The organism is Polaromonas sp. P4_F4, from assembly GCF_056401355.1.
The window spans coordinates 279,948-336,332 of record NZ_JBFUJO010000001.1 but is presented as its reverse complement, the minus strand read 5'-3'; the positions used below and the strand labels follow the sequence as shown (position 1 = coordinate 336,332).

The 56,385-nt window shown below is 61.6% G+C and carries 52 protein-coding genes and 1 tRNA gene (1 of these 53 cut by a window edge); 34 read left to right on the top strand and 19 right to left on the bottom strand.

Annotated elements, in window-relative coordinates; genetic code table 11:
- A protein-coding gene (gene fumC, locus AC1DUR_RS01625) for a class II fumarate hydratase (RefSeq protein WP_477717043.1) crosses the window boundary here: on the top strand, positions 1-664 show its end. Its footprint begins 755 nt before the window's first position; the window shows 664 of its 1,419 coding nt (coding positions 756-1,419); the start codon falls outside the window, past its left edge; the stop codon is at positions 662-664.
- A 68-nt stretch (positions 665-732) separates the two neighbouring features.
- On the opposite strand, the gene AC1DUR_RS01620 is transcribed toward fumC, so the two are convergent.
- Positions 733-1,272 carry a hypothetical protein gene (locus tag AC1DUR_RS01620; RefSeq protein WP_477717042.1) on the bottom strand — a complete coding sequence of 180 codons (540 nt, stop codon included), beginning with the start codon at positions 1,270-1,272 and terminating at the stop codon, positions 733-735.
- 25 nt (positions 1,273-1,297) lie between these two features.
- Here AC1DUR_RS01620 and oxlT point away from each other — a divergent pair, with 25 nt between their 5' ends.
- The gene (gene oxlT / locus AC1DUR_RS01615) at positions 1,298-2,632 is read left to right on the top strand and encodes an oxalate/formate MFS antiporter (RefSeq protein WP_477717041.1); all 1,335 of its coding nucleotides are present in this window, start codon (positions 1,298-1,300) and stop codon (positions 2,630-2,632) included.
- A 25-nt stretch (positions 2,633-2,657) separates the two neighbouring features.
- Here the strand turns inward: oxlT and AC1DUR_RS01610 are convergent, their stop codons facing one another.
- Entirely contained in the window at positions 2,658-3,287 is a 630-nt protein-coding gene (locus AC1DUR_RS01610; RefSeq protein ID WP_477717040.1) for a YqhA family protein, read from the bottom strand.
- 171 nt (positions 3,288-3,458) lie between these two features.
- Here AC1DUR_RS01610 and acs point away from each other — a divergent pair, with 171 nt between their 5' ends.
- A complete protein-coding gene (gene acs, locus AC1DUR_RS01605) occupies positions 3,459-5,456 on the top strand; it encodes an acetate--CoA ligase (RefSeq protein ID WP_477717039.1) in 1,998 nt (665 codons plus the stop codon).
- A gap of 217 nt (positions 5,457-5,673) precedes the next feature.
- Here the strand turns inward: acs and AC1DUR_RS01600 are convergent, their stop codons facing one another.
- Positions 5,674-5,988: a c-type cytochrome gene (locus tag AC1DUR_RS01600; RefSeq protein WP_477717038.1), complete on the bottom strand. Its 315-nt coding sequence runs from the start codon at positions 5,986-5,988 to the stop codon at positions 5,674-5,676.
- Between the two features lie 130 nt (positions 5,989-6,118).
- Between AC1DUR_RS01600 and AC1DUR_RS01595 the strand changes: the two genes are divergently transcribed.
- Positions 6,119-6,358 carry a TIGR04438 family Trp-rich protein gene (locus AC1DUR_RS01595; RefSeq protein WP_477717037.1) on the top strand — a complete coding sequence of 80 codons (240 nt, stop codon included), beginning with the start codon at positions 6,119-6,121 and terminating at the stop codon, positions 6,356-6,358.
- Between the two features lie 112 nt (positions 6,359-6,470).
- On the opposite strand, the gene ilvD is transcribed toward AC1DUR_RS01595, so the two are convergent.
- On the bottom strand, positions 6,471-8,165 hold the full coding sequence (gene ilvD, locus AC1DUR_RS01590; protein ID WP_477717036.1) for a dihydroxy-acid dehydratase: 1,695 nt from the start codon (positions 8,163-8,165) through the stop codon (positions 6,471-6,473).
- 215 nt (positions 8,166-8,380) lie between these two features.
- Between ilvD and AC1DUR_RS01585 the strand changes: the two genes are divergently transcribed.
- On the top strand, positions 8,381-9,349 hold the full coding sequence (locus AC1DUR_RS01585) for a LysR family transcriptional regulator (protein WP_477721090.1): 969 nt from the start codon (positions 8,381-8,383) through the stop codon (positions 9,347-9,349).
- Between the two features lie 93 nt (positions 9,350-9,442).
- Here the strand turns inward: AC1DUR_RS01585 and AC1DUR_RS01580 are convergent, their stop codons facing one another.
- From AC1DUR_RS01580 to AC1DUR_RS01535, 10 genes are all read right to left on the bottom strand, one after another.
- Positions 9,443-10,141 (bottom strand): NUDIX hydrolase, encoded by a 699-nt coding sequence (locus tag AC1DUR_RS01580; protein WP_477721089.1) that lies wholly within the window; start codon positions 10,139-10,141, stop codon positions 9,443-9,445.
- 8 nt (positions 10,142-10,149) lie between these two features.
- On the bottom strand, positions 10,150-10,941 hold the full coding sequence (locus AC1DUR_RS01575) for a hydroxyacylglutathione hydrolase (protein ID WP_477717033.1): 792 nt from the start codon (positions 10,939-10,941) through the stop codon (positions 10,150-10,152).
- Between the two features lie 98 nt (positions 10,942-11,039).
- Positions 11,040-11,741: a tetratricopeptide repeat protein gene (locus AC1DUR_RS01570; RefSeq protein WP_477717032.1), complete on the bottom strand. Its 702-nt coding sequence runs from the start codon at positions 11,739-11,741 to the stop codon at positions 11,040-11,042.
- Between the two features lie 37 nt (positions 11,742-11,778).
- Entirely contained in the window at positions 11,779-12,849 is a 1,071-nt protein-coding gene (locus AC1DUR_RS01565; RefSeq protein ID WP_477717031.1) for a 3-deoxy-7-phosphoheptulonate synthase, read from the bottom strand.
- A gap of 190 nt (positions 12,850-13,039) precedes the next feature.
- Positions 13,040-14,119 carry an extracellular catalytic domain type 1 short-chain-length polyhydroxyalkanoate depolymerase gene (locus tag AC1DUR_RS01560; RefSeq protein WP_477717030.1) on the bottom strand — a complete coding sequence of 360 codons (1,080 nt, stop codon included), beginning with the start codon at positions 14,117-14,119 and terminating at the stop codon, positions 13,040-13,042.
- Positions 14,120-14,180: 61 nt separating this feature from the next.
- A complete protein-coding gene (locus AC1DUR_RS01555) occupies positions 14,181-14,606 on the bottom strand; it encodes a CopG family transcriptional regulator (protein ID WP_477717029.1) in 426 nt (141 codons plus the stop codon).
- Positions 14,607-14,882: 276 nt separating this feature from the next.
- The gene (locus tag AC1DUR_RS01550; RefSeq protein WP_477717028.1) at positions 14,883-15,431 is read right to left on the bottom strand and encodes a hypothetical protein; all 549 of its coding nucleotides are present in this window, start codon (positions 15,429-15,431) and stop codon (positions 14,883-14,885) included.
- Positions 15,432-15,443: 12 nt separating this feature from the next.
- A complete protein-coding gene (locus tag AC1DUR_RS01545; protein ID WP_477717027.1) occupies positions 15,444-16,097 on the bottom strand; it encodes a hypothetical protein in 654 nt (217 codons plus the stop codon).
- A gap of 3 nt (positions 16,098-16,100) precedes the next feature.
- Complete coding sequence (locus AC1DUR_RS01540) at positions 16,101-16,745, bottom strand: hypothetical protein (protein ID WP_477717026.1); 645 nt, start codon at positions 16,743-16,745, stop codon at positions 16,101-16,103.
- A 425-nt stretch (positions 16,746-17,170) separates the two neighbouring features.
- Positions 17,171-17,560: a tautomerase family protein gene (locus AC1DUR_RS01535; RefSeq protein WP_477717025.1), complete on the bottom strand. Its 390-nt coding sequence runs from the start codon at positions 17,558-17,560 to the stop codon at positions 17,171-17,173.
- A 107-nt stretch (positions 17,561-17,667) separates the two neighbouring features.
- Here AC1DUR_RS01535 and AC1DUR_RS01530 point away from each other — a divergent pair, with 107 nt between their 5' ends.
- On the top strand, positions 17,668-18,249 hold the full coding sequence (locus AC1DUR_RS01530; RefSeq protein ID WP_477717024.1) for a DUF2889 domain-containing protein: 582 nt from the start codon (positions 17,668-17,670) through the stop codon (positions 18,247-18,249).
- Positions 18,250-18,352: 103 nt separating this feature from the next.
- On the opposite strand, the gene AC1DUR_RS01525 is transcribed toward AC1DUR_RS01530, so the two are convergent.
- Positions 18,353-20,053, bottom strand: coding sequence for a SpoIIE family protein phosphatase (locus AC1DUR_RS01525; RefSeq protein ID WP_477717023.1), 1,701 nt, complete (start codon positions 20,051-20,053; stop codon positions 18,353-18,355).
- Positions 20,054-20,387: 334 nt separating this feature from the next.
- Here AC1DUR_RS01525 and AC1DUR_RS01520 point away from each other — a divergent pair, with 334 nt between their 5' ends.
- From AC1DUR_RS01520 to AC1DUR_RS01455, 14 genes are all read left to right on the top strand, one after another.
- On the top strand, positions 20,388-22,415 hold the full coding sequence (locus AC1DUR_RS01520) for a penicillin-binding protein 1A (protein ID WP_477717022.1): 2,028 nt from the start codon (positions 20,388-20,390) through the stop codon (positions 22,413-22,415).
- 152 nt (positions 22,416-22,567) lie between these two features.
- Positions 22,568-23,170, top strand: coding sequence for a helix-turn-helix domain-containing protein (locus AC1DUR_RS01515; protein ID WP_477717021.1), 603 nt, complete (start codon positions 22,568-22,570; stop codon positions 23,168-23,170).
- Position 23,171: 1 nt separating this feature from the next.
- Entirely contained in the window at positions 23,172-23,711 is a 540-nt protein-coding gene (locus tag AC1DUR_RS01510; RefSeq protein WP_477717020.1) for an N-acetyltransferase family protein, read from the top strand.
- A 75-nt stretch (positions 23,712-23,786) separates the two neighbouring features.
- Positions 23,787-24,629 (top strand): prolipoprotein diacylglyceryl transferase, encoded by an 843-nt coding sequence (gene lgt / locus AC1DUR_RS01505; protein WP_477717019.1) that lies wholly within the window; start codon positions 23,787-23,789, stop codon positions 24,627-24,629.
- A gap of 159 nt (positions 24,630-24,788) precedes the next feature.
- Positions 24,789-27,281 carry a patatin-like protein gene (locus AC1DUR_RS01500; RefSeq protein WP_477717018.1) on the top strand — a complete coding sequence of 831 codons (2,493 nt, stop codon included), beginning with the start codon at positions 24,789-24,791 and terminating at the stop codon, positions 27,279-27,281.
- A gap of 219 nt (positions 27,282-27,500) precedes the next feature.
- Positions 27,501-28,169 carry a GntR family transcriptional regulator gene (locus AC1DUR_RS01495; RefSeq protein WP_477717017.1) on the top strand — a complete coding sequence of 223 codons (669 nt, stop codon included), beginning with the start codon at positions 27,501-27,503 and terminating at the stop codon, positions 28,167-28,169.
- Positions 28,166-29,653 carry a malonyl-CoA decarboxylase gene (locus tag AC1DUR_RS01490; protein WP_477717016.1) on the top strand — a complete coding sequence of 496 codons (1,488 nt, stop codon included), beginning with the start codon at positions 28,166-28,168 and terminating at the stop codon, positions 29,651-29,653. Before AC1DUR_RS01495 ends, AC1DUR_RS01490 begins: the two co-directional genes overlap by 4 nt.
- Before the next feature lie 57 nt (positions 29,654-29,710).
- Positions 29,711-30,709 carry a Bug family tripartite tricarboxylate transporter substrate binding protein gene (locus tag AC1DUR_RS01485; RefSeq protein ID WP_477717015.1) on the top strand — a complete coding sequence of 333 codons (999 nt, stop codon included), beginning with the start codon at positions 29,711-29,713 and terminating at the stop codon, positions 30,707-30,709.
- Between the two features lie 193 nt (positions 30,710-30,902).
- Positions 30,903-31,709 (top strand): enoyl-CoA hydratase/isomerase family protein, encoded by an 807-nt coding sequence (locus tag AC1DUR_RS01480; protein WP_477717014.1) that lies wholly within the window; start codon positions 30,903-30,905, stop codon positions 31,707-31,709.
- 44 nt (positions 31,710-31,753) lie between these two features.
- The gene (locus AC1DUR_RS01475) at positions 31,754-33,274 is read left to right on the top strand and encodes a malonate--CoA ligase (protein WP_477717013.1); all 1,521 of its coding nucleotides are present in this window, start codon (positions 31,754-31,756) and stop codon (positions 33,272-33,274) included.
- 335 nt (positions 33,275-33,609) lie between these two features.
- Positions 33,610-34,767 (top strand): extracellular solute-binding protein, encoded by a 1,158-nt coding sequence (locus AC1DUR_RS01470; protein ID WP_477717012.1) that lies wholly within the window; start codon positions 33,610-33,612, stop codon positions 34,765-34,767.
- A 101-nt stretch (positions 34,768-34,868) separates the two neighbouring features.
- Positions 34,869-35,984, top strand: a complete 1,116-nt coding sequence (locus AC1DUR_RS01465; protein ID WP_477717011.1) for an ABC transporter ATP-binding protein — start codon at positions 34,869-34,871, stop codon at positions 35,982-35,984.
- 10 nt (positions 35,985-35,994) lie between these two features.
- Positions 35,995-36,936 (top strand): ABC transporter permease, encoded by a 942-nt coding sequence (locus tag AC1DUR_RS01460; protein ID WP_477717010.1) that lies wholly within the window; start codon positions 35,995-35,997, stop codon positions 36,934-36,936.
- 1 nt (position 36,937) lies between these two features.
- Positions 36,938-37,816, top strand: a complete 879-nt coding sequence (locus AC1DUR_RS01455; RefSeq protein ID WP_477717009.1) for an ABC transporter permease — start codon at positions 36,938-36,940, stop codon at positions 37,814-37,816.
- On the opposite strand, the gene AC1DUR_RS01450 is transcribed toward AC1DUR_RS01455, so the two are convergent.
- Positions 37,761-38,708 carry a DMT family transporter gene (locus AC1DUR_RS01450; RefSeq protein ID WP_477717008.1) on the bottom strand — a complete coding sequence of 316 codons (948 nt, stop codon included), beginning with the start codon at positions 38,706-38,708 and terminating at the stop codon, positions 37,761-37,763. The two genes, AC1DUR_RS01455 and AC1DUR_RS01450, sit on opposite strands and share 56 nt — an antisense overlap.
- Before the next feature lie 123 nt (positions 38,709-38,831).
- Between AC1DUR_RS01450 and AC1DUR_RS01445 the strand changes: the two genes are divergently transcribed.
- From AC1DUR_RS01445 to AC1DUR_RS01385, 13 genes are all read left to right on the top strand, one after another.
- The gene (locus tag AC1DUR_RS01445; protein ID WP_477717007.1) at positions 38,832-39,311 is read left to right on the top strand and encodes a gamma-glutamylcyclotransferase family protein; all 480 of its coding nucleotides are present in this window, start codon (positions 38,832-38,834) and stop codon (positions 39,309-39,311) included.
- A gap of 332 nt (positions 39,312-39,643) precedes the next feature.
- Positions 39,644-40,963 (top strand): isocitrate lyase, encoded by a 1,320-nt coding sequence (aceA, locus tag AC1DUR_RS01440; RefSeq protein WP_477717006.1) that lies wholly within the window; start codon positions 39,644-39,646, stop codon positions 40,961-40,963.
- Positions 40,964-41,346: 383 nt separating this feature from the next.
- A complete protein-coding gene (gene thrS / locus AC1DUR_RS01435; protein WP_477717005.1) occupies positions 41,347-43,254 on the top strand; it encodes a threonine--tRNA ligase in 1,908 nt (635 codons plus the stop codon).
- Positions 43,255-43,359: 105 nt separating this feature from the next.
- A complete protein-coding gene (gene infC / locus AC1DUR_RS01430) occupies positions 43,360-43,959 on the top strand; it encodes a translation initiation factor IF-3 (protein ID WP_477717225.1) in 600 nt (199 codons plus the stop codon).
- 206 nt (positions 43,960-44,165) lie between these two features.
- On the top strand, positions 44,166-44,369 hold the full coding sequence (gene rpmI, locus AC1DUR_RS01425) for a 50S ribosomal protein L35 (protein ID WP_007870723.1): 204 nt from the start codon (positions 44,166-44,168) through the stop codon (positions 44,367-44,369).
- Positions 44,370-44,394: 25 nt separating this feature from the next.
- Positions 44,395-44,754, top strand: a complete 360-nt coding sequence (gene rplT, locus AC1DUR_RS01420) for a 50S ribosomal protein L20 (RefSeq protein WP_011483030.1) — start codon at positions 44,395-44,397, stop codon at positions 44,752-44,754.
- Between the two features lie 208 nt (positions 44,755-44,962).
- Positions 44,963-46,027, top strand: a complete 1,065-nt coding sequence (gene pheS, locus AC1DUR_RS01415) for a phenylalanine--tRNA ligase subunit alpha (RefSeq protein ID WP_477717004.1) — start codon at positions 44,963-44,965, stop codon at positions 46,025-46,027.
- A gap of 33 nt (positions 46,028-46,060) precedes the next feature.
- Positions 46,061-48,487 carry a phenylalanine--tRNA ligase subunit beta gene (gene pheT, locus AC1DUR_RS01410; RefSeq protein ID WP_477717003.1) on the top strand — a complete coding sequence of 809 codons (2,427 nt, stop codon included), beginning with the start codon at positions 46,061-46,063 and terminating at the stop codon, positions 48,485-48,487.
- A 50-nt stretch (positions 48,488-48,537) separates the two neighbouring features.
- Positions 48,538-48,873 (top strand): integration host factor subunit alpha, encoded by a 336-nt coding sequence (locus tag AC1DUR_RS01405; RefSeq protein ID WP_477717002.1) that lies wholly within the window; start codon positions 48,538-48,540, stop codon positions 48,871-48,873.
- A 189-nt stretch (positions 48,874-49,062) separates the two neighbouring features.
- Entirely contained in the window at positions 49,063-49,542 is a 480-nt protein-coding gene (locus tag AC1DUR_RS01400) for a MerR family transcriptional regulator (protein WP_477717001.1), read from the top strand.
- 35 nt (positions 49,543-49,577) lie between these two features.
- Positions 49,578-49,654 (top strand) — tRNA-Pro (locus tag AC1DUR_RS01395).
- A gap of 256 nt (positions 49,655-49,910) precedes the next feature.
- Positions 49,911-51,383, top strand: coding sequence for a DUF1800 family protein (locus AC1DUR_RS01390; RefSeq protein WP_477717000.1), 1,473 nt, complete (start codon positions 49,911-49,913; stop codon positions 51,381-51,383).
- Positions 51,380-52,543, top strand: a complete 1,164-nt coding sequence (locus AC1DUR_RS01385; protein ID WP_477716999.1) for a DUF1501 domain-containing protein — start codon at positions 51,380-51,382, stop codon at positions 52,541-52,543. Before AC1DUR_RS01390 ends, AC1DUR_RS01385 begins: the two co-directional genes overlap by 4 nt.
- 80 nt (positions 52,544-52,623) lie before the next feature.
- Here AC1DUR_RS01385 and AC1DUR_RS01380 read toward each other — a convergent pair whose 3' ends face one another.
- From AC1DUR_RS01380 to AC1DUR_RS01370, 3 genes are all read right to left on the bottom strand, one after another.
- The gene (locus tag AC1DUR_RS01380) at positions 52,624-53,178 is read right to left on the bottom strand and encodes an NUDIX hydrolase (protein ID WP_477716998.1); all 555 of its coding nucleotides are present in this window, start codon (positions 53,176-53,178) and stop codon (positions 52,624-52,626) included.
- 138 nt (positions 53,179-53,316) lie between these two features.
- Positions 53,317-54,312 (bottom strand): Bug family tripartite tricarboxylate transporter substrate binding protein, encoded by a 996-nt coding sequence (locus tag AC1DUR_RS01375; RefSeq protein WP_477716997.1) that lies wholly within the window; start codon positions 54,310-54,312, stop codon positions 53,317-53,319.
- Between the two features lie 67 nt (positions 54,313-54,379).
- Positions 54,380-55,189 (bottom strand): maleate cis-trans isomerase family protein, encoded by an 810-nt coding sequence (locus AC1DUR_RS01370; protein ID WP_477716996.1) that lies wholly within the window; start codon positions 55,187-55,189, stop codon positions 54,380-54,382.
- A 138-nt stretch (positions 55,190-55,327) separates the two neighbouring features.
- Here AC1DUR_RS01370 and AC1DUR_RS01365 point away from each other — a divergent pair, with 138 nt between their 5' ends.
- Positions 55,328-56,299, top strand: a complete 972-nt coding sequence (locus AC1DUR_RS01365) for a LysR substrate-binding domain-containing protein (protein ID WP_477716995.1) — start codon at positions 55,328-55,330, stop codon at positions 56,297-56,299.
- The last annotated feature ends 86 nt before the right edge of the window (positions 56,300-56,385 follow it).

The following is a 56,385-nucleotide window of genomic DNA, read 5'->3' as shown; positions in this document are numbered from 1 at the left end:
TTATGCCGAGAAGGTAGCGGCCGAGCTGGCCAGCCTGACCGGGCTGCCGTTTGTGACGGCACCCAACAAATTCGAGGCGATGGCTGCTGCCGATGCGCTGGTGCATGCGCACGGTGCGCTCAAGACGCTGGCCGCCAGCCTGATGAAGATTGCCAATGACGTGCGCTGGCTGGCCAGCGGGCCGCGCAGCGGCATTGGGGAGCTGAGCATTCCGGAAAACGAGCCCGGCTCATCCATCATGCCGGGCAAGGTCAACCCGACGCAAAGCGAGGCGGTCACCATGCTGGCCGCGCAGGTGTTCGGCAACGACGTGGCCATCAACTTTGGCGGGGCATCGGGCAACTTCGAACTGAATGTGTTCCGGCCCATGATTGCGCACAATTTTTTGCAGAGCGTGCGCCTGCTGGCCGACGGCATGGTGAGCTTTAACGACCATTGCGCCGCCGGCATTGAGCCCAACCGGGCGCGCATCACCGAACTGGTGGAGCGGTCATTGATGCTGGTGACAGCGCTCAACCCTCACATTGGCTATGACAAGGCGGCGTTCATTGCCAAAAAAGCGCACAAGGAGGGGAGCACGCTGCGCGATGCCGCGCTCGCCTCGGGTTATGTCACGGGCGAGCAGTTTGACGCCTGGGTGCGGCCTGAGAACATGGTGGGCTGAGGCTGGCGGCAACCCGGTTCGGCAGTTGCCCCCTTGACTCATTTGATCAATTGACAGGGTCATAGGGTTTACCCTATGATTGCGCTGACGGTCAGGAATCTTCTGACCACCAAGGGAACATCATGATCACCTTCGCCCTGTATTCGAAGATTGTCCAGCCCGCATTTGGTGCACGCGTACGCAACTTGCTGCGTGAGTTGATCGCCGCCACGCCGCTGTACATCTTCATCTGCGCACTGCGTAGCCGCTAAGTACTGCCTCCTGTCGGCCGGTCTGCGCCAGCGGCGGCAGGCTGCGTTGCGCGGCTTCTTTTTCCAAGTGCTTCCCAGGCCCGGTGCAACGCCGGGCGTTTGCTGATCCACGCATTGCGCGCCAGGCTCGGCTCCGCGTTTGTTACGCCCTCCAATTTCACGAATCAGGTTCACTGCAATGAAGTCCACTGCAATGGACTGTGCCTTGTTCGGCCCTGCCGTATTCGTATCGCATGCAACATCGCGTAAAAATTTTCCAAAATTGATCGTGGTCAAGGGGCTTTTGAAATCACGCTCTGACAATCGGCCGACAACAACAACACCATTAGCCATTGCAATTCCGATTGCAATTTCCACGGTACAAAAGCGACAGGAGACATGAATGACATACGCCAACAAGGCACTTACCGCGCCGTCCAGCGCACATCGCTGGATGCAGCTTCTCATGGGCATCGTCTGCATGGCGATGATCGCGAACCTGCAATACGGCTGGACCCTTTTTGTGAACCCGATAGCCGACAAGCACGGCTGGAGCAAGGCCGCCATCCAGGTTGCCTTCACGATTTTCGTTTTGACTGAAACCTGGCTCGTGCCGATTGAAGGCTACCTGGTCGACCGCTTCGGGCCGCGCCCGGTGGTCATGGTCGGTGGCATTCTTTGCGGCGTGGGCTGGGTGCTCAATTCGTTCGCCGATTCGTTGATGCTGCTCTACGTCGCCGCCGCGGTCAGCGGCATTGGCGCCGGGGCGGTGTATGGCACTTGCGTCGGCAATGCCCTGAAGTGGTTTCCGGACCGCCGCGGCTTGGCTGCCGGCCTGACGGCCGCGGGTTTCGGTGCGGGTTCCGCGCTCACCATTCTCCCGATTTCGGCCATGATCAAGGGCAGTGGCTATGAAGCCGCATTCCTCTATTTCGGCATCATCCAGGGGGCGGTCGTATTTGTTGTGTCGTTCCTGCTGACGCGGGCACCGGAGAATCTGGCCAAGAGCAGTTCGATCTCCACGATCAATGTGCAGCAGAGCCGGCGCGACTACAAGCCGTCCGAAGTCCTGCGCTCACCGGTGTTCTGGGTGATGTACGTCATGTTCGTGATGGTGGCGGCCGGTGGCCTGATGGCTACGGCCCAGCTCGGCCCCATCGCCAAGGATTTCCACGTCGGTGACGTGCCCGTCAGCATCATGGGCCTGGTGCTGCCTGCGCTCACGTTCGCCCTGGCCATCGACCGCGTGCTCAACGGGCTCACCCGTCCTTTCTTCGGTTGGGTGTCGGACCAGATCGGCCGTGAAAAGACCATGCTGATCGCCTTTGGCATCGAATCGATCGGCATCCTGGCGCTGTACCAGTTCGGCCACAACCCGATCGCCTTCGTGATCCTGACGGGCATGGTGTTCTTCGCCTGGGGCGAGATCTACAGCCTCTTTCCCTCGACCTGTGCCGATACCTTTGGCTCCAAGTACGCCGCTTCCAACGCCGGCTTGCTTTACACCGCCAAAGGCACGGCGTCGCTGCTGGTTCCGCTGTCCAGCGTGCTCACCGCAATGACGGGCAACTGGCACGCCGTGTTCATTGTTGGCAGCGTCATGAACGCGATCGCGGCGCTGATGGCCTGGTATGTGCTGCGCCCGATGCGGCGTGCCGAGATGGAAAAGGCCGTGCTGCCGGCAACCACACCGAGCCGCGTTGCCAGCTTCGGCCGGATTGCCCCGTCGGCGGAATGAGGCAAGGCCTTGCGGCCCTGCGTCTTCAGTGGCGCTGGGCCGCAATGGCCGACATCACCTTGTCGGTGTAGGCAATGGCCAACGCTGACAGCAGGAAGGTGATGTGGATGGCGGTCTGTGCAATCAGCACGCGGTCGCTGTAGTTGTCCGCATTGATGAAGGTCTTGAGCAGGTGAATCGAGCTGATGCCGATGATGGCCGTGGCCAGCTTGACCTTGAGCACGGACGCATTCACATGGCTCAGCCATTCAGGCTGGTCGCGATGGCCTTCCAGGTTCATGCGGCTCACAAAGGTTTCATAGCCGCCCACAATCACCATGATCAGCAGGTTGGAGATCATGACCACGTCAATCAGGGCCAGCACCACCAGCATGATGACTGTCTCGTTCAGGGCGGCAATCGGGGTGGCCGTCTTGTAGCCAATGCTGGTGATCAGCGCCTGCAGGGCCGTCTCGCTGCCAAACGCAGCCTCGATCAGGTGCGCGAGCTCCACCAGGAAGTGAACCACATAGACGGCTTGAGCCGCAATCAGGCCCAGGTAAAGCGGCAATTGCAGCCAGCGGCTTGCGAAAATCAGGTTGGGAAGGGGACGAAGCGGCGTTGAATTAGGAAGCGGACGAAGCGAAATTGGTTTTGTTTGTGCGGGTTCTGACATGGGGCGCGTGACTGAAAGGTTGGAAAATTGTAAGGTAGCGGGAGGGGTGCAGCGAAGACCCTCCGCTTTGCGGAATGTTGTAAGGTTCAAGCCAGTCAGTGGCTTGTAAGTGCGAGATATGACAGTATCGACAGTATCACGCATCCCAATGACAAACAGGAGACAAAAGCAATGAGTTCCGCCCCGTCCAACATCGAGTCCGTGCTGGTTGAAAACCGCGTGTTCCCGCCCAGCCCAGCCATCGTCAAGGCCGCCCGCATTTCCGGCATGGAGGCTTACAACGCGATGTGCCGGGAGGCCGACGAGGATTTTGACGGCTTCTGGGCCAGGCTGGCCAAGGACAATCTCAGCTGGAAAAAACCTTTCACCCAGGTTCTGGACGAGTCCAATGCACCGTTTTACCAATGGTTTGCCGATGGCGAACTGAACGCCTCCTACAACTGCCTGGACCGCCATCTTGGCACCCCGACGGAGAACAAGAAGGCCATTATTTTCGAGAGCGACGATGGCAAGGCGACCCATGTCACCTACAAGGAGCTGCATGCGAAAGTCAGCCAGTTTGCCAGTGCGCTCAAGGACCTGGGGCTGAAAAAGGGCGACCGCGTCATTATTTACATGCCGATGACCATTGAAGGCGTGGTGGCCATGCAGGCCTGCGCCCGCATTGGCGCCACGCACTCGGTGGTGTTCGGTGGTTTTTCGGCCAAGAGCCTGCAGGAGCGTATCCAGGACGCTGGTGCTGCCGCTGTCATTACGGCCAACTACCAGTTGCGCGGCGGCAAGGAGTTGCCGCTCAAGGCGATTGTGGACGAAGGCATTGCCATGGGCGGCTGCGAGTCGATCAAGAACGTGGTGGTCTACCAGCGCACCGCCACGGCCTGCAACATGGTGGCCGGGCGCGACAGCCTGATGCACGAGATCACGGCCAAGGCCGCAGCCACCTGCGAACCGGAATTTGTGGGCGCCGAGCACCCGCTGTTTATCCTCTATACGTCGGGCTCCACCGGCAAGCCCAAGGGCGTGCAGCACAGCACTGGCGGCTACCTGCTATGGGCCAAGCTCACCATGGATTGGACCTTCGACATCCAGCCCGCTGATGTGTTCTGGTGCACCGCCGACATCGGCTGGATCACCGGCCACACCTATGTGGCATATGGTCCGCTGGCGGCTGGTGCGACGCAGGTCATCTTTGAAGGCATTCCGACTTACCCGAACGCCGGCCGGTTCTGGCAGATGATCGAGAAGCACAAGGTCACGATTTTCTACACCGCGCCCACCGCCATCCGTTCGCTGATCAAGGCCGCTGAAGGCGATGAAAAAATACACCCGGCCCGCTCGGATCTGAGCAGCCTGCGCATTCTGGGCACGGTGGGCGAACCCATCAACCCCGAGGCCTGGATGTGGTACTACAAAAACATTGGTGGCGAGCGCTGCCCGATCGTGGATACCTTCTGGCAAACCGAGTCGGGCGGGCACATGATCACGCCGCTGCCTGGCGCGACGCCGCTGGTGCCCGGAAGCTGCACCTTGCCGCTGCCCGGCATCATGGCTGCCATCGTCGATGAAACCGGCAAGGACTTGCCCAACGGCTCGGGTGGCCTGCTGGTGGTCAAACGCCCATGGCCGTCCATGATTCGCGGCATCTGGAACGACCCCGAGCGTTTCAAGAAGAGCTACTTTCCGGAGGAGATGGGCGGCACGATGTACCTGGCCGGCGACGGCGCGGTGCGCAATGCCGACAACGGCTACTTCCGCATCACCGGCCGGATTGACGATGTGCTCAATGTGTCGGGCCATCGCATGGGCACCATGGAAATCGAATCGGCACTGGTGGCGCACTCAACCCTGGTGGCAGAGGCTGCCGTGGTGGGCCGTCCTGATGACCTGACCGGCGAGGCGATCGTGGCGTTTGTGGTGCTCAAGCGCTCGCGGCCCACGGGCGATGAAGCCAAGGCGATTGCCAAGGAGCTGCGCGACTGGGTCGGCAAGGAGATTGGCCCGATTGCCAAGCCCAAGGACATCCGGTTTGGCGATAACCTGCCCAAGACGCGCAGCGGCAAAATCATGCGCCGCCTGCTGCGTGGCATTGCCAAGGGTGAGGCCCTCACGCAGGACACCTCGACGCTGGAAAACCCCGCCATTCTCGATCAGCTGTCTGAAAACCTTTGAGAGGTTTCTGAGGAGGCTTTGAGAGATCCTTGAGAGGGGTCGGTACCGGCCGACCACTGACCACTCACCACTGACTAATGAGACTGACCAATGCCCATCGGGCTGGTCGGCCGTACGGTCACCCCGTAGCGCCCACAAAAAAGGCCCGTCATTTGACGGGCCTTTTTCATTTTCATTTGCCGGTACCCGCCAATGCGGGGCAGGTCGTGAGCCAGAATTACTTTTGTGCCAGGATCCAGGCCACCAGCTTTTTGGCCTCGTCAGGGGTGACCTGCGCATTGGCCGGCATGGGCACGGGGCCCCACACGCCCGAGCCGCCCTTGATGACTTTGGCTGCGAGCTTGTCGGCCGCGTCTTTCTGGCCGGCGTATTTGGCGGCCACATCCTTGTACGAAGGGCCCACCAGTTTTTTGTCGACAGCGTGGCACGCCATGCAATTCTTGGCGGTTGCCAGCTGCAGGTCTGCCAGCGCGGGAGTCGATACGGCAAAGCCGGTAGCCACGGAAGCGATTGCCAAAAGAATGCGTTTCATGGATTGTCCTCGTGAGGGAGAGTTATAGATTCAGTTACAGTCAACTAACGCGATTGTAGTGATGCCGGTTGACCCCGTGTTGCAGGGGAATACCCGGCCGCTTTCCCCTCAAAATCCTCAGGAGTTACCCATGTATTTGTTATTGATCGGCATTGTTGGCCTGGTGATGAAGTACCTGGAAATAGACCCGGTCGCAGCCTGGAGCTGGTGGATCGTGCTGTCGCCGTTTGCGCTGGCGGTGGCCTGGTGGGCCTGGGCGGACGCTTCGGGCTATACCAAGCAGAAGGAAGTTGACAAGATGGCCAAGCGCAAGCAGGACCGCATTGACAAGCAGCGCGATGCCATGGGCATGCTCAAAAAACGAAAATAACTGTATTTCGGGCCGCCAGGAGTTCCCCTAAGCGTTGCCCTGTTACCAAAGTAAAGAGCCCGTGAAGTCTGTGACTTACGGGCTCTTTTTTTGTTTTACAGGTCAGCTGGCATCAATAGTCGTCCAGCACCGCGCCCTTGCTGGCACTCGAGGCATTGAAGGCAAACTTGGCCTGCACGCCGCGGTTGTAGCGCGGTGCCGGCGCCTTCCAGCCGACCTTGCGTTTTTCCAGCTCCGCGTCGCTGATGTTCAGTTGCAGCAGCAACTGTTTTGAGTCAATGGTGATGGAGTCGCCCTCGTTGATGAAGGCGATGTTGCCTCCCGCGGCGGCTTCGGGGGCCACATGGCCAACCACCATGCCCCAGGTGCCGCCGGAGAAGCGGCCGTCGGTGATCAGGCCCACGCTTTCGCCGAGCCCGGCACCAATCAGCGCACCGGTGGGCGCCAGCATTTCAGGCATGCCCGGACCGCCCTTGGGGCCGAGGTAGCGCAGCACCATCACGTCGCCCGCCTTGATTTTGCCGGCCAGGATGGCGGCCAGCGCCGACTGCTCGTCGTCAAATACGCGGGCCGGGCCCGTCATGACCGGGTTTTTCAGACCGGTGATTTTGGCCACGCAGCCTTCAGGCGAGAGGTTGCCCTTCAGGATGGCCAGATGGCCCTGGGCATACATGGGGTTGCTGATGGGGCGAATCACGTCCTGGTCGGCGCGCGGCGCGTCGGGCACATCCTTCAGCACCTCGGCAATGGTTTGGCCGGTGATCGTCAGGCAGTCGCCATGCAGCAGGCCGGCCGCCAGCAGGATCTTCATGACCTGAGGAATGCCGCCGGCGCGGTGCAGGTCCACGGCCAGGTATTTGCCGGACGGCTTCAGGTCGCACAGCACCGGCGTTTTCTGACGCACGCGTTCGAAGTCGTCGATTGTCCAGTCCACCCCGGCGGCATGCGCAATCGCCAGAAAGTGCAGCACGGCATTGGTCGAGCCGCCCGTGGCCATGATCACGGCGACCGCGTTTTCAATGGCTTTTTTCGTGACGATATCGCGCGGCTTGATGTCTTTCTTGATGGCCTCGACCAGGACCTTGGCGGACTCTTTGGCCGAGTTCATTTTCTCGTCGTGCGGATTGGCCATGGTGCTGGAGTAGGGCAGCGAAATGCCGAGCGCCTCAAAAGCGCTGGACATGGTGTTGGCCGTGTACATGCCGCCGCAGCTGCCGGTACCGGGAATGGCGCGGCGCTCGATTTGCAGCAGGTCTTCATCGCTCATGCGGCCCGCTGCGTTTTCGCCGACGGCTTCAAACACGCTGACGATGTTAAGGTCCTTGCCCTTGTAGCTGCCCGGCAAAATGGTGCCGCCGTAGACATAAATGGCCGGCACGTTGGCGCGCAGCATGCCCATCAGGCCGCCGGGCATGTTCTTGTCGCAGCCGCCAACCACCAGCACGCCGTCCATCCACTGGCCCTGCACGCAGGTTTCGATGCAGTCGGAGATCACTTCGCGGCTCACCAGCGAGTACTTCATGCCCTCGGTGCCCATGGCCATGCCGTCGGAAATGGTGGGCGTGCCGAACACCTGGGCGTTGCCGCCGGCTTCTTCGATGCCGGCAATGGCCGCATCTGCCAGCTTTTGCAGGCCGCTGTTGCAGGGGGTGATGGTGCTGTGGCCGTTGGCCACGCCAACCATGGGCTTCTTGAAATCGGCCTCTTCATAGCCCATGGCGTAGTACATCGAGCGGTTGGGCGCGCGCGATTTGCCTTCGGTGATGTTTTTGCTGCGGGGATTGAGCTGAATGGTCTTGGTTTCCATGGATGTCTCGTGAGGTTGTGAGGTTGTTGCCGCGCCGGATGTCACATGCGGGCAGGGCGGAGTACGTGGGGCTATACGTGAGGATATACGTGAGGATATACGCGAGGATATACGCGAGGATATACGCGAGGATATTTCTACCGGAAAGCCGAGTATGCGTGTTTTGATTGATTCTTTCCAATCCATTATTTGTGCTGTATTAATATGTATGGCATATGACAGATTCAGCCCATTTCGCTCATTCAGCTCATTCCGTTCCTGCCGTAGGTGGCGAATCCCGCAACCCTCCCTTGATCGAGCTTCGCCTGTGGCGCCAGTTTGCAGCCGTTGCCGACGAGCTTCATTTCGGCCGTGCCGCCCTGCGCCTGAACATGACCCAGCCGCCGCTGACGCAGGCCATTGCCCATCTTGAGGCGATGCTGGGCCTGAAGCTGTTCGACCGCACCAAGCGCAGCGTGCGGCTGACCGCGGCGGGGGCCGCGCTGCTGCCCGAGGCGCGCGACCTGCTCGCGCGTGCCCAGGCCTTGCCCGTGTATGCGCGCGCCACGGCCGATGGCGAAGCAGGGCGCTTGCGGCTGGCCTTTGTGTCAACGGTGGGTTTTGATTTGCTGCCGCGCTGGGTGCGGACCTTTCGCGAGCGCTATCCCAAGGTGCAGCTGGAGCTGATTGAGGCCACCGGCGATGTGCAGCTTCAGGCCCTGGAGCGCGGCGAGATCGACGCCGGCTTCATGCTGCACTCGCCCGGCTTTGCACCCCCCGGCCTGGTTTGCCGGCGCATCTCGCAGGATCCGCTGGTGCTGGCCGTGCCGGAACAAAGCGCGCTGGCTGGCAAGCCCGGGCTGGTACTGCAGGACTTGCTGGAGCAGCCGCTGGTGATTTTTCCGCGGCACATCCTGCCTTCGCTCTACGACGCGATTTTTGCCCTGTACCACGCGGCTGGCCATCTGCCGCGCGTGGCCCAGGAGGCCATCCAGATGCAAACCATCGTCAATCTCGTATCCGCAGGCCTGGGCGTGGCCTGGGTGCCCGACAGTGTGCGGCAGTTCCAGCGGCCGGGCGTGGTGTACCGGGAACTCAAAAGGGGCAAGGGGCAGGTGGTGCCGGGCTGTGAGACGAGCCTGGTGTGGGCTGCCGGGGCGGCCAGTCCTGCATTGCAGCGGTTCATGGCGTTTGCGCCGGGTTGAAAGCGTTCGCCGGGCGGGCAGCGCGGACGGCTCGCGCTGTGAGGGCGCGGCTGTCGGTGGGCTGTGGGCGGGTTGTCGGCGGAGTGTCGGCGCCTATTTCCAGGCAAACGCCGGCTGCTCGAAATGCGCCACACGGGTGGGCCGCCCCTCGATGCAGACCTCGCGAAACTGGTAGATGATCGCCGCCGTCGGCGCCGCAATCCAGTGGTCGCCGACCGGCATGCGCAGCACCGGATGCGCGCCGTGTCCTTCATCGGCCAGCATGGGTGCGTCCGCGCGCAGAAACTCCGCGATGGGAATGCGGTGAATGCTGGCCACCTCGGCCGGATTGGGCCGAATGTGCTGCGCCGCGCCGGCCCAGACGACGACCGGCGTGATCACAAAACCCGAGCGGGTCACAAAATCATCGAGCCGGCCCAGGATGGAGCTGGCATCGAGTTCCAGGTGCACCTCTTCGGCCAATTCGCGCAGGGCCGCCTGCTCTGCTGTTTCGCCGGCGTCGATGCGCCCTCCGGGCAGCGCCCATTGCCCCGCATGCTTGCGCAGGTGGCGGGTGCGCCGCGTCAGCAGCAGGGCCGCCTGGGTGCTCCACGCCGCATGCTGCGGGAAACCCGGCAGTTCGGCGCCATGGCCTTCGTCCGTGATGACCACGGCCACCGCCGCCGCATGCTGCTGGTCGCGCGCGGCCACCTGCAGCGTGAAGGCGCGCAGCGTCTCCTCGATGCGTGTCCTGAGATGCTGGTCCTGCTGCATGTTGCGGCTCGTGTCTGTTGTGCCTGGCGTGTCTGTCATTCCTCCGGTCACCACTGGTTGCGCAGCTCCCGCAGCCTGGTAAACACCGTCTTCGCATCGGGTTCGTCCGGCAGGTCGGGAAAGCTCTCGCGCAGTTTGGCAATGAGGCTGGGGCTGTTCAGGCGCAAGAAGGTGTTGATCAGCTTTTCCTGCGCGAGCGTGGTAACGGCCGACTTCGCGGGCTCATGGTCAGTCACGCTGGGCAACAGGGCTTTCGCGGTGGTGTTGTCGGGCTCGCGCGCCAGGGTGAACCGGAGGTTGTTCTCGATGTAGTCGTGGCCCGGATAGACCAGGGTGTTGTCCGGCAGCCGGGCCAGCTGTTCCTCAAAGGTGGCATACAGCGCGTTGACGTCGCCGCCGTTGTGCACATTGCCGGCGCCCGCATTGAACAGCGTGTCGCCCGAAAACAGCGCCGGCTGGTCGGTGTGCGAGCGCAGGCAGATGTGGCACATCGTGTGGCCGGGCGTGTCCAGGCATTCCAGCTCGACGGTCTTGCCGACCTTGATCACGTCGCCGGCCTTCACGCCCCGGTCCACGCCCGCAATACGCCCGCCGGCCTTGTGGTGGGCGATCAATTTGGCGCCGGTGGCCGCAATCACGGCCGCGTTGCCGCCGGTGTGGTCGTGGTGCTCGTGGGTGTTGAGAATCTGCGTGATCTGCCAGCCCTTGACCTTGGCGGTGGCCAGCGTCTTTTCATGGTCCAGCGGGTCGATGGCCAGTGCCTCGCCGGTTTCGGGGCAGGCGATCAGGTAATTGAAGTTGCGGTAGGCGTTACCGGTCCAGATGCGTTCGACGATCATCGCGGGCTCCAGGGGCTTGTTGACGGTGAGCGGACCATTTTAGGGCGCATGCCTGCAATGGATGGCCTGCTTGCGAAGTAGCCGCAAAGGGGCTGGATTCAGATCGTGCGGCGCAGCCTTGCCTCGCGGTGCCGCTCGATCATCAGGATGGTCGCCGCCACCGCAGCCATGTTCGGGTTCACCTTCAGCGCGCGCTCAAGGTAGGGCTGGGCGCGGTCGGGGTCACCCAGCGCCAGGTAGATCTGCCCATAGCCCGAGAGCGCCCCGAAATGGTGGCGGTTGCGTTTCATGACTTCGTCGCAGTCTTTGATCGACAGCTCGTACTGGCCAAGCAAGTAGTAAGCGGTGGCACGTTTGTTCCAGCCCTCGGCAAAGGCGGGCTTTCTGCGGATGACCTCTGAAAACGTGGCCACCGCCTCGACCAGTTGGTGCGCTTCCATCTGCTGGACGCCGCGCAGGAGCAGGGCATCGATCGCGCGGTCGCCCGAGCGGCTCCAGATCTGCCACAGCGCAGCTTCGGCGAGTTCGCGCACCGGCGCGTCATCATCTCCCAGGTGGGCAACGAGCCGGTCGGCATCGGCCATGACGCCGACTTCGCCCAGGCGCACGACGGCAGCGCGCCGGACGGCGGGCTCGGAGTGCTCGATCGCCTTGCGCGCCTGCAGCCGCGTAATAGTAGGTGGAGTTAGTGGCGTAGGCGGCCCGGCCACAGGCAGCGGCTGCGCAGCCATCATCGTGCCCGGGGCGGCCAGGGTGGCCAGGGCGACGCAAAGGGTCAGCGCGCGCAACATGAGGCTCATGCTGCTCATCCTATACGCCGGGAGGCGCGCCGGCAAATTACTTGATGGCGCCCGCCCGGCGCTGGCGCACGGCCGCCGCCAGCTGCTCCAGCACGGCCACGGTCGCCTCCCAGCCGATGCAGGCGTCGGTCACGCTTTGCCCATAGTGCAGGCCCTTGCGGCCATCGACGATGTCCTGCCGGCCCTCGACCAGGTGGCTTTCAATCATCAGGCCGCAGATGCCGGTCGAGCCGCCGGCCACCTGCTGCGCAATGTCGGCCGCCACGGCGGGCTGCCGGGAATAGTCCTTGTTGCTGTTGCCGTGGCTGCAGTCAATCACCAGACGGGGCGGCAGGCCGGATTTCTCAAGGGCTTCGGTGGCGCGCTGGACGCTGGCGGCATCGTAGTTCGGTCCATCACTGGCGCCGCGCAACACCAGGTGCCCATCGGGGTTGCCGGTGGTCGTGATGACCATGGCCCGGCCTTCGAGCGAGATGGTCGGAAAGCGGTGCGGCTGGGCGGCGACGTGGATGGCATCAATGGCCGCGCCCACGCTGCCGTTGGTGGCGTTCTTGAAACCCACGGGCGCCGACAGGGCCGAAGCCATCTGCCGGTGCAGCGGGCTTTCTACCGTGCGGGCGCCAATCGCGCCCCAGGTCAGCAGCTCGGCGTAATACTGCGGCGTCACCAGGTCCAGGATTTCAGAGGCCGCGGGTACGCCCAGCTGCGCGCATTCGAGCAAAATGCGCCGCGCATGGCGCAGGCCTTCGCCAATGTCGCCCTGGCCGTCTAGCCCCGGGTCATAGATCAGGCCCTTCCAGCCCATGCGCGTGCGCGGCTTTTCGAAGTAAACGCGCATCACCAGCAGCAGCGATTCGCCAAGGCGCGCTGCTTCCTGGCGCAGCCGCGCAGCGTACTCGAGCGCCGACTCGGGCTCGTGGATAGAGCAGGGGCCCACGACCACCAGCAGCCGGTCATCGAGTCCGCGCAATATGTTGCGGGTGGCGGCGCGCGACGCGGCGATGAATTCGGCTTCGGTGTCGCCCGTCGGCAGTTCGTCACGCAGCAGCCGGGGCTCCGGCAGCGGATCGGCCTGGGCGATGTGGATGTCCGAGATTTTGGTGGGCATGGTGTCTCCGTGATTCGCAGGCTGCGTTCTTCAGCCCTTCACTTTATAGCCCACTTGCGTCATTGAGATTTTCATAAATCTTGAAGGCACTTCGCTACCGTTCGCCCTGAGCCTGGTCGAAGGGCTTCGTCACTTCGACCCTTCGACAAGGTCAGGACAGGCTTATGCAGGTTATGAACTGAACGGGCCCTTAATGTGCCTGGCGGTGCGGATGCTCCAGAAAAAACCGCACCATCTCGGCGCTGGCATCCGGCCCACGGGCATCGGTATATGAACCCTCTGCGCTGCCGCCGGACCAGGCGTGCGCCGCGCCGTGCACCAGCCAGTGCTCGGCCACCACCGAGCCATCGTCTGCGCGGTGCACGCGGCGCGTGGTCGCGCGGCCGTCAGTTCCTTTCAGTTGTTCGACTTCGACAGCGGCCGCCGTGCCAACACTGGCCGTGATGACCTGCTCGCCGTTGCCTGGGTGCACTGTGGTATCGGCATCGCCGTGAAAAACGATGGTCGCCACGCCGCTTGCATCGGCGCGCACTTGGGTGCCGCCACCCCTCATCGCGCCCAGCGCCGACGACAGGTCTGTTGCGATGCCGGCCGCCAGCCCCGAGTGCACGCCCACCGCGGCATACAGGTCAGGGTAGGCGTCGCCCAGGATGGCGGCCATGGCGCCGCCCGCAGACAGGCCCGCCACATAGACGCGGTTCGGGTCAATCGCATGGCGCGCCATCACCTCGCGCGTCATGCCGGCCAGCAGCGCCGGCTCACCGCGCCCGCGGGCCTGGTGGCTGTGTTTGAACCAGTTCCAGCATCGCTGCGGATTCATCTGCTGCGACTGCGCCGGGTACAGTACAAAAAAGCCCTGCGCCAGCGCCGCATCGTTCATGGCGGTGCCCGCCGCAAAATCGTCCGGGTTCTGGGTGCAGCCGTGCAGCATCACGACCAGCGGCAACGGGCGCTCGCCGGCGCCCGGCGGAATGTAGAGCTTGAAGTCCCGGTGACCCGACGCGTCGCCATGGCTGCCGGCAATGAAGCGGCCTGCGTCGAGTGCGTCGCGGACCGGCGCCAGTGGCGCCTCGTCGTCAAATGCCCGCGCGGAGTCGGTCACCTCGCGCGCCGCAACGTCGATCACGTCGCGCAGGTCTTGTGCGGCTGCTGTTGCTGCTGCCACACCGCCGCCCAGCGCGGCCTGGATTGCGGCAGTGGCGGCTTGCAGGTCGCCCGCACGGGTGAGCTGGGCGGCATCCTTCATCAGGCGTTGAAAATCAGGGGTCATCAGCTTCTTTCGGTTCGATTCGTGGATTCGTTGACTCGCTGTATTCGCTGTATTCGCTGTATTAGCGGATACGCTGCACGAGCGCGGCTTTGACGGCGGGGCTTGCATGCAGGGCGCCCAGCACGGTCAGCGATTCGATGGTGGCGAGCGCCAGCGCGGGCGATACCTCGGGCGCGATCGTGGCCAGCCCCAGCACGCGGATCTGCAACTTCTCCCCGGCCGCCTGCACGGCCAGCAGGTCCGCCTCGGTGTAGTGCTGGATTCCCAGCACCAGCGTCTTGCGCGAAACGACCTGGCGCACGACCTCGCTGTGCGTGGTGAGCTGGTTGCGAATTGCCGTGCGGATCAGGTCGGTCCGGTTCGCGTAAAACCCTTCCTGCACCAGCAAGTCAATCTGGCCAAGGTCAACACAGCCGAGGTTGATCGTGATCTTTTCGTCGACCGGCTTGGGCGTTGCAATTTGCGATGTTTTGCTGGGTTTTGGCATTTGGCCATCTTAACACCATCCAAGTGGATGTTTATTGGATGGTAAATGACGGCGCGGCGGACTGTCTTAACGGATCTAAGCCTTTTAGACGAAAGCATGAGTGCGACCGCTACCGGTAGAGGTCGGCCCTGCCACCCAGAACGGTAAGTACCGCTCCCAAAAAGGTATTACGTTCCACGGAGATATTGCCGGGGGTAGCAGTCGTTCAACGTCTGAAATCACCGGGCTGCGCGGCTTCTTGCGCAGCTCCGGTGGATTGATGGGTTGGGCGTCATGTCATCCAGGGCGTAAGTTAACCAGCATCGTGCCTTGAGGCGTGACGTCCCAGTATTTCTCGTGCCTAGGGTTGATCTTCCCGTCTTGGTAAGAGTGCTCAAATATCTCTTTTTCAATGGAGGCAATGTCTTCGATATTGCGCTTCGCAATCGCTTGGACTGGAACCTTCGAAATGGACGGGTTGAGGTGGTGGAAGTCGTTGCGAAAGCTTCGCAGAATGCGGCGCATAGCGTCGGCGCAAGCAGTCGAAATGATGTTCTTGCTAGCGAATAGATCGACGAGCACACCGGGCTCTTGATTCGGAGGGATACCGTTTCGTTCAGTGATGAAGCGAATGAGCCCTTCATTCAGCGCTTGCGTTGCCATCGCAGTAGCCATGAAGTAGCCGTCCCGGTAAAGATAGATGCACTCGGTTGACGCCCAAGTGAAGTGATGATGAGGAACGATGGATTGCTGACGGACTTCAAGCGCACGTTGCACTCTTTCTTCAAACGTTGTCTCGAAGCGAGACTTCAGGTAGTGCCGGACTGTGAGTTCGTCGGAGTTCATTGCTTACCAGCCTTACGTGTTACCGCGCTCCACAACGCCAATGAGATGGCGGAGTGCTGCTTCAAGCGCCTCACGTGTCTTTGGCGCTTCTTCGTCGAAGTAGGTGGATGCTTTGCCCCAAGCGTCGTGCTTCTTCTCTATAGCGGCGTCGGCCATGTGCTCTTCCTCTCGCGATAGGTAAACGCCGAACCCAATAACCTTCGATCGCATCGCCCTCAGGAACTCGTCGAGATTCGAGCACAAATCCTTCGGCAGGTATATCCGATTCTTATCAAAAAATCGATAGAAGTCGGTAGCCCTGGTCAGAGCAGTAGCGTACTTTTCGCGCTTGTTCGGCTCGCCTGCCCATTCCATAGGAGATGCGAAGTCCTGCGCGGCCCACTGTGCCTCCACCAGAAGCCCATACAGTTCCGCAATCACCTGCGCCCGTTTTTCATGCAGCTTCGTCAGCAAGAGGTTTCGCTCTTGTGCGGCGAGCTGCAGCTCGTGTTTCGTTCTCTCAACGGAGACGGCGGTAGCTGAGGAGAGCTCAGACTTAAAGCTCTCCAGATCCCTCGACAAGAGTTGACCAATCAGCGATCGGGCCAGCCAAGCCGCAGCACCGACCAAGATGGTGGCCCCGCCCAGGGCGGCAAGGACAGTTTCAGCGGCGTTCATGAATGCCATCTCTCAATTAAGGGGTGGGGGCGACTTCAATGGATCTGCGCCCCGCTGCGACGGGCTAGGTGGCCTAAAGAGCTGATCTGTGCGTGCTTGCGGGACGCTACTCAAGAACTTTGCCAAGATCGCTAAAGCGGCGGACCAATTGGCATCGGCCTCTTCCTTGGTCTTCGAGTAGTCCGTATTGACAAAGATCGAACAGGTGAAGCCAGTCACGTCGATCTCATAGAACGTAGCCAGTTCGAGTTCCCAGTCAAACGCCACTCGCGCATTGAATGCGCTTTGGTGAAGCAGGTTCTCGAAGTGGAACCAAAGTGTGAAATACGAACGAGCATCAGAGATTGCGGACGCTGAGTTGATGCAAATCTCAACATAGCCCGAATCGCGAAAGCCGCTCTCATCTTTTGTCTGATCGCTTACACAGCCAACGGAGAATAGGCCAGTTTCCTCGAGGTTGATCGCGCAGACTAAGTCCATCAGTGCGCGGTCGCGTGAGAGTTCTGGAATTGAGACTAGCAGCTCGGGCTTCGACTTTAGGTCTTTGAAGCCATAGTTTGCGTCTCCGTCCTCTCGCAGAATACCAGAACCTCCATAGGGGATACCTTTCCCCCCATGCTGCATGGATATGTGGTTTAAGTACGGTGGCCTTCTCATTGATATGACTCCGCGTTCGCGCTCCAGGTGGTGGGAGCACAGCCTGATCCCTGGCAGTCGCGATTAGGTGAGTCTAGAAGAAATTTGCCAGCAGGCCCATCCCTCGATCGGGGGACAACGCCCTCACTGCCGGTTTTACCGCTACCTCACCGACTCCAGTGATCGTTGAAACCTAAGTATTCGGGGTCAAATTCCAATTGATCTCCAATAGCCGAGCCGTGTAAGTTTTTCATGCAATCAGCGTCAGCAACGCCACCTCTACTGGCAGCCGTAATACCAGCGCCAGTACGGCACAGAAGGAAACCCCCCGGGCTGCAGCAGCATGTAGATGTGCGCCGGGCTTACCGCCAGTGTCAGGGCGAACAGAACCACAGGAAAACGAAGGCCAGACCCACCCCGCTCGGTGCAGCTTGTATCGAAACGCACTATCCCTCGTCCGCCGACCACTCCGGGCTGTAGCCGCCCAGCGTCGGGTGGTACATCTCGTCGCCCGTGTGCTGGGTGAACTCCACGTTCAGCCGGTCTTCGCGCAGGCCCAGTACTTCGACGCAGTCGTTGATCAGCTGCTTGGCCAGCTCCATCCGCAACTCGGGCGGGCGGCCCTTGCGGATGTCGCACATCAGCACCGAGACCGGCGTGGGCTCGCCGTCGATGGTGCGCCACACGCCGCCGTCGCCGCATTCGCGGATGGCAATGCTGATGCGGCGGATGTCCACCTTCATCATGGCGGCGTAGCTGTCGCACAGCTTGCGGGCCAGGGCCTTCTTCTGGTCCACGGGGTAACGGCCGTTGACGTCAAGTTGCAGGTAAGGCATGGCGGTTTTCCTCTCTCACTGATCGATCAGCCCGGGAACCTGGCGGCTGGCTGCACCAGTGCGGGCATTCTGGGAAAATCATACTTTCCCGTCCAACGAAGTCTCTTATGCCACTCCCCGCACCCCAAGCCCGATCCCACCTGCACACGCGCGCCGTCGTCTTTCGCGGCTATCACCGCGAGGACGGCCTGTGGGACATCGAGGCTGAATTGACCGACACCAAGACCTATGCGCTGGACCGCTTTGAACAGGGCGAACTGCCGCCGGGCACGCCACTTCACGGCATGGCGATTAGGGCGACGGTGGATGACACCCTGACGATCCGCGAGATCGCCAGTTCGATGGACCACACGCCCTTTGGCGAATGCCAGCAGGGCAATGACCCGATGCAGCAGATGGTGGGTGTGACCATGGGGCCGGGCTGGCGCCAGGCCATCGAGCGGGCGCTGGGCGGCATCAAGGGTTGCACGCACCTGCGCGAGTTGCTGTTCAACATGGCGACCGCGGCCTACCAGACCATTCCCGCTTACCGCGACCGCCTGCGCAGGCAAGCCGGCCTGCCCGAGCCTGAAAACGCTGCGCCGCCTTACCACCTGGGCAAATGCATCGCCTGGGATTTCGACGGCCCGGTGGTGCAGCGGCACTACCCCAAGTTCGCGGGCTGGCAGCCGCTGAAGCGGCAGGGCTGAGGGGCCGCCGGCTCGGGTTTTGTTGAAGTCGCGGTGCCGGCCGCACCTTGCTTGAGGAGCGGGTTCATCGGCGCGCGGACCAGGCGGGGATCTGCGTAGGCGATCATCCGCCGCCCAATTCCCCGCGCAGCGACTCGACCACCCCCCGGAACTCCTCGCGGTTGTGCTCGCTCAGCCCCGAGAGCGCCTCGTGCGCGTGCAGAATCCGCTCACGCCACGCCGCCGGGTCGTCGTGCCGGGTGCTCAGCGCGTAGAGCTCGGGCACGGCGGTAATGTCCTCGCGGATGCCGGCCAGCACCCTATCCATGCTCAGCTCTTCGAAGAGCGCGCGCACCGCAGGCGTCACCCCCGCGAGCACCACGCGGCCCCGGCCGACCAACTCGTGCACCGTGCCGAGGCAGGTGCTGTCCAGGTAGTCGCAGCCGGAGAGGTCCAGCACCAGCGGCCGCCCCTCCTCCAGTACGGCACGCGCGGTTTCGTAGAAGGCGTCGCAGTGCATCCAGGTGGCCCGGCCGCGCAGCGCGAGGTGCACGGCGTCCTCCGTCTCCCCGTAGAAGACGACCTCGCCGCCCGGCCGCGCCGCGCCCGAGCCGGCCAGGTTGGGGCTCGCGGCGCCGTTGTCGAACGAGGAGAGGCCGGCGTGCGCGTCGATCAGGAGGAGGGTCACGTCGTCCGGGTCCGGGTCCGCGGCGGCGCCACCGCGCAGCTCTCCCAGCATCTCCTGCGCGCCGGAGAGCGGCATGGAGAGCACCCGCTTGAGCCGTTCCAGCTCCTGCTCCGTCCCCGACGGGAGGAGCCCATCGGTGTAGAGGAGCATTCGATCGCCCGGCGCCAGCTGGAGCCGCTCCTCCTGGAAGCGCGCATCCAGCGCCAGCCCCAGCGCCGGCCCCGTGCGCCGGATCAGGCGCGTCTCCCGGCCCTCGCGCACGTGCAGCACGGGCGGGTGCCCCGCGGAGGCCAGCGTCACGCTACCCTCCACCGTGTCGAGCAGGCCAAAGACGGCGGTCACAAAGAGCCCCGGCGCCTCGATCGACTGGCAGAGCGCGCGGTTCACCGCGTCCAGCACCGCCGCCGGCGCCAGTGCGCGGCCCGTTTCCGGGTCCACCAGTACCAGCCGCTGCTTGAACAGCACCGAGAGCATCGCCGAGGTGACGCCGTGACCGGTGGCGTCCGCCAGGTAGAAGGCCAGGTGCCGCTCGCCGAGACGGACCACGTCATAGAGGTCGCCGCCCACGTGCTGTCCCGGCCGGTAGACTGCCTGGACGCAGTAGCTCTCCACCAGCGGCGGGCTGCCCGGCAGAAGCGCACGCTGGATCACCTCCGCCCGCTCCAGGTCGCGCCGCAGCAGCTCCGACTTTTCCTCCAGCTCTTGCACCTTTCGCTGCAGCTCCGCGTGCAGCCGCGCCTGCTCCGCCAGCAGCCGCCGCCGCTCCAGCGCGTTGCGCACCGAGACCTCCAGCTCTTCCATCCGCGGCGGCTTCGCCAGGAAGTCGAACGCCCCGAGCCGGATCGCCGCCACCGCCGAGTCGAAGGTGTCCAGCCCGGAGAGGACGATCCAGATGGTGCCCGGCGCCGCCTCGCGCCCCCAGCGCAGCAGCTCCAGCCCGTTCATCCTGGGCATCATGATGTCCGTCAGAACCAGCGCAACATCCGGGTGCTCGCGCAAAATCGCTTGCGCCGCGATCCCGTCGGCGGCCTCCAGTACCGGAGCGCAGCCGAGGCGCTCCAGCGCCCGCTTCATCAGGAGGCGGGTCACCGGCAGGTCGTCCACCACCAGCGCGAGGGGGGCGGCGTCGGGAGTCATGGGATACGGGGATAACGGGGGTAACGGGGGTAGGGGGCGCAGGCCGTGTGTCGCACATGCCGTGCGGCGCCCTGTTGTTCTTCTTTTTCTTCTATACGCATCATCGGTTTCCTCCTCGTTGATCGAGTTGCCGCTGCCGTATTGGGATTGGAGGTCCCGCGCCGTATTATTGTCTCTGCACTGCCTGGCGGCAACTGCAGATTGATGCGCCGGTGAGTTCTTCTCGCTATTAAAAGTAGCTTATGGCGACCATCCCACGAGACTGCAGCCAGATGTAACCCCGGAGGGTCGGCAAAGTTACAAACTGGGTTGACTGTCACCTTAAACTTGGTCCATGACCCCGGCCCTCCACCGCGCAGCCACTTTCGCCACTGAACAGGCCCGCCGCCTGATGGGTGCCGTCAGGCGGCATCCCGTGCGGGCGGCTTTGGTGCTGCCCGTACTCATGCTGCTGTACGTGCTGGTGTTGATTCCGTTCACGCCCGGCATTGGCGACCTGCGCAAGGCCAAGTCTGAAGCTCCCTCGGTGCTGCTGGCATCTGACGGCACGGTGCTGGCCGAATACAAACGCATCAACCGGCAGTGGGTCACCCTGGACAAGATTTCGCCCTATGTGGTGAACGCCTTGATCGCCACCGAAGACCACCGCTTTTATGAGCACCACGGCATTGACTTTCGCCGCACGGCTGGGGCGGTGCTCAGCACTTTGTCGGGCAACCTGCAGGGTGGCTCGACCATCACGCAGCAGCTGGCGCGCAACCTTTACCCTGAAGAAATCGGCCGCGCCGCCAGCATCACGCGCAAGGTCAAGGAGGCGATCACCGCGCTGAAGATCGAGGCGGTGTATTCCAAGCGCGAGATCCTCGAGACCTATCTCAACACCGTGCCATTTCTCTACAACGCCTTCGGCATCGAAATGGCCGCGCGCACTTATTTCGACAAGTCGGCCGACAAGCTCGACGTGCTGGAGAGCGCGACGCTGATCGGCATGCTCAAGGGCACGAGTTACTACAACCCGGTGTTGAATCCGGAGCGCGCCGTGCAGCGCCGCAACCTGGTGCTGGCGCAGATGGCCAAACACGGCAAGCTCGACCCGGCCCGGGTTGAAGCGCTGGCCAGGCGGCCGCTGCGGCTGGACTTTGAGCGGCAGACCGAGGCGCTGGGCCCGGCGCCGCACGTGGCCCAGCATTTGCGCAAATGGCTGATTGCCTGGGCCGACCACAGGGGTTTCGACATTCATGCAGACGGCCTGCGGGTGCGCACCACGCTTGACGCCAAGATCCAGAAGGCGGCCAACCAGGCGGTGGCGCGGCAGATGGCGCAACTGCAAACGCTGGCAGACGGCCGGCGCAAGGCGGGGCAGGAGCGTCCCGTGCTGCAGGCCGGCTTCCTCGCGCTCGACCCGCGCAACGGCGCCGTGCGGGCCTGGGTGGGCAGCCGCGACTTTGCGCAGGAGCAGTTTGACCATGTGAGCCAGGCGCGGCGCCAGCCGGGCTCGACCTTCAAGCCCTTTGTCTATGGCGCGGCCTTCATGCTGGGGCTGGACCCGCTGGACACCCTGATTGACCAGCCTGTGGCCATCTCGCAGCAAGGCGGCGAGGTGTGGACGCCCAGCGATGCGACGCCGCCCACCGGCCTGCCCACCACCCTGCGCGACGGGCTGGTGTATTCCAAAAACACCATCACGGCCCAGCTGATGCAGAAAGTGGGGCCCGCCAAAGTAGGGGCGCTGGCGCAGGCCATGGGGGTGCGGCAGAGCAAGCTGGACCTGGTGCCGTCACTCGCGCTGGGCACCAGCCCCGTCACGCTGCTGGAGATGGTTACCGCCTACGGCACCATTGCCAATGGCGGCAGCTACATGTCGCCGGTGCTGGTGCTGCGGGTGGAAGACCGCAACGGCCGGCTACTCGAACAGTTCGAGCCCGTCAGGGAGCGCGAGTTGGCCATGCCGCGTGCGCAGGCGCTGACCCTGGTGAACGCCATGCGGGGAGTGATTGACGAGGGCACGGGCGTGGCCATTCGCCAGCGCTATGGCATCCAGGCCGACGTGGCCGGCAAGACCGGCACCACGCAAGACAACACCGACGGCTGGTTCATCATGATGAACCCGCAACTGGTGGCGGGCGCCCGGGTCGGCTTTAACGACAACAGCGTGACGATGGGCGCCTGGGGGCAGGGCGCCCGCAGCGCGCTGCCCATGGTGGGCGAAGTTTTTCAGCAAGGGTTTCGCAACCGCTGGCTAGACCAGAACGCCGAATTCGACATTCCGCGCCCGCGGCCCGCTCCGCCGGCGCAGGCGCCGATCGTGGAGATCATGAATGGCTTGTTTGGCAGGATTTTCCGGCAGTTGCAGGGGAATTGACCAAAATTGCTACCAAAAATGTAGCTGGCTAACAAGTAAGCAACGCCTTCGAACTGCACACTCAACAACGAACAACGCCGCGTTATTGCGCAGTGAAGCAGTAGTTCGATTCGGTTGACCTGAAATCCAATATGATGGAAAATAATTCCATCATGAAAGAACAAAAGTCAGCCAGCTTGAACGACCGCATTGCGCAGCGCGTGCGGGATTTGCGGGCAGCTCGCAGCCTCTCGCTTGATGCCCTGGCCACGCACTGTGGGGTTAGCCGCTCCATGATCTCGCTGATTGAGCGGGGCGAAAGCAGTCCAACCGCCGTGCTGCTTGAGAAACTGGCGACGGGTCTGAACGTTCCGCTGGCATCACTGTTCGAGGCACCCCAGCCCACCCAAGATCCCGTGGCGCGTTTGGCCGACCAGCTGTCGTGGCGGGATCCCCATTCCGGCTATGTACGAAGAAACGTATCTCCCAGCGGCGTTGCCTCGCCCATCCAGATCGTTGAGGTGTCGTTTCCCGCCAAAGCGCGTGTGGCCTACGAAACCGGCGCCCGGGAGCCACAGATTCACCAGCAGGTGTGGGTGCTCGAGGGCTCCATCGAAGTCACTGTGGGTGACGACCAGCATCGGCTTGGCACCGGCGACTGCCTGGCGCTGGTGCTGGACCGCCCTGTGAGCTACCACAACCCCACTCGCAAGACCGCGCGCTATGCCGTCGTGATCACCACTTTGCCTTCATCCGTTGCCGCCTTCTGGAAATGACATGTCAATGAACACCCCAGTCCCCACCCCCCGCATTCGCCGGCTGTTGGCCGTGACCGACGCACAGGTGCAGGCGCTGGCCGAACTGCTGATCGACTGTGTCGACGGTGGCGCATCGGTGAGCTACATGCTCCCCTTGTCCATGCCCAAGGCGCTGGCGTTCTGGCGCCGCGTGGCGGATGGCGTAGCGCAGGGCGAACGCGGCCTGTTGGTGGCCGAAGATGCCGACGGCATCGTGGGGACTGTGCAACTGGTGCTGGACCAACCCGAAAATCAACCGCACCGCGCTGATGTGTCGAAGATGCTGGTGTACCGCCGGGCCCGGCGCCAGGGGCTGGGTGCGCTGTTGATGCAAGCGGCCGAGCAACTGGGGCGCGAGTGCGGCAAGTCACTGCTGGTGCTCGACACCGCGAGCGGCGATGCCGAGCGGCTTTATGCCCGGCTCGGCTGGCAGCGTTGCGGCGTGATTCCCGGCTACGCGCTGCTGCCGCACGGGGGGCTGTGCGACACCACCTACTTCTATCGGGTGTTGGACAGCTGAGCCTCGGCTGGTGCCAATCACCCGCTTGCCCGACATGCCCGACTTGCAGCCTGCTTGCGTGCACAATGGCAACCCATGCTGATTCACCCTCAAATCAATCCCGTTGCCCTGCAACTCGGCCCACTGGCGATTCACTGGTATGGCCTGACTTACCTGGCGGCTTTTGGCCTGTTTTTTTTCCTGGCGACCCGGCGTCTCCGGCATGAACCCTATGCCTCCATCACCGGCCCCGGCGCCTGGTCGCGCAAGGACATCGAAGACATCCTGTTCCTGGGCGTCATGGGTGTCGTCGTCGGGGGGCGCCTGGGCTACTGTCTTTTCTACAAGCCGGGCTACTACCTGGCGCACCCGCTCGAAATTCTGGCGGTCTGGCAGGGCGGCATGAGCTTTCATGGCGGCATGCTGGGCGTGCTGGTGTCGCAGCTCTGGTTTGCGCGCACGCGCCAGCGGCCCTGGCTGCAGGTCATGGACTTCGTAGCGCCCTGCGTGCCCACGGGGCTGGCGGCGGGGAGGGTGGGTAACTTCATCAATGGCGAGTTGTGGGGGCGTTTCAGCTCGCCTGATTTACCGTGGGGCATGGTGTTCAGGAATAGCGGCTCCATGCTGCCGCGCCACCCGTCGCAGGTCTACCAGTTCCTGCTGGAAGGGCTGTTGCTGTTTGTGCTGCTGTGGCTGTATGCGCGCAAACCGCGCAAGATGGGGCAGGTCTCCGGGGCCTTCCTGGTGGGCTATGGCGTGTTCCGCTTTATCGCCGAGTTTTTCCGCGAGCCGGACGACTTTCTCGGCATTCTGGCCCTCGGCATGAGCATGGGCCAGTGGCTTTGTGTGCCCATGATCGCTGCTGGCGCCTGGCTGTGGTGGTGGGCTTCGCAGCGGGCTGCTTCGGCGCCGGCGGCACGGTCTGAGTGGCCTGAGTAGGGTGAACGGGCCCTAGTCTCCCGCCTCGCGCGAGAAGGCCGGCGCGACCGGTCAGCCGGTTTGCGCCGGCTGTTGCTTTTTGGGTCGCAGGGGGGCAGACTGATATGCGGGGTACCGATTTCGCCGCCCGTTGCCAGGGGGCTGAAAGCGAGCGCAGCGATGAAAGAAAAAGAACTTCGGTTGGCCGTCGTTTTCTTCGGCGGCGTATCGCTGGCGATTTACCAGCACGGTATTAATCGCGAAATCCTCAATCTGGTCAGAGCGTCAAAAATCTGCCACAGGGATAAATCCTATGAAAGCGACGAGACATCAGCATCTGCAGCGTCTGCAGCGTCTGGCTTTCACGACTATTACCCTGATGAGCCGGAAAGCTCGACCGGAGACATTTACCTTGAATTTCTGGAAACCCTTGGGCGGGAGATTGATCTTCGGGTCATCGTCGACGTCATAGCGGGAGCCTCCGCGGGAGGCATCAACGGCGTGGCCCTGGCTACGGCGCTGGCCCATGACCTGAGTCTGGCGCCTATCACGGACATGTGGCTGACCGATGCCGACATGCTCAATCTGTTGGCGCCTGAGGCCAGGGCGCGACTCTGGAGTAAGTGGTATTTTTGGCCGCTCATGCGTCCCCTGCTTACCCGGCTCGACCGCGAGGGCTTGCTACCCGGGAAGGCCGACGCTGAAATGAAGGAGCGGGTCTCGATTTTCCTGCGCTCTCGCTGGTTCAAGCCTCCGCTTGACGGTCGCCGCATGACCGCGCTGATGCTGGATGGCCTGGTGGCGATGGGGAAAACCGGCTCGGCTTCGGAGTCGCTGTTGCCCACGGGAGCCAGGCTTGACCTTCTGGTCACCGTGACCGATTTCAGAGGGCTGGACCGGCCCATCTTCATCCATGATCCGCCGGTTGCGCATGAAAGGGAGCATCGCCACGTTCTTCGCTTCAGCCTGGACCATCGCAGAACCGGCCATCTGCAGAGCGATTTCGATGTTGATAATCTCCCGTCTCTTGCCTTTGCCGCCCGGGCGTCGGCTTCGTACCCCGGGGCCTTTCCGCCAGCGCAGATCCGCGAGATCGACGACATTCTGGCAGAACGCCGCAGGCCGTGGCCGGCGCGCACGCACTTCCTGGCGCGCAATTTCCGCAGGTACCTTGAGCAGGGAGAAAATCCCGAAGACGCGGTACTGGTCGATGGCAGCGTTCTCGACAACAAGCCCATCATGGCCTGTGTGGAGGCCATCCGCACCCATGGCGCTTTCCGTGAAGTGGATCGCCGCCTCGTCTTCATAGACCCTCACATCAGGCGCGAGAAAGCGGCGTCCGGCAATGGCGTTCCGGGTTTTTTCGCCACGTTGCGCGCGGCGCTCTCGGACCTGCCTCGTCACGATCCCGTTTACAACGAACTGGCCGTGATCAGCCGGTACAACCGGCAGGCCCGGCGCTTGAAGGCTGCCATCCTGGACGCGCGCTCCCATGTCGCGAGGATGATCGAGCAGATGACCGCGGGCGGTCTCAAAGGCAACTTCACGGCCGATGATTTGCGGCACTGGCGGCTCTCATCCATGAACCTCCTGTCCGGTACAGCGATTGTCTATGACGCCTGGGTGCGTTCTCTGGTCCTTGAGGGGCTGGACTTTCTCGTTCAGCTCATTGTCAGCGCCTGTCAGTACGCTGCCGATTCGCGGGACGCGCGCCAGATCCAGGAGATTGTCGAGGAGTGGGCCAGAAATCAGGGGGTCATCGCCGCTTCCTACTCCATGCCGGAACATGTTCATGAGTATTCCGAGTTGCCGAGCTTCGGAAAAATCATCGGGAATTTTGGTGTCATCTACAAAAAAAGGCGATTGAATTTTGTCTTGCATGAAATCAACGACCTCTACCAAAACATTGCAGCGGATGGCTCCGGTGCGACCGATCCGCAGTCGCTCGATCTGTTGAAAATAAAAGTACAAAAATGCATTGACGAGTTGTCGGTTTATGACGACATGAATTTTTTGAGTCGCCAGGCCGTTTCCATGTGCCGAAGGTTGTTCGTCGGCAGGTTTGCCCATGAAAAATTGAACATTGATTCTGGCGCGGTTGATTTTCTTGGCAAAGAAGACCTTGATGAAATCTCAAAGCTGGTTGAAAGGCTGGGCCAGGAGTGCGACATGGAGCGGACAATGGACAATACGGATGCCGTGCTGGCATCTCCCTTGCTCCTGCGTATGGCTGAGCGGTGGCGTGTTGCCATACTCACCGGCTATCTTGGCTACCTTTACTGGGACATCATCCTGCGCCCAACGGCCAGTGCCCTGTCACTGGATGCGGGCCCGATCGACGAGATTCTGATCGACCGCATCAGCCCCGAAGATTCGACCACCTTCGGGCTCCATGATCAGAAGAGTGTTCTGCAAGGCGGGTCATTCGCCGGCTTTGGCGGTTTTCTCAGCCGGTCGATCCGTGAAAATGACTATTTGTGGGGCCGGCTCCATGCGGTGGACCGGCTCTTCGATATTCTGGACGGCACGGTTCCGGCGAACAGGCGCGGCGATTTCGATATCGCCGCCCTGAAAAAACGTGCGTTCGGGAAGGTGCTTGAGGAGGAGGCCAAGCGGCTCAGGTTCGTCCCGGAGCTGCTGGCCCAACTCGGGGAGGCCGTTGCTCGCCTTTGATCCCTTTGACCCGGTCGCTATCCATGGGCGCCATCGCCACCGGTTGTCGACCATTCCCATCCTATTTTCTGGCGCCGGAGTGAGGTGAGGTGAGGGTTTGTCCGGATGAAACAAGACTTGCGGTCACGCGTCGACCTGTTCATAATTACGCGTAATTACATGAAATTACAGCCGTGATTTGCAGTGTTCATATCAACTCAGCCCAGAGGAACCCTTGCCATGCGTCTTGTCCAAAGTTCATTGCACCAGGAGGTCGCCGCCACCTTGCGCGAGCAGATATTTGCGGGCCAGTTCGCGCCGGGCAGCTTTCTGGATGAGGTTGCCCTGTGCGAGCGGCTGGAAATCTCCCGCACGCCGCTGCGCGAGGCTCTCAAGGTCTTGACCGCCGAAGGGTTGCTGCGCCATGAGCCGCGGCGCGGCTGCTTCGTCAATGAAGTGACCGAGCAGGATCTGGACGATATTTTCCCGGTGATCGCGCTGCTCGAAGGGCGCTGTGCCTATGAGGCGGCGCGCAATGCCAGCGATGCCGATCTGGCGGCACTCACGACGCTGCATGAGCGGCTGGCCAGCCACGCGCAGGCCGGCCGCATCACTGACTATTACGCGGCGAACTTCGCGATTCACGAGGCCATTATTTTGCTGGCCAACAACCGCTGGCTGGCGCAGGCGATTGCCGATTTGCGCAAGATTTTGAAGCTGGCACGCTTGCAGTCGCTGCAGGCGCCGGGCCGGCTGGCGCAAAGCCTGTCCGAGCACATGACCGTGTTTGCCGCGCTGAAAAGCCGCGACAGCGAAGGCGCCGAGGCCGCCATGCGCACCCATTTGACGCGCCAGCGCGAAGCCTTGCGCGAGTTGGCCCGCAACCAGCGTTCGCGGGTGGCCTCATGAGCGCGGCAGATTGGCTTAACCGTAGTGTGTCGCGTCTTGCGGGCGAGAAAAAAGCATCAAAAGCACCCGAAGTAGCCGTACCTAACCCGCAGGCTGCTCCTAAAAAGATAGCGGCTGCAACCTTGGCCGAGGCCTTGCCGGCAGGACGCTCGACCCGCGAGCGGCTCAAGGCCACGCTGCGGCAAAAGGAGGAAGCCCTGTCGCCGCGCGTCTTGCGCCGTACGCTGGAGGAGTTGAAGGCGATTGTGGATCCGCAGGTCAGCGAGGTCGAAGGTGGGCGCCGGGCCAAGGGCGTTGCGGGGTGGTACGCCAGCGCCGCCCTGAATGAGCGGCGCGACATGTGGCTCCTGATGAGCGAGCAGTTCGTCGCCGACGGGCAAAAAGTCAAACTCGCGCAAGCCCAGTTTGCCGCAGCTGTCGGAACCCCTGACGAGGCCGTGGCCGAGGTGCGCTATCGGCGTGCCACGGTGTCGCCGCGCAGGCGCCTGCTTCAGCGTTTCAGCGCGTTCCCCGAGGGGATCCGGTTTTTGGTGGATTTGCGCGCCGACATGCTGCCCTACCTGAAGGCCGACAAGCGCCTGCACGCCCTGGACGTCGAGATGGAATACATGTTCTCCACGTGGTTTGACGTGGGGTTCCTGGACTTGCGCCGCATCAGCTGGGATTCACCGGCATCCCTGATTGAAAAGCTGATCAAGTACGAGGCGGTGCACGACATCAAGAGCTGGGCCGATGTGAAGAACCGGCTTGATTCGGACCGCCGTTGCTACGGTTTTTTCCATCCCCGCCTGCCCGACGATCCGTTGATTTTTGTGGAAGTCGCGCTGGTCGATGCGATGGCCCATAGCATCACGCCGCTGCTTGACGAGTCGGCCGACGCAGTGGACGTGAACACGGCAACCACGGCGATTTTTTATTCCATCAGCAACACGCAGGTCGGCCTGCGTGGCGTGAGCTTTGGGGACTCGCTGATCAAGCGTGTCGTTGAGACCCTGAAGGAAGAATTTCCGCGGCTCAGGACGTTTGCCACGCTCTCGCCGATTCCGGGCTTTAGAAGCTGGCTGGGCAAGAACGCTGCGGCCATGCTGGAGAGTCTGGGCGAGAAGGAGCGTGTGGCACTGGGCCGTGCTGTCGGGTTTGAACCGCCGGGGGCAGGGCATTTTCTCAGCGCTGCAGAGGGCGCACTGGCTCTGCATGAAAAATCGCCGGTACGCCAGATGCTGCTGCACTGCGCGGCGCATTACCTGGGCCGCGCGCTGGACGACGGCAAATCGATCGATGCGGTAGCGCGCTTTCACCTCGGCAACGGTGCCCGCGTTGAGCGGCTCAACTGGGCCGGTGATCCATCGCCCAAAGGGCTCAAGCAGTCCTATGGTCTCATGGTGAATTACCTCTACGATCTCAAGCGCCTGGACAAGCACCGCGCCATGCTTGCGCAGGGGAAAATCCCCGTATCAGGTGACGTGGAAGATTTGTATATTTGAATGTGTACTTAACATTGATTCCGGATTTCTGATTTCAACAACGACAGGAGACAAAAAATGACATTCAGCCTTGGGCTAAAGGGTTCGCGGCGCGACGTGCTGCGCGCCACGGCTGCCAGCGTTGCCTTATTTGCCATCAACAGCCGTGCCCAGTCGGGCTGGCCGACCAAACCGGTCACGGTGATCGTGCCTTTCCCGGCCGGTGGCGGTACCGATGCGTTTGCCCGGCCGCTGTCGGGTCAGTTTTCCAAGCTCACCGGCAAGCAGCTCATCATCGACAACCGCGGTGGCGCCGGCGGCACGCTGGGCGCCAGCATTGCAGCGAAAGCACAGCCTGATGGTTACACCCTGTTCATGGGCGCAGTGCACCACACCATTGCGCCTTCCATGTATCCCAAGCTGGACTACGACCTCGAGAAGGATTTTGTGCCGCTTGCCCTGATGGCCAACGTGCCGCAGGTGGTGGTGGTCAATCCAAAGCGGGCAGAGGCGCAAAACATCAAGGCCTTCATCGAGTACGCCCGCAAGAATCCCGGCAAGCTCAACTACGGCTCCGCCGGCGCCGGCACCTCCCATCACCTGGCCGGCGAGCTGTTCAAGCAGCAGACCAAGACCTTCATCACGCACATTCCTTACCGGGGTGCCGGCCCGGCCTTGCAGGACCTGATTTCCGGCAATGTGGACATGATGTTCGACGGCCTGGGTTCGTCTGCAGCCCACATCAAGGGCGGCCGCATCAAGGCCTTGATGGTGTCGGGCAGCAAGCGCAATCCGGCTTTTCCGGATGTTCCCTGCGCCGCCGAGGTGGGCCTGCCGGACTACACCGTGACCACGTGGTACGGCATGTGGGCGCCGAAAGGGACGCCTCCCGATATCCAGGCACGCATCGTGGAAGACCTGCGCAAGGCTGCAGCGACCGACGAACTCAAGGCCATCTGGGCCAGCAACGGTGCGGAGTTTGGCAACCTGACGCCGCAGCAGTTTGGTGCTTTTGTCCACTCGGAAATCAAGCGTTGGGCGGATGTGGTGAAAACCTCGGGCGCCAAGCTCGAATAGGTATGACCCCCACGCTTTTCACTTCGTGTAATGCGCGAGGCCTTGCAGGCCGCGGCTCGCCAGACGCTTCGCCTCTGTCGCCTGTCCAAACCTGCTCAAGCAGGTTCGGAGCCGCAGGCTCCAGCCCCTTGGGGGCTAATTTTCCTAGGGGCGGCCCGTCGGAAAATTGCATGTTTCCCACACTTTTCATACGATGAGCGGCGCCATTTTTCTGGAGAGGCAGGGCCCGGTTGCGACAGTGACCCTGTCGCACCCCGGCAAGCTCAATGCCATGTCGCGAGCCATGTGGGGCGAGTTGCGGGCTGCGTTCGAGCAGCTCCAGCGCGGCCATGATGTGACTTGCGTGCTGATATGCGGCCAACGTGTGCCAGCCAGCTCAGAAGACGCCGGCCACTTTTGCGCGGGGGGCGATATCTCTGAATATGCTGATTTCCGGTTCGATGAAGCCAGCCTGCGCGACTTCCATGAAAACGACGTATGGGGCGGCCTGCGTGCCATGCTTGACTGCGACATTCCCATCGTTGCCCAGATCGAGGGCAACTGCATGGGGGCCGGAATGGAAATTGCCAGTTGCTGCGACATCCGCATCGCCAGCGAGACGGCCCGCTTTGGCGCGCCGATTGCCAAACTGGGTTTTCCCATGGCCCCGCGCGAGGCGGCGCTGGTGATGCGCGCTGCCGGCGAGCTGACGGCTCGCGAAATGCTGCTGTCGGCAGCCGTGCTGGACGCGGCCGAGATGAAGCAGCGCGGTTTCCTCAGCCAGGTCGTGCCGGCGGGTGAAGTCGCCCGGGCGGCTCTGGCGTATGCGGCTCGTATCAGCCAGCTGGCACCTCAGGCGGCGCGTCTGAACAAGCAGACTTTCAGGGCGTTGGTGCCTGCCGCTGATCCATCGGTTGCTGCAAATTTAATAGCGAGTGCCTATGCTTACGCGGCCGCGGCCGAACACCGCGAGGGCGTGATGGCCTTTGTTGAAAAGCGCCAGCCCCGATTCGCTTGCTGAACTTTCTGAACTTTTTGAATCCTCAACCTTCGACAGCCTGATCCATGAAAAACCATAACCTGTTTGCTGCGCTGCGCGCCGCGTTTCCCGCCTCGCTGGATGAAGTGGCCCTTGAAACCGACAACGGCCTGACCTACTCGTGGCGTGACCTGGAGCGCGCCACGGCGATGATGGCCAACCTTCTCCAGTCGCTGGGCCTGCCGGACGGCGCCCGGGTGGCGGTGCAGGTTGAAAAATCCGTCGAAGCGCTGATGCTTTACCTGGCGACGCTGCGTGCCGGCTATGTGTTTTTGCCGCTCAACACGGCCTACCAGAGCGCAGAAATCGAGTACTTCATCGGCAATGCGGAGCCGGCTGTCGTGGTGTGCAGCAGCAAGAATTTCGGCTGGGTCAGCAAAATCGCTTTCAAGGCGGGCACGCAAAATGTCTTCACGCTGGACGACGACCGCACCGGTTCCCTGCTGGAGCGCGCCGCGCATTGCAGCGACCGGCACGACATCGCCGTGAAAAAGCCGGGCGACCTGGCGGCCATTCTCTACACCAGCGGCACCACCGGGCGCAGCAAGGGTGCCATGCTGTCGCATGGCAACATGCTCAGCAATGCGCTGGTCCTGAAGGACTACTGGGGCTGGAAGAAGGGCGATGTGCTGATTCATGCCTTGCCCATCTTTCACGTGCACGGCCTTTTTGTGGCCGTCCACGGCGCGCTGATCAACGGTAGCAAGATGATCTGGCTGTCCAAATTCGACCCCCGGCTGGTCGTGAAAAAACTTCCCGAGGCCACTGTGTTCATGGGGGTTCCCACGCTCTATGTACGCCTGCTCGCCGAGCCGGGACTCGATCGCGAGGCTTGCCGCAACATGCGCCTCTTCGTGGCGGGTTCGGCGCCGCTGCTCATTGAAACTTTCAACGCGTGGCAGCAGCGCACCGGGCATACCATTCTCGAGCGCTACGGCATGTCCGAAACGGCCATGCTCACCTCGAATCCGTACGAGGGCGGCGAGAGGCGCGGCGGCACCGTGGGGCTGGCGCTGCCGGGCGTGAGCCTGCGGGTGCAGGGCGAAGATGACAGGCCGGTGCCGGTTGGCGAAATCGGTGCCATTCAGGTCAAGGGGCCGAATGTTTTCCAGGGCTACTGGCGCATGCCCGAGAAAACGAAGGAAGAGTTCACGCCCGACGGCTACTTCAAAACCGGCGATGTGGGGAAAATTGACGAGCGCGGCTACATCACCATCGTCGGGCGCAGCAAGGACCTGATCATCAGTGGGGGCTACAACGTCTACCCGGCCGAGATTGAAGGCTACATCAACGACATGCCGGGCGTGGCCGAGAGTGCGCTGGTCGGCGTGCCGCACCCTGATTTCGGGGAGGTCGGTGTCGCCATCGTCGTTCCCAAGCCTGGCGTCTCGCTGGACGCCGGCCAGATCATCGCCGGCCTGAAATCCCGGCTGGCCAACTTCAAGATTCCCAAGCGCTGCTTCATCGCCAGCGAACTGCCCCGCAACACCATGGGGAAAGTCCAGAAGAACGTATTGCGCGACCAGCAAAAAGGCCTGTTTTCCTGAGACTGCCCGTTCAGGCTGCCGCATTGGGAGGGTCGCGCCGCAGCGGCAGGTCGGTGCAGCGGGCCGGTGAGCCCGACTGGCGGAGCCTGAGCCGGGCAATGAAGACCGGAAGGTGGAGTATTTGGGGGACGGCTATGGCATGCTGCAACTGGTACGGCTTTTGCATCACGCCGGAGGCATCCGGAGCGGGGCCGGCGCTGCCAGGAACGGCCCGGATGCGGTTTACCCGACAAACCGCTCTTATACAATCTGCGGCTGGCTGGCCTGTGCATCCTGTGGCGCCAGCGCCGCGTGTGTTTACCTTCTGTTGTTACCTTTCCTGACGGAGCCCGGACATGATAAGAAAGCATTTGTGGATTTTTGCCTTTTCCGCAGTGGCACTGAGTGCCTGCGGCAAAAAGGAGGAGGCCCCTGCAGTGGCAACGCCGGCCGCCCCGGCCAGCGCGGCTGTGGCGGTGAACACCGAGGAGAAGGTACTCAACGTCTACAACTGGCCGGACTACGTCGCCAAGGACATGGTGGCGAACTTCGAGAAGGAAACGGGCATCAAGGTCAACTACCAGACCTTTGAAAACAACGAAGCCCTGCACGCCAAGCTGGTGGCCGGCAATACCGGTTACGACATCGTCGTGCCTGGCGCCGTGTTTGCCAAGCCGCAAATTGATGGCGGGCTGCTGATGAAGCTGGACAAGTCCAAGATCGGCAACTATGGCAACCTCGACTCGTCCATCATGGAAAAGCTGAACACCATTGACCCGGGCAACGCCTACCTGGTGCCCTGGGCCTGGAGCTTCACCACCGTGGGCATCAACAAAGCCAAGGTTGCCAAGGCGCTGGGCTCAACGCCCATGCCTGAAAACGCCTGGGAATTGGTGTTCAACCCGGTCTATACGGCCAAGCTCAAGTCCTGCGGCATCGCCTTTCTGGATTCGCCGACCGAGGTGATTCCCCCGGCCATGCACTATTTGGGCAAGAACGCCTATTCGAACGATGCGGCCGACCACAAGGCCGCAGCCGCCATGCTGGCCAAGGTACGTCCGCACATCCGCATGTTCTCCAGCACCATGATTGATGACCTGGCCGGCGGCAAAGCCTGTGTGGCGCTGGCCTGGGCGGGGGACATCAACATCGCCCGCGGCCGCGCGCTTGAAAACAAGAGCGGCAACGAGGTCCAGGCGCTGCTGCCGAGCACCGGCGGCCTGATTTTCTTTGACACCCTGGCCATTCCCAAGGATGCCAAGCACCCCAACAACGCGTTGGCGTTCATCAACTATTCGCTGCGCCCCGAAGTGTCTGCTTCGCTGACCAATGAGCTGGGCTACGCCACGGCCAACAAGGCCAGCCTGGCGAACGTCAAGCCGGAAATCGCCCAGGACAAAGCGGTGTTCCCCGATGCCGCCAACCTGCAGAAAATGGTCTCTCCCGCAAGCTTCAGCAACGAAGCGCGCGAATCCATGAGCAACGTCTTCACCCTGTTCAAAAAGGGTAGTTGAGTTTTCGGGCCACGCCCCTTGGGCTGGCTGATCAGGCTGTGTATGCGACCCAGCATGCACAGCCTTTTTGATGTGGTTTTGCAACCTCGGAACTACGCCTCATGAATTTATCTGCGTCGCCTGGCGACGGTTATCTGAGAACCGACCAGCTGGTCAAGCGCTTTGACGGCGTGGCGGCCGTGGACGATGTCTCGCTGTCCATCCATAAAGGCGAAATTTTTGCCCTGCTCGGCAGTTCCGGCTGCGGAAAATCAACGCTGCTGCGCATGCTGGCCGGCCTTGAGAAGCCGACCTCCGGCTCGGTCATCCTCGATGGGGTGGACATCGCCTCGTTTCCGCCCTACGAGCGGCCCATCAACATGATGTTCCAGTCGTATGCACTGTTTCCGCACCTCAACATCTGGGACAACATTGCCTTTGGCCTGAAGCGCGAGGGAATGCCCAAGGCACAGATTGAAACGCGTGTGCAGGAGATGCTCAAGCTGGTGCAACTGGAGACTTTTGCCAAGCGCAAGCCGCACCAGCTCTCGGGCGGCCAGCAGCAGCGCGTGGCCCTGGCGCGCAGCCTGGCCAAGAAACCTCAATTGCTGCTGCTCGATGAGCCGCTGGGTGCGCTCGACAAGAAACTGCGGGAGCGCACGCAGTTTGAACTCGTCAACATCCTGGAATCGGTGGGCGTCACCTGTGTCATGGTGACCCATGACCAGGAAGAAGCCATGGCCATGGCTTCCCGCATTGCCGTCATGAGCCACGGCCGGGTGCTGCAGGTGGGCACGCCGAAGGAAATTTACGAGCACCCGAATTGCCGCTTTGTGGCCGACTTCATTGGCAACGTCAATTTGATGGAGGGTGAGCTCACGCTGGACGAGGCGGACCGTTGCGAGGTCACCACCGGGTACGGCGTGGTGCACGTGGGGCATGGCATCAGCGGCACCCAGGGCATGTCGGTTGCCGTTGCTGTGCGCCCCGAGAAGGTCCACATCTCCAAAACCCGGCCTGACGTCACCGTCAACCTGTTCAGCGGCAAGGTGCGCGAAATCGCCTATTTCGGCAGCTACAACACGTTCATTGTGGAAGTGAAGGGGGAGGGCGGCCAAAGCCGCACCGTCAAGATCACGGAAGCCAACACCACGCGGCATGAAGGCAGCGCGATCACCTGGGATGACCCGGTCTTTTTCTGGTGGGACGGCGATGCACCGGTGGTGCTGACCCAATAAAGCCGCTGCGATGAAAATCCCTTCCTGGCTCCAGTTCAATCCCGGGCGGCGCTTTGTCATCGGCGTGCCCTACATTTGGCTGCTGCTGTTTTTTGTCCTGCCTTTCCTGATCCTGCTGCGCATCAGCGTGACGGACATGGGCAATGGCGTGGATCCTTTTGCGCCGTTGGTGGAGGCCGTCTCGGGTTCCTGGCGCGTCATGCTGCGCTACACCAACTATGTTTCCATTTTTCATGATGCAGGGCAGGGGGCCGATGCCGGATGGGGCAACACCATCTACATGGAGGCCTACGAAACCTCCCTGAAATACGCCTTGTTCACCACACTGTCGTGCCTGGTGATCGGTTATCCGTTTGCCTATTTCATTGCCCGGTCGCGGCCGTCCATTCGCCCGGCCTTGCTGATGTTGGTCATGCTGCCCTTCTGGACCTCGTTCCTGCTGCGTGTCTATGCCTGGAAGGGCATCCTGGCGGACCAGGGCGTGCTCAACAACCTGCTGCTGGCGTTGGGCATCATCGATGAACCCGTGGTGATGCTCTACACCAATGTGTCCATGCTGGTCGGCATGACCTATGTGTATTGCCCGTTCATGATCCTGCCGCTGTATGCCAATCTGGTGAAGATGGATTTCCGCCTGCTGGAAGCGGCCCACGACCTGGGGGCCAGCGCGTGGAAGGCATTTTGGCTGGTGACCGTGCCGCTGAGCAAATCCGGCATCATCGCCGGCTCCATGCTCGTCTTCATTCCCAGTGTGGGTGAGTTCGTCATTCCTTCGCTGCTGGGCGGCGCCGAAAACATCATGATCGGCCGCGTGGTCTGGGACGAAATGTTCAGCAGCAACAACTGGCCGCGCGCGGCGGCCCTGGCGGTCGTGATGATTCTGCTCATCCTGGTGCCTCTGGCCTTTTACTACCGCGCAAACAGCGGTCGCGGTGACGGCAGGGAGCACTGACATGAAAAAGCTGTGGCGTTTTGCGGAAAAGCAGATCGGCTGGCTCTGGCTTGGCGTGGTCTATCTTTTCCTTTACATACCGCTGTTTTTCCTGATCGTCTTTTCCTTCAACAGCACCCGGCAGGATGGCGTGTTCACCGGCTTTTCACTGCGCTGGTATCAGGCCCTGCTGGCGGACTCCCGGCTGGTCGAGGGGTTTTTTCTGTCGCTCAAGGTGGCGTTGATCACCGGCACGCTGTCGGTGGTGCTGGGCAGCTTTGCCGCATTTGTGCTGGTGCGCTACCTGCGCTTCACGGGGCGCACGCTGTTTTACGGCATGGTGAATGCACCGCTGGTGATGCCCGAAGTCATCATTGGACTGTCTTTGCTGCTGCTGATGGTGGCTGTGCAGCGCACGGTGGGCTGGCCCGACCGCGGCTTCATCACCATCGTGACCGGCCACACGCTGCTCGGCATGGCTTATGCCACGGTCGTGATCCAGTCGCGCCTGAGCGAGATGGACCGCTCGCTGGAGGAGGCGGCCATGGACCTGGGATGTCGGCCCATGCAGGTTTTTTTCCTGGTGACCCTGCCCAATATTGCACCGGCCCTGGTCTCGGCCTGGCTGTTGACCTTCACCCTGTCATTTGACGATGTGGTGATCTCGGAGTTTTTGTCAGGCCCGGGCGTGACGACCTTGCCCCAGGTGATTTTCAGCTACGCGCGCCGTGGCGTGAACCCGTCCATCTATGCGGCAGCGACCATCCTGATTGCCGTGGTTTCGCTGGGCATCATCACGTACAGCATCTATGTGATGCGCTGGCAGAAACGGCTGGACCGTGAAATCAGTGCGGCGGCTCGACCGGAACAGAACTTCCCCGACCCCGCCCGGGCAGGGTAGCGAGCACCACGCCGGCCAGCGCGATGGCGAATGCGCCGATCTGGGGGCCGTTCAGTGTTTCCCCCAGCACCACGACGCCGACTGCAGCAGCGCTGACGGGCAACAGCACGGTAAACACCCCGGCCTGGTTGGCGGGGATGGTCTTCAGCCCGGTCATCCACAACCACACCGTCCACACGCTGGCCGCCAGCGAATAAAACAGCAGCAGCAACCAGCTTGACGTTTCCACGCGCGCAAAGTCAAAGCTCCAGGCCATCCATAGCCCCAGCGGCGTGATCAGGGCAAAGCCCCACAGATTGATGAGCGCGGTGATGCGCTTGGGGCTGAGCACACCGGTGAGTTTTTTCCCAATCACGGCATAGGCCGCCTCGCACAGCACGGCACCCACCAGCAGCAGGTTGCCCAGCCACGAGACTCTGGAGGAAAGATCACCCGCTGGCCCCATATGCCCGGACGCGGGCAGCTCATTTCTCGATAGCGAAACCAGGCCGATGCCGATCACCGCGCAGGCAATGGCGCTCCACACCCGCAGGCCAATGCGCTCACGCAGGAACAGCCAGCTCATCAAGGCGACGGCAGCGGGGATGGAAGCCATGATGACGCCTGCCGCGACCGCGCTGGTCATGCTGACGCCAAACAGCATGCAGATCGAAAACAGGAAATTACCCAGAAAAGACTCCAGAAAGAGCAGGCGCCGGGTCTGGCTGCTCATGGGTGTTTCTTCCGCTGGTTTTTTGAGCCAGTGCAGCATGGCGGTACCGCCGATGCCAAAGCGCAGCCAGGCCAGCAGGAAGACCGGCAAGGCGGCGACCAGGGGTTTGGAAAGCGCTACATAGCTGCCCACGAGAGACATGCTGAGCGCGAGGCAGGTGTAGGCCACAAGGCGATTCATTAAACTGGGGGTTCCTGTTGCATGTTGCACCGGCCTTGCGGCGAGTCGGGTTAAGTCGCGGACCTGGCGGCCATGCGCAGGTTGAAATGATGCCTTACTTTGAGCCGCCCTGATCCGTCAACCATGTCGCCACAGCCTGTACATCATGTCCGTCACGTCTTCGTTTACGGCACCCTGCGCCGGGGTGAAGAGCGCGATATCAACCGTCTRATGCCTGCGCCGCGATGGGTCGGGCAGGCGAGCGTGGCCGGCACACTGCACCATCTGGGCGCCTACCCTGGCCTGGTGTTGGGCGGGGAGGGCGTGGTGTGGGGGGAGGTGTATGAAATCAGTCCTGAGCTGGAGCGGCAACTCGATGAAATCGAGGAAGTGTGGCCCCAGCAGAGTGGTGAGTACATCCGGCGCGAAGTTCTGGTGGTGCTTGACCACCCGCCGACCCATCAACCTGCCCATGAACCAACCCATGAACCAGCCTCGTCGCAGCAGGAAGTAGCCGGAACAGTGATCTGCCTTCTTTATGAAATTGCGCCCGGGCATGCCAGGGGCAAACCGGTGATTGTGGGTGGCGACTGGACGCGGTATCGGGCTGGGCACAGCCGCTGAATCACGGCGGTGGACCGGTGCGCCCGGCAGGCAGCCAGGCCGGCGAATCATCTCCGGTGCATACCCCTTGCCTTTGCATCGCCGATGGCGCGCTGAATTTCATAATCCGGTAAATGCATTTTTCAATGTGAAATACTGAATTGGTGCAGTGCAAAAAAATTTCTCAATACAAGAAATTAAATTTCATAATACGGAAAAATAACTGAAGGCCATTGATTTTATTGAAGTTAATTTTTGTCTTATATAAGACATAAGAGCTTCCAAAGGTCTTGTAGAAGACTTAAAGTAGATCCACGTCATCAGTCACTTTTCTTCAACCTACGGAGCCCACCATGCCACAGACCTTCACTGAACAACTGAGCCGCGACCAGCAGATATCTGCCCTGGAAAAAGACTGGGCCACCAACCCGCGCTGGAAAGGTATCAAGCGCGGCTACAGCGCCGCCGACGTGGTGCGCCTGCGTGGGTCCTTTCCGATTGAGCACACGCTGGCCCGGCGCGGCGCTGAAAAGCTGTGGAACCTCCTGCACACCGAGCCTTACGTGAACTGCCTCGGCGCGCTCACCGGTGGCCAGGCCATGCAGCAGGTCAAGGCCGGCGTGAAGGCCATCTACCTGTCGGGCTGGCAGGTGGCCGCTGACAACAACACCTACTCGTCGATGTACCCGGACCAGTCGCTGTACCCGGTGGACTCGGTGCCCAAGGTGGTGGAGACCATCAACAACACCTTCCGCCGTGCCGACGAGATCCAGCACTCCAAGGGCATTGACGCCGGCGAGAAAGACTACATTGACTACTTCGCCCCCATCGTGGCGGACGCTGAAGCCGGCTTTGGCGGCGTGCTCAATGCCTTCGAACTGATGAAGGCCATGATCAAGGCGGGTGCCGGCGGCGTGCATTGGGAAGACCAGCTTGCCTCGGTCAAGAAGTGCGGCCACATGGGCGGCAAGGTGTTGCTGCCGACCCGCGAGTCCTGCCAGAAACTGATCGCCGCGCGCATGGCGGCCGACGTGTGCGGCGTGCCTACCCTGGTGATTGCACGCACCGATGCCGAGGCGGCCGACTTGCTGACCTCCGACTATGACGAGATCGACAAGCCTTTCCTGACGGGTGAGCGCACCGCAGAAGGTTTCTACAAGACCCGCAAGGGCCTGGAGCAGGCTGTGGCCCGTGCCAATGCCTATGCGCATTACGCCGATCTGGTGTGGTGTGAAACCGGCACGCCAGACCTCGACTTCGCCAGGAAGTTTGCCGATGCCGTGCACAAGGTCCACCCTGGCAAGATGCTGGCCTACAACTGCTCGCCTTCGTTCAACTGGAAGAAAAACCTGGACGATGCCACCATCGCCAAGTTCCAGCGCGAACTCGGCGCGATGGGCTACAAGTACCAGTTCATCACGCTGGCTGGCATTCACTCCATGTGGTACAACATGTACGACCTGTCGCAAGACTACGTCAAGCGCGGCATGACGGCCTACATCGAGAAGGTGCAGGAACCCGAGTTCGCAGCGCGCGACCGCGGCTACACCTTTGTGTCGCACCAGCAGGAAGTGGGCACCGGTTATTTCGATGAAGTGACCACGGCGATCCAGGGCGGCAAGTCCAGCGTGACCGCATTGACCGGCTCTACCGAAGAAGAGCAGTTCCACTAAATCACGCCTTCAAAAGCGCACAGCTCCTGCCGGAGTTGGCGCGCAGCTTTCAGCCCGGACAGTGCTTACCCGCCTGTCCGGGCTTTTTTGTGGCGCGGCTTGCCTGGGACGGCACTTAAGACCCGCAACCGGCCTGCTCGACCTGCCGTAAAATAGGGCCATGCAATTAACCAATCAAGAAACAGAAAGGACAGTTCGGGTTATGACACCGCGAACTAGTACAGCGTCCTGTTTCTGGAGTCATCCAGGGCGCTAGCCCGCATCCCTGGCTGACTGATAGTGATAGCTAAAAATTAAATTAGCATCAATCCACACACTCCCAGATCAAAGCGCGGCAAGTTCCGCGCTTTTTGTTTGACCGCTTAACTTTAAAAGCCCATCCGATGATTCAAATCACGCTCCCCGATGCCTCCAGGCGCGAATACCCGCAAGCCGTCACGGTAGCCGAAGTCGCGGCATCCATCGGTACCGGCCTGGCCAAGGCCGCCCTGGGCGGCAAGGTCGATGGCAAGGTGGTCGACACAAGCTACCTGATTGAAAAAGACAGTTCGGTGTCCATCATCACCGCCAAGGATGCCGATGGGCTGGAGCTGATCCGCCATTCCACGGCGCACTTGCTGGCCTATGCGGTCAAGGAGCTGTTTCCCGAGGCGCAGGTCACGATCGGGCCGGTGATTGAAAACGGGTTTTACTACGACTTTGCCTACAAGCGTCCTTTCACGCCGGAAGACCTGGCGACCATTGAAAAGCGCATGACCGAGCTGGCGGCCAAAGACGAGCAGGTGACGCGCCGTGTGCTGCCGCGCGACGAAGCCGTGGCGCACTTCAAGAGCATTGGCGAGCATTACAAGGCCGAGATCATTGCCAGCATCCCCGCCAATGAAGATGTGTCGCTGTACCGGGAAGGCGCGTTTGAAGACCTGTGCCGCGGCCCCCACGTGCCCAGCACCGGCAAGCTGAAATTTTTCAAGCTCATGAAGGTGGCTGGCGCCTACTGGCGCGGCGACCATCGCAACGAGATGCTGCAGCGTGTCTACGGAACGGCCTGGGCCACGAAGGACGAACTGCAGCAGTACCTGACCATGCTGGAGGAAGCCGAAAAGCGCGACCACCGCAAGCTGGGCAAGGAGCTGGACCTGTTCCACATTGACGACCATGCGCCTGGCCTCGTGTTCTGGCATCCCAAGGGCTGGACGGTCTGGCAGGGCGTGGAGCAGTACATGCGCAAGGTCTACCAGAACAATGGCTACCAGGAGGTCAAGGGCCCGCAGGTCATCGACAAGACCTTGTGGGAGAAGACCGGCCACTGGGACAAGTACCGCGACAACATGTTCACGACGGAGAGCGAGAAACGCGAGTACGCGCTCAAGCCGATGAACTGCCCCGGCCACATCCTGATTTTCAAGCAGGGCATCAAGAGCTACCGCGACCTGCCGCTGCGCTACGGTGAATTCGGCCAATGCCACCGCAATGAACCCTCGGGCGGGCTGCACGGCATCATGCGGGTGCGCGGCTTCACGCAGGATGACGGCCATATTTTCTGCACGGAAGAGCAGATTCTCAAGGAGTGCGTGGACTACACGACCTTGCTGCAAAAGGTCTACACCGACTTCGGCTTTAAAAACATCATCTACAAGGTCGCTACCCGGCCCGACGCCCGTATTGGCTCCGACGAAAGCTGGGACAAGGCCGAGCAGGCCTTGATCGAAAGCCTGCGCGCTTCAGGCTGTGAATTTGAAATTTCCCCGGGCGAGGGTGCGTTTTACGGTCCCAAGATTGAGTACACGCTGAAAGACGCGATTGGCCGCCAGTGGCAGTGCGGCACCATGCAGGTCGATTTCTCCATGCCGGAGCGCCTGGATGCCGAATATGTGGGCGAAGATGGTGCCCGCCATCGCCCGGTGATGCTGCACCGCGCGATTGTGGGCAGTCTGGAGCGATTTATCGGGATTTTGATCGAAGAACACGCCGGCGCGCTGCCAACCTGGTTGGCGCCCATTCAGGTTTCAGTGCTCAATATCACCGATTCCCAGGCTGAATATGCCCGAGAAGTTGCCAAAATGCTGCAAAATCAAGGGCTTAGGGTCAACCTGGATCTGCGCAATGAGAAAATTACGTATAAAATACGGGAGCACTCATTGCAAAAGCTGCCTTATATCCTTGTCGTGGGTGACAAAGAGAAGGCCGCCGGAGCCGTTGCTGTGCGCGCCCGGGGTAACAAAGACCTTGGAGTGATGCCTCTCGATGCGTTTGCCCAGCAAATTGCCTCTGACATCGCACAAAAAGCCTGAGCCGCTGGAAAATTCACCAGAATTTACCGGCACTAAAGCTTCTCGTCATTGCAGGACGGGCGCAAGCCGCTATAGCTTTTATAGCAAGAGTTAAAGGATAGAACCATCGCTACTGAATTTCGTGACCGCCGTCACCGTGAAGAACGCAAGCACCGCTTGAACCGTGAAATCATGGCCCCTGAAGTGCGTCTGACCGGGCCAGACAACGAGCCTTTGGGCATTGTCAGCATCATGGAGGCCTTGCGCCTGGCAGGTGAGGCCGACGTGGACCTTGTTGAAATCTCCCCCACGGCGGTTCCGCCGGTGTGCAGGTTGATGGATTACGGCAAGTTCAAGTACGCCGAGCAGAAGAAGGCGGCCGAAGCGAAGTCCAAGCAAAAAGTGATCGAGATCAAGGAAATCAAATTCCGGCCCGGCACTGACGATGGCGACTACAACATCAAATTGCGCAACATCAAGCGCTTTTTGGAAGAGGGCGACAAGTGCAAGATTACCCTGCGCTTTCGTGGTCGGGAAATCACGCACCAGGAACTGGGCTTGGCCCTGTTGGCGCGTATCCGCGATGAGCTGGCGGATTTGATTGTGGTGGAGCAGTTCCCCAAGCTTGAAGGCAGGCAGATGGTCATGATGATCGCGCCGGGCCGCAAGAAGCCAGGTGCGGGAAAACCGGCAGCCGAAACGGCTCCGGCACCGTCCGCAGCCTGAGGTGGCGGACAGAAGATAAGGATAAGGGGCGCTTTGTGGCGTTCCGGTGAAAGCAGGCGCAAGCCGGCTTTCCGAAAGTGAAGGGGTCAAACCTTTTGCGGCCAGTGAAAAGTCGAAAGATTTTTCACTTAACAAGTGTCTCGGGGCCATCAAGTCTGCGGAAGGTTCGCAGCGCCTCACGAGCACAAATGAAAAGGAGCATTTACATGCCCAAAATGAAGACCAAGAGCGGCGCTAAAAAGCGTTTCCGCGTTCGTCCTGGTGGCACCGTCAAGCGCGGCCAAGCCTTCAAACGTCACATCCTGACCAAGAAGACCACCAAAAACAAACGCCATCTGCGTGGTGCGGTGACTGTTCATGAGACCAATATGGGTCACATGGCACAGATGCTGCCAGGCCAGGGCATTTAATTAACGACGAACAAGGAGTACACACATGCCTCGCGTCAAACGTGGTGTAACGGCTCGCGCCCGCCACAAAAAAGTTTTAGCCCTTGCAAAAGGTTTCCGCGGCCGCCGCGGTAATGTCTTCCGCATCGCCAAAGAAGCGGTGATGAAGGCCGGGCAATATGCCTACCGTGACCGCCGTACCAAAAAGCGCGTGTTCCGCCAGTTGTGGATCGCCCGTATCAATGCTGCCAGCCGTTCATTCGGCATGACGTACAGCCAATTCGCCAATGGCCTGAAAAAAGCCGGCATCGAGATTGACCGTAAGGTTCTGTCCGATATGGCCATTCACGACAGCGCCGCTTTCGGCGCCATCGTCGAGCAGGTGAAAGCCAAGCTGGCTGCCTGATTTTCAGGGCAGTATGCTATTGAATAAATAGCTGCTTGCGCACGAAAATAAAGGGCTGGAGCTTGAAAAGGCTCTGGCCCTTTTTCATGGCCTTTTCTACAGCGCTCACTTGCTGACCTGCTGACCTGTTTGCTCACCGGGTTGCCTGAATGGTGAGAGTGTTGTTGAAAACGCCTGAGCTGTTTCCTTATGTCGAACAAGAGAATGTATGAATCAACCTGATGCCCTCAACGACCTGGTCAGCAGCGCCAAAGCCAGTTTTGCGCAGGCCACCACGCCTGCCGACCTGGAAAACGCCAAGGCGCAGTTTCTGGGTAAATCGGGCCGTGTCACCGAGTTGATGAAAGGCATGGCCGCCCTCAGCGTGGACGAAAAAAAATCCCGCGGTGCGGCCATCAACCTGGCCAAGCAGGCGATTGAGGCGGCGCTCAACGATAGACGGCAGGCTCTGGCCGATGCCGAACTCGAAAAGCAGCTCAAGGCTGAGGCCCTGGATGTGAGCCTGCCGGGTCGCCAGCGCGCACAGGGCGGGCTGCATCCGGTGTCACTCACGCTTGAGCGCATCGAGGCCATTTTCGGCTCCATGGGGTTTGACGTGGCGCAGGGCCCGGAGATAGAGACCGACTGGTTCAATTTCACCGCGCTCAACACGCCGGAAGACCATCCGGCGCGCTCCATGCACGACACGTTTTATGTCGAAGGCGGCACCGAAACTGCGCCCAATTTGCTGCGCACCCACACCAGCCCCATGCAGATCCGCTATGCGGTCCAGCATGTCAAAAAGCACCGTGCGCTCATCGACGCGGGCGGCCGGATGCCCGAGATTCGCGTCATTGCACCGGGGCGCACCTACCGCGTGGACAGCGATGCTACCCACTCGCCGATGTTCCACCAGTGTGAAGGCCTGTGGATAGGCGAAAACGTGAGCTTCAAGGATCTGAAGTTCGTCTTCACCGATTTTTGCCGCACCTTCTTTGAAAGCGACGACCTCGTGCTGCGCTTTCGCCCCAGCTTTTTCCCGTTCACCGAACCCAGCGCCGAAATCGACATCCAGTTCCAGACCGGCCCGCTGGCCGGCCGCTGGCTGGAAGTGGCCGGATCCGGCCAGGTGCATCCGAACGTGGTGCGAAACATGGGGCTGGACCCCGAAAAATACATCGGCTTTGCCTTCGGCATGGGCCCGGACCGCCTGACCATGCTGCGCTACGGTGTGAATGACCTGCGCCTGTTCTTTGACGGCGATATCCGCTTCCTGTCCCAGTTCCAGTCCTGAAATACAAGAACAAGAAAAAATCAAGGTAAGACCATGCAATTTCCAGAATCCTGGTTGCGCGAATTTTGCAATCCGCCGCTCAATACGCAGCAACTCGCTGAAACCCTGACCATGGCCGGGCTTGAAGTTGAAGAGCTCAAGCCGGTGGCGCCGCCTTTCACCAAAATCGTCGTGGGTGAAATCAGGGAAGCCGCCCAGCATCCCAACGCGGACCGCCTGCGCGTCTGTCAGGTCGATGTGGGGCAGGGCAACCTGCTGAACATCGTCTGCGGTGCGCCCAATGCTCGTGCAGGCATCAAGGTGCCCTGCGCGCTGGTCGGTGCAGAATTGCCGCCCGGCGAAGACGGCAAGCCCTTCCTGATCCAGGTGGGCAAGCTGCGTGGCGTAGAGAGCCAGGGCATGTTGTGCTCCGCGCGCGAGCTCAAGCTCTCGGAAGACCATGGTGGCTTACTCGAGCTGTCCGCGGACGCGCCGCTGGGCCAGGACATCCGCGAGCACCTGCGGCTCGACGACACCCTGTTCACCCTCAAGCTCACACCCAATCTGGCCCATTGCCTGAGTGTCTATGGGGTGGCGCGTGAGGTCGCGGCATTGACGGGGGCACCCCTCAAGGCGCCCTCATTTCCTCCCGTGCCGGTAGCCGACGCGACTCAAGTACCCGTCAAAATCAGTGCGCCGGATTTGTGCGGCCGTTTCTCGGGCCGCGTCGTGCGCAACGTCAACACCCAGGCGGCCACCCCGTCCTGGATGGTGGACCGTCTGGCGCGCTGCGGCCAGCGCAGCGTGACGGCGCTGGTGGACATTTCCAACTATGTGATGTTCGAGTTGGGCCGGCCGTCGCATATTTTTGACCTCGACAAGATCCATGGCGGGCTCGACGTCCGCTGGGGCAAAGCCGGCGAAACGCTGAAGCTGCTCAACGGCAACACGGTCACGGTCGATGAAAAAGTAGGCGTGATTGCCGATGACGCGCAGGTCGAATCCCTGGCCGGCATCATGGGCGGCGACGCGACCGCTGTGTCGGACGACACCCGGCATGTTTATGTCGAGGCCGCATTCTGGTGGCCCAAGGCCATCGCCGGCCGTTCACGCCGCTACAACTTTTCCACCGATGCCGGCCATCGCTTTGAGCGCGGGGTGGACCCGGGCCAGACCGTGGAACACATCGAGCGCATCACCCAGCTGATCATCGACATTTGCGGCACGCCCGATACGGTGTGCGGACCCATGAACGATGCGCAGGTCAACATGCCCCAGGCCGCGCCCGTCACCATGCGCGTGGCGCGCGCGGCCAAGGTGATCGGCATGCCGCTGACGCAGGCGCAATGCCTCGATGCCCTTCAGCGCCTCGGCCTGCCGGTGGCGCAAGGCGAGGGTACGCTGACGGTGACGCCGCCCAGCTATCGCTTTGACATGCAGATCGAAGAAGACCTGATTGAAGAGGTGGTGCGCATGGTGGGCTACAACGCGCTGCCCGAGACGCCGCCGCTGGCGCCCATCACGGCGAGGATCCGGCCGGAAGCCGAACGCAGCCCGTTTGCCGTGCGTCGCGCGCTGGCTTCGCTGGGCTACCAGGAAACGATCAATTTCAGTTTTGTGGAAGAGCGTTGGGAGCATGAACTGGCGGGCAACCCCAACCCCATCAAGTTGCTCAATCCCATTGCCAGCCAGATGAGCGTGATGCGCTCCTCGCTGCTGGGATCCCTGTTGCAGGTACTCAAGTTCAACCTGGACCGCAAGGCACCCCGGGTGAATGTGTTCGAGGTGGGCCGGGTGTTTTTGCGCGATGCACAAAGCCTGAACACCGATACGACGGTGGCCGGCTTCCATCAGCCCATGCGAGTGGCCGGCCTGGCTTATGGCCCGCGCGCCGCGCTGCATTGGGGTCAACCTGACAAGGCGGCGGACTTCTTCGACATCAAGGGCGATGTCGAGGCTTTGCTGGCGCCATTGCAGGCCGTTTTTGCGCCTGCAGTGCACCCCGCCATGCACCCTGGCCGTTGTGCCAGCGTGTCGGTGGCGGGCCGGCAAATCGGCTTCGTCGGCGAACTCCATCCGCAATGGCGGCAAGGGTACGAGTTGGCCCAGGCACCGCTGCTGTTTGAGCTGGAGCTCGACGCCGTGCTGCAGCGCCAGGTGCCATCGTTCAAACCGGTCAGCAAGCTGCAGCCGGTAGAGCGCGACATCGCTGTCATTGTGCAGGAGAGTGTGACGCATAGTGCCCTCATGGCCGCTGTCCATGGCGCTGACACGCGAGGCTTGCTCAAGGGCGCGACCCTGTTTGACGTCTATCGGCCGCAGCAGGCCAGTGCCGGCATGCATCTGGGCGAGAAGAGCCTCGCTGTGCGCTTGGTGCTTTCCAGCGATGCCGCTACACTGACCGACGACGATATTGAAGCAGCCGTCCAGGCAGTGCTTGCCAATCTGCAGCAACAACTGCAGGCCCGTCTTCGTGCTTGAAGCGTGCATGCAGCCGCCACAAAAACAATAGCCGACTGGAGGATCGCCTCATGGAATTTTCTGTTGAAAGCCTGGAAACCCCGGCGCTGACCAAAGCGCATCTGGCTGAGTTGCTGTTTGAGCAGATCGGGCTCAACAAGCGCGAATCGAAAGACATGATTGACGCGTTTTTTGACCTGATTTCCGACAGCCTGGTCGACGGCAATGATGTGAAGATTTCCGGGTTCGGCAATTTCCAGATCCGCACCAAGGCGCCGCGTCCCGGCCGCAACCCGCGGACAGGCGAGGCGATTCCCATCCAGGCCCGCCGGGTAGTGACTTTTCACGCCAGCCACAAGCTTAAAGACCAAATCCAGGGCGACAGCGCTGCCGATTCTGCCGAGTAGTCAGGGCAACGGCCCCGTCAGTGTCCCGCCAACTCCGGTATTCCGGGAGAGAATGCCGACAGAGGCGGGCTGTAACTGAATGTCATGTTTGTGACATAACAACACATTTCAAAAAACCGCCATAACCCTTTGCGCTTACTTTCCACTTAGAGTAGATTTGGAAGTTTCCTCCTTAGCGCATTGATTTAATTGGAGAAAACCCTTCCCCCCATCCCCGCAAAGCGTTACTTCACCATTGGCGAGGTTAGCGACTTGTGCGGCGTCAAGCCTCATGTTCTCCGTTATTGGGAGCAGGAGTTTACGCAGCTGCGTCCGATGAAAAGACGCGGTAACCGCCGTTATTACCAGCACCATGAAGTGCTGATGATCCGCAGAATCCGCGATCTGCTGTATGACCAGGGCTTCACGATCAGCGGTGCCCGCAACAAATTGCAGGAAATCGTACAAGCCGAACGTGACAAGCGACGCAATGGCGAAGTCATGCTGGAGGGCCTGGAAGTTCTCGAAGTGAGCGACTCCGTGCTGGAGGATTTTGGCGACTCTATTGACTTTCAGGACAGCGAAGCCGAGAACGCCGATCTGTCCACCGCCAGCGCTGCGCTGCAAAGACTGCAACTGGTGCGACGCGAACTCTTCGAAATACGCGATCTACTTAGCTCGAACAGTTAGAACCCGTCTGGGCCGCGTTATAATTTAAGGCTTGTCGGTGTGTGGCGCAGCCTGGTAGCGCACTTGCATGGGGTGCAAGGGGTCGAAGGTTCGAATCCTTTCACACCGACCATTAGTTCTGACAGAGGCCTTCGGGGAGAAATTCCTGGAGGCCTTTTTCATTGGGAATTTTCATCGGGATTGCAGGCTCACACAGCCGCGAGCCCCACCAACCACCATTGACTCCACCCCGGCAGCGGAACAGTGGGCGTGGTTGTTGATAACCGGCGGCCCGTGCCCGGCCCTCTCATTCCGAAAGTCCTTGACGGGAGCGCTGCGTCTGTAACACTAGGCCGGGACAGGTAACGAATCAATTCCGGGGTCCGAATATGAATGAGTTAGCGACCGCGCGGTTTGCCAGGCAGGTGGGGTTTGGTCTGGGCCCCGACGAAGCAACACCCCCGGACGCCGTGGGATGGGCCAGTGGGCAGCTTGACTCTGCGCCGAAGGTGAAGTTTCTGGCCAGCCGGGCAGGGGACGAGTTAGCTATGCCCCCCGAGATCCGGTTGCTGGAGAGTCAGGAAGAGGTTGCCCACGCGCTTCAGCGCCACATTGATAGCCGGCTGGCGGTGCTTGCGGCCTCTCGCACGATGCCCAAGCCGCAGTGGGAGGCCCTGCGGTTCCAGACGATGCAACCGTTTCTCAACCTGACCGGATGGCAGGAAGGGCTGGCACGCGGCTGCATGGCCGTGAATGGCCCGGCACCGGTCTTTGAGAGGTTCTGGCATTTCTGGACCAATCATTTCACAGTGGCGCCGTCCGCCAACAACAACAGCCATACGGCGGTAGGGCCGTACATGCGCATGCTGCGCAGGCACATGACCGGCAGCTTTCGCGACATGCTGTTCGAGGCGGTCACGCACCCGGCCATGGTCCTTTACCTGGACAATGCGAGATCGACCGGAGCCAATTCGATTGCCCGGCGGTCCCGGGCCACCACGGACGAGATCAATGAAAACCTCGGCAGGGAGCTGCTGGAACTGTTCACCGTCAGCACGGCAGCGGGTTACAGCCAGCAGGATGTTGATGCGGTGACGCACATCCTGACGGGGTGGGGTGTGCAGCTCCCTAACAGGGCCGCCCGCCCGGGCATACCCCTGGGCAGCTACTTCAATTACGATCGCCACGAGCCGGGCAACCAGACTTTCATGGGCAAGAGCTACAGCGCCGTCATCAGGCACGACGGGAAACTGAACGATCTCATTGACGATCTGGCTGCCCATCCGTTAACGGCGCAGCACATTTGCACCAAGATTGCCACCGCGTTCCTGGCCGACAAGCCGCATCCGTCAAGCATTGCCAGGCTGGTCACGGTTTTCAGCAGCACCAAGGGCAATCTTCCCGCGTTGCATAAAGCTGTCGTGCGGGAGGTCGCCGAGTCGAGTCCCACATTGCGCAAGTTCGTCGATCCCCAGACCTGGCTTTGGACCGCGCATCGTGTCAGCGGTGCCCGCTTGCCGACGGCGCCGCCGCAACGAGGCGTGGCGGGCGAGCGCATTCACGGCACGCTGGATGAATTGGGGCAGGCGGTTCATGACTGCCCTCAACCCAATGGCTGGTCTTTGCAGAGCCAGGACTGGATCTCCCGCGAGATGATGGAACGGCGCTTGCGCTATGGCTATCACCTGACCCGGCGCATCGCACAGCCTGCCGAGTTGTTGCCTCAGGTTCTGGCGCGCCAGCATGGTCCTGACAGCGACCTGGTCAAGCAGCTGAACGGCCTCAAGGCCAAGGGCCTGGATGCCAAGGATCTGTGGACCGCCTACCTTACGTCACCTGCATTCTTGTGGAGCCAAGCATGAAGCGTCGTACCTTTCTCGGCTGTGGGGCAAGCCTGTCGCTGGTTGGCGCCGGGGCGCTCGCGGCCAATGGTCAAAGCCAGAGACGTCTGCTGGTTTTGCTGTTGCGCGGCGCAATGGATGGTCTGTCAGCGGTCCCCCCGCTGGGTGATCCCGAGCTTCAGGGCATCCGGGGCAGCCTGGTGCCACCCGATGCATTGCCTGGCAACGGCTTTTTCGGCGTGCATCCCGCCTTGCCGACTTTCGCGGGGCTGATGGCGGACAAGCAGGCCCTGGCCATTCACGCCGCGGGCTTCGGCTACCGGGGGCGATCGCACTTCGAAGGCCAGGACATCATGCAAAGCGGGCTTGTCAAACCCTTCACTTCGCCATCGGGCTGGCTGGGGCGGGCGCTGCAAAAAGCCAGTGTCGGCACCGGCGTCGCCATTTCAATCCCGATGCCGCTGATCTTGCGTGGCGACCCTTCGGCTGAAACCGAATTTCCGACGTGGCTGGAAAAGCCTCCGCCAGCGACCTATTCGGCCGTGCAGGAGCTGTGGGGCCGGGATGCCGATCTTTCATCGATCAGCCAACGGATTGCAGGAGGCCAAGGCTTGTCTGCTTCGGCATCAATGAGCCCAATGAGCACACCCGAAAGCAATCAGCTTATGCGTTCGCCCAAGAGCCTTGCGCATCAGGCCGGGCTCAGGATGTCTCGTGATGACGGGCCGATGGTGGGCCTCATCGACTTCGTGGGATTCGATACGCACGCCAGCCAGGGCGCGACGGAGGGCGAGCATGCCAACCGCCTGAAGATGGTCGACGACGTGCTGGGCACATTCAAGACCACCTTGGGAGAGCGCTGGAACGATGCGCTGGTGTTGACCGTGACCGAGTTTGGCCGCACGGCCGCGCAGAACGGAACGACAGGTACAGACCATGGCTGGGCCAGCTGCATCCTGGCGGCGGGTGGCCTAGTCAAGACGGCGGGGATTGTGGCGGATTGGCCGGGGTTGGCGAAAGCCAGGCTCTTCGAGGGGCGGGACCTGGCCGCCACGGTGGATGCCAACGCTGTCTATGCCGAAGCGCTGAGCAGTGTCTTTGGCTTGACGTCAGGGCAGATCAGGGACGGGGTTCTCGCCCATGCCGCAGCGCCCCTGGCTCGAAACCTGTTCAAGACCTGAGCAGCTGAATCCGCAGCCCCCGCAGCGTAACGAGGTGAGTCGGCCGCCCCGGCGGTGCTGGATGGTGAGTAATCCTGTTGTCAGGTGATGTCCAGGGTGTGCACACCGAACGTGCCGGCCCGGCGATCGGCGAAGTAGCATTCCAGCGTTTCCCGGACCGTTCTGAAGGCGATTTCTTCCCAGGGGATTTCCGACTCCATGAACAGCCTGGCCTCTATGGTTTCATGGCCTGGGTTGAAGTCAGGGCTCAGCAGCCGCGCACGGTAAAACAGGTGGACCTGTCCGACGCGCACTACATTCATCACGGTGAAGAGCGATTGCAGTTCAAACTGTGCACCTGCCTCCTCATGGGTTTCGCGCGCAGCGCCTTCCGAAGTGGTTTCGCCCAGTTCCATGAAGCCCGCAGGCAGCGTCCATTTGCCCCAGCGGGGTTCGATATTGCGCTTGCACAGCAGCACCTGCCCGCCGTCTTCGCCCCAGATGGGCACGGTGCCCACCACATTGAGCGGGTTTTCATAGTGCACGGTGTGGCAGGCCGGGCAGACGGCCCGTTCCTTGGTATCACCATCATCGGGGAGGCGGTAAGCGACAGCGGTACCGCAAACGCGGCAGTGTTTCAGGGGAGGGCGGTGCATGCAAATAAGTGTAGCGGCTTTGCCTCTGACGGGCACCGCCCGCAACCCTACCGGCCGAAGTGTTTGCTATTAAAAAAATAGCGCACGGCGGCCGACCTGTTTGCTTGAGAAACGCAAAACCCCACAGCACCGCCGAGATCACTCCGGCTTGATGCCTGCGGTCTGGATGGTTTTGGCCCAGAAGTCGGTGTCCTTTTTGACCAGGGCTTCCAGCGCCGCCGGCGGGAGGTAGCGCAATTCAACGCCGGCGCCATCGGCGCGGGTCCTGGTTTCCGGCAGCTCAAGCGCAGCCTTGATCTGGCCACTGAGTTTGCCCACAACATCGGCGGGTGTGCCGGCCGGCGCGAAGATGCCGACCCAGGCCTCCAGTTCAAAGCCCTTGAGGCCCGCCTCCGCCGTGGTCGGCACGGCAGGAAGGCCGGGATGGCGGCTCTTGCCGGCCACGGCCAGCCCCTTGAGCTTGCCGACCTGCACCTGCCCCATCACCGACGGCGGTGTGGTGATGAACACCTGCACCTGGCCCGAGAGCACATCCTGAAGGGCAGGGCCGGAGCCGCGGTAGGGAATGTGCACCATGCTGGTCTGGGTTTGCAGCTTGAACATTTCGGTGCCAATGTGCGAGAGCGAGCCGTTGCCCTGGCTGGCATAGCTGAGCTTTCCCGGGTTGGCCTTGAGGTACTTGATGAATTCACCAAGATTGTTCGCCGGTACCGACGGGTGAACCGTGATGACGTTGGTGGCGACCGTGATCAGCGCCACGGGCAAAAAATCCTTTTGCGCCCAGGGCAGTTTGGGTGTGAGGTTGGGGTTGCCAACGTGGTAGGCCGAATAGGAGTTGAGCAGCGTGTAGCCATCGGGATTGGCGCGCGCCACGAACTGGTAGGCCACGTTGCCGCTGCCGCCGCCGCGGTTGTCAACCACCACTGCCTGCCCCGTGACCTTGGCCAGCGAATCAGACAGGATGCGGGCCGAAGCGTCGACAAAGCCGCCGGGCGGGTTGGGCACCACCAGGGTCACCGGCCTGGAAGGGTAGCCCTGGGCGAGGGCTGCGCCCGCGAGCAGGGTGCCGAGCACGGCGGTGGCTGCGCCTGCCAGCATGCGGTGTAGCGGCAGGTGTTGGGTAAGCGTGATCATGGGGAAAGTCTCCTGTATTAGTTGTGTGCTTGTATTGTTACTCGAGGTGTTGTGCGCGGGGTGCTGCTTAGTAGCGACCCGACAGCAATGCGCCGGCGCCGGGCACGCGGCGCTCCAGCCCGAGGCTCTTGAGAATGGCATAAGTCGTGCACACGGCGCTGGACACCACGGGCAGGCCGCTCGCAGCCTCGATGAGTGGCACGGAAGCGAGCGAGGGCATCTGCACGCAGGCCGAGGCGACGATGGCATCGGCGCCCTTGACATTGAGCTGCTTCCACAACTCGGCCGGTGCCTTCGGGTCGCGCGCACCGACCGCGAGGTTGTCGTGGATTTCCAGCGAAATGCTGTCAATCACTTCAATCCCTTCGTTTTCGATGTAGTCGATGACGAGGCGGGTCAGCGGTTTCATGTACGGCGCGATGATGGCCACGCGCTTGGCGCCCATGGCCTGCAGGCCCTCGACCAGCGCGCCTGCGCTGGTGATCACCGGTGTGGATGCGCCGTTGGTCACGGTGACTTCGTGCAGGCGGCGCTGGGATTCGCGGTGGTAGCCCTTGCCCATGCTCATGATGGCCACCAGGCAGGCGTAGCCCATGGCATCCATGCGCGCGTCTGACAGCTCGAGCGCGCAGCGGTCCGAGTCGCGGTCCATGGCTTCCAGTTCTTCCTTGGTGACTGATTTCATGCGCATGCGGCTGGAGTGAAACGTGAAACGTTCGGGCAGCACCTGTTCGCGGGCGCGCAGCATGGCCGGGATTTCCGTCTCCATGGTGGTGTTGGAGCTCGGCACGATCAGGCCGACACGGTAATTTCTGGCGACGGGCAGTGTGTCGAGCCGTGTGTCGGGAAGTGTGGCTTGTTGTGCGGCGGATGGCATGGGCTTGTCTCCTGAATGGCTGTGAATTTGCCTATTCTTGGTGGTTTGATCCATACTGGCAAATACATAATCAAGATAAATCCATACTTAAACCAGATCAATCACATTCAACGGATCAATCACTGATCAATCCAGACCATGGAACTGCGCCAGATTCGCTACTTCACCGTTCTCGCCGATGAGCTGAGCTTCACGCGGGCGGCGCGCCGGCTGCACGTGTCGCAGCCGCCCCTGAGCTTTCAGATTGCCAGCCTGGAGGCCGAACTCGGTGCGCGCCTGTTTAACCGTACCAGCCGCAGCGTCGCGCTGAGCGAGGCGGGCAAAGCCTTTTTGCCGCATGCGCAAGCCGTGCTGGCGCGCCTGGAGGAGGCCCGCGGCCACGTGCAGCGTGTGGCCAGCGGCCTGCAGGGACGGGTGCAGGTGGGCCTGGCGGGTTCGCACTTTCTGGGGCCATTTCCGCAATTTATCCAGCAGTTTCGCCTGCAGCGTCCCGCCGTGGAGATCGCCCTGCACGAGATGAAACCGTCGGACCATCTGCAAGCCTTGCGCGATGGCCGGCTGGACCTGTGCGTCTCGCGCAATCCGCTGGAAGACGCGCAGATCAGCGCCGCGCTGTTATGGCGTGATCCGGTCGTGGTGGCCCTGCCGCCGGGTCACCGGCTGGCGGCGCGCAGCCGCCTGCGGCTGGCCGAGCTGAAGGATGAAGAATTTGTATTTCTGCGCCTGGACTCCTCGCCCTTTGCCGCGCGCTTGTTTGAGGCTTGTGTGCAGGCGGGATTTGCTCCGCACATCGCGCAGCAGGTGGTCGAGGTGCCGGCCGCGCTCAACCTGGTGGCGGCGGGCCTGGGCGTGGCCCTGGTGCCGGGTTCATTGGCGCAGCTGCGTGCCGATGCGGTGGGCATATGCAGCCTCAGTCCATCCATGCCCAAGCGCGCGCAGGCGGAGGGCAAGACGAAAATGACGGGCGGCCTGAACGGGAACGGTCCGGGCACTATCAATGGTGACGTGTACGTGCTGTGGCGTCGCGAGGACGCAGCGCCTGCGGTGACGACGTTCAGGACGCAGCTGCTGGACTGGGCACGCGCCTTGCCACCGCAGACGGGGCGCTGATGGCCTGCGCTGATTTGATGCCAGGTTGATAGCCACTTGCCTCGTCTTTTTTGGGCTGGACGGCAAAAACCATAAAAAAAACCGGG

What these genes read in the sequence shown, in the direction of transcription:
- AC1DUR_RS01580 (WP_477721089.1), bottom strand. Translation starts at nt 10,141, where the DNA reads ATGACAGACACGCCAGGCACAACAGACACGAGCCGCAACATGCAGCAG.
- AC1DUR_RS01525 (WP_477717023.1), bottom strand. Translation starts at nt 20,053, where the DNA reads ATGACTCCCGACGCCGCCCCCCTCGCGCTGGTGGTGGACGACCTGCCG.
- AC1DUR_RS01535 (WP_477717025.1), bottom strand. Translation starts at nt 17,560, where the DNA reads ATGCCTTACCTGCAACTTGACGTCAACGGCCGTTACCCCGTGGACCAG.
- AC1DUR_RS01570 (WP_477717032.1), bottom strand. Translation starts at nt 11,741, where the DNA reads ATGAGCCTCATGTTGCGCGCGCTGACCCTTTGCGTCGCCCTGGCCACC.
- AC1DUR_RS01530 (WP_477717024.1), top strand. Translation starts at nt 17,668, where the DNA reads ATGCCACTCCCCGCACCCCAAGCCCGATCCCACCTGCACACGCGCGCC.
- AC1DUR_RS01475 (WP_477717013.1), top strand. Translation starts at nt 31,754, where the DNA reads ATGAAAAACCATAACCTGTTTGCTGCGCTGCGCGCCGCGTTTCCCGCC.
- thrS (WP_477717005.1), top strand. Translation starts at nt 41,347, where the DNA reads ATGATTCAAATCACGCTCCCCGATGCCTCCAGGCGCGAATACCCGCAA.
- AC1DUR_RS01560 (WP_477717030.1), bottom strand. Translation starts at nt 14,119, where the DNA reads ATGACCCCTGATTTTCAACGCCTGATGAAGGATGCCGCCCAGCTCACC.
- AC1DUR_RS01490 (WP_477717016.1), top strand. Translation starts at nt 28,166, where the DNA reads ATGAGCGCGGCAGATTGGCTTAACCGTAGTGTGTCGCGTCTTGCGGGC.
- AC1DUR_RS01585 (WP_477721090.1), top strand. Translation starts at nt 8,381, where the DNA reads ATGACAGATTCAGCCCATTTCGCTCATTCAGCTCATTCCGTTCCTGCC.
- AC1DUR_RS01365 (WP_477716995.1), top strand. Translation starts at nt 55,328, where the DNA reads ATGGAACTGCGCCAGATTCGCTACTTCACCGTTCTCGCCGATGAGCTG.
- rplT (WP_011483030.1), top strand. Translation starts at nt 44,395, where the DNA reads ATGCCTCGCGTCAAACGTGGTGTAACGGCTCGCGCCCGCCACAAAAAA.
- AC1DUR_RS01565 (WP_477717031.1), bottom strand. Translation starts at nt 12,849, where the DNA reads ATGCCCACCAAAATCTCGGACATCCACATCGCCCAGGCCGATCCGCTG.
- AC1DUR_RS01520 (WP_477717022.1), top strand. Translation starts at nt 20,388, where the DNA reads ATGACCCCGGCCCTCCACCGCGCAGCCACTTTCGCCACTGAACAGGCC.
- AC1DUR_RS01375 (WP_477716997.1), bottom strand. Translation starts at nt 54,312, where the DNA reads ATGATCACGCTTACCCAACACCTGCCGCTACACCGCATGCTGGCAGGC.
- oxlT (WP_477717041.1), top strand. Translation starts at nt 1,298, where the DNA reads ATGACATACGCCAACAAGGCACTTACCGCGCCGTCCAGCGCACATCGC.
- AC1DUR_RS01595 (WP_477717037.1), top strand. Translation starts at nt 6,119, where the DNA reads ATGTATTTGTTATTGATCGGCATTGTTGGCCTGGTGATGAAGTACCTG.
- AC1DUR_RS01405 (WP_477717002.1), top strand. Translation starts at nt 48,538, where the DNA reads ATGGAATTTTCTGTTGAAAGCCTGGAAACCCCGGCGCTGACCAAAGCG.
- AC1DUR_RS01610 (WP_477717040.1), bottom strand. Translation starts at nt 3,287, where the DNA reads ATGTCAGAACCCGCACAAACAAAACCAATTTCGCTTCGTCCGCTTCCT.
- AC1DUR_RS01370 (WP_477716996.1), bottom strand. Translation starts at nt 55,189, where the DNA reads ATGCCATCCGCCGCACAACAAGCCACACTTCCCGACACACGGCTCGAC.
- AC1DUR_RS01550 (WP_477717028.1), bottom strand. Translation starts at nt 15,431, where the DNA reads ATGAACTCCGACGAACTCACAGTCCGGCACTACCTGAAGTCTCGCTTC.
- AC1DUR_RS01555 (WP_477717029.1), bottom strand. Translation starts at nt 14,606, where the DNA reads ATGCCAAAACCCAGCAAAACATCGCAAATTGCAACGCCCAAGCCGGTC.
- AC1DUR_RS01450 (WP_477717008.1), bottom strand. Translation starts at nt 38,708, where the DNA reads ATGAATCGCCTTGTGGCCTACACCTGCCTCGCGCTCAGCATGTCTCTC.
- aceA (WP_477717006.1), top strand. Translation starts at nt 39,644, where the DNA reads ATGCCACAGACCTTCACTGAACAACTGAGCCGCGACCAGCAGATATCT.
- pheT (WP_477717003.1), top strand. Translation starts at nt 46,061, where the DNA reads ATGCAATTTCCAGAATCCTGGTTGCGCGAATTTTGCAATCCGCCGCTC.
- AC1DUR_RS01540 (WP_477717026.1), bottom strand. Translation starts at nt 16,745, where the DNA reads ATGAGAAGGCCACCGTACTTAAACCACATATCCATGCAGCATGGGGGG.
- acs (WP_477717039.1), top strand. Translation starts at nt 3,459, where the DNA reads ATGAGTTCCGCCCCGTCCAACATCGAGTCCGTGCTGGTTGAAAACCGC.
- AC1DUR_RS01495 (WP_477717017.1), top strand. Translation starts at nt 27,501, where the DNA reads ATGCGTCTTGTCCAAAGTTCATTGCACCAGGAGGTCGCCGCCACCTTG.
- AC1DUR_RS01575 (WP_477717033.1), bottom strand. Translation starts at nt 10,941, where the DNA reads ATGATCGTCGAACGCATCTGGACCGGTAACGCCTACCGCAACTTCAAT.
- AC1DUR_RS01510 (WP_477717020.1), top strand. Translation starts at nt 23,172, where the DNA reads ATGTCAATGAACACCCCAGTCCCCACCCCCCGCATTCGCCGGCTGTTG.
- AC1DUR_RS01545 (WP_477717027.1), bottom strand. Translation starts at nt 16,097, where the DNA reads ATGGCATTCATGAACGCCGCTGAAACTGTCCTTGCCGCCCTGGGCGGG.
- AC1DUR_RS01390 (WP_477717000.1), top strand. Translation starts at nt 49,911, where the DNA reads ATGAATGAGTTAGCGACCGCGCGGTTTGCCAGGCAGGTGGGGTTTGGT.
- ilvD (WP_477717036.1), bottom strand. Translation starts at nt 8,165, where the DNA reads ATGGAAACCAAGACCATTCAGCTCAATCCCCGCAGCAAAAACATCACC.
- lgt (WP_477717019.1), top strand. Translation starts at nt 23,787, where the DNA reads ATGCTGATTCACCCTCAAATCAATCCCGTTGCCCTGCAACTCGGCCCA.
- AC1DUR_RS01385 (WP_477716999.1), top strand. Translation starts at nt 51,380, where the DNA reads ATGAAGCGTCGTACCTTTCTCGGCTGTGGGGCAAGCCTGTCGCTGGTT.
- AC1DUR_RS01500 (WP_477717018.1), top strand. Translation starts at nt 24,789, where the DNA reads ATGAAAGAAAAAGAACTTCGGTTGGCCGTCGTTTTCTTCGGCGGCGTA.
- AC1DUR_RS01470 (WP_477717012.1), top strand. Translation starts at nt 33,610, where the DNA reads ATGATAAGAAAGCATTTGTGGATTTTTGCCTTTTCCGCAGTGGCACTG.
- AC1DUR_RS01465 (WP_477717011.1), top strand. Translation starts at nt 34,869, where the DNA reads ATGAATTTATCTGCGTCGCCTGGCGACGGTTATCTGAGAACCGACCAG.
- AC1DUR_RS01460 (WP_477717010.1), top strand. Translation starts at nt 35,995, where the DNA reads ATGAAAATCCCTTCCTGGCTCCAGTTCAATCCCGGGCGGCGCTTTGTC.
- AC1DUR_RS01600 (WP_477717038.1), bottom strand. Translation starts at nt 5,988, where the DNA reads ATGAAACGCATTCTTTTGGCAATCGCTTCCGTGGCTACCGGCTTTGCC.
- AC1DUR_RS01480 (WP_477717014.1), top strand. Translation starts at nt 30,903, where the DNA reads ATGAGCGGCGCCATTTTTCTGGAGAGGCAGGGCCCGGTTGCGACAGTG.
- AC1DUR_RS01455 (WP_477717009.1), top strand. Translation starts at nt 36,938, where the DNA reads ATGAAAAAGCTGTGGCGTTTTGCGGAAAAGCAGATCGGCTGGCTCTGG.
- AC1DUR_RS01380 (WP_477716998.1), bottom strand. Translation starts at nt 53,178, where the DNA reads ATGCACCGCCCTCCCCTGAAACACTGCCGCGTTTGCGGTACCGCTGTC.
- pheS (WP_477717004.1), top strand. Translation starts at nt 44,963, where the DNA reads ATGAATCAACCTGATGCCCTCAACGACCTGGTCAGCAGCGCCAAAGCC.
- rpmI (WP_007870723.1), top strand. Translation starts at nt 44,166, where the DNA reads ATGCCCAAAATGAAGACCAAGAGCGGCGCTAAAAAGCGTTTCCGCGTT.
- AC1DUR_RS01515 (WP_477717021.1), top strand. Translation starts at nt 22,568, where the DNA reads ATGAAAGAACAAAAGTCAGCCAGCTTGAACGACCGCATTGCGCAGCGC.
- AC1DUR_RS01485 (WP_477717015.1), top strand. Translation starts at nt 29,711, where the DNA reads ATGACATTCAGCCTTGGGCTAAAGGGTTCGCGGCGCGACGTGCTGCGC.